The sequence below is a fragment of the Spirabiliibacterium pneumoniae genome, assembly GCF_014884995.1.
GTDB lineage: Bacteria > Pseudomonadota > Gammaproteobacteria > Enterobacterales > Pasteurellaceae > Spirabiliibacterium > Spirabiliibacterium pneumoniae.
Genome location: NZ_JABMII010000006.1, coordinates 1 through 55,993 on the forward strand (window position 1 = coordinate 1; position 55,993 = coordinate 55,993).

General features: G+C 47.1%; 61 protein-coding genes (1 of these 61 cut by a window edge). 11 read left to right on the top strand and 50 right to left on the bottom strand.

Annotation, left to right across the window (positions count from 1 at the left end; all coding sequences use genetic code 11):
• Positions 1-225: 225 nt before the first annotated feature.
• The 13 genes from glmS to HPC38_RS05125 form a co-directional block, all read right to left on the bottom strand.
• Entirely contained in the window at positions 226-2,058 is a 1,833-nt protein-coding gene (gene glmS, locus HPC38_RS05065; protein WP_208120205.1) for a glutamine--fructose-6-phosphate transaminase (isomerizing), read from the bottom strand.
• Between the two features lie 17 nt (positions 2,059-2,075).
• A complete protein-coding gene (locus HPC38_RS05070; RefSeq protein WP_208120206.1) occupies positions 2,076-2,816 on the bottom strand; it encodes a DeoR/GlpR family DNA-binding transcription regulator in 741 nt (246 codons plus the stop codon).
• A gap of 124 nt (positions 2,817-2,940) precedes the next feature.
• Complete coding sequence (locus HPC38_RS05075) at positions 2,941-3,216, bottom strand: HU family DNA-binding protein (protein ID WP_208120207.1); 276 nt, start codon at positions 3,214-3,216, stop codon at positions 2,941-2,943.
• Between the two features lie 161 nt (positions 3,217-3,377).
• Positions 3,378-3,965, bottom strand: coding sequence for a YjaG family protein (locus HPC38_RS05080; protein ID WP_208120208.1), 588 nt, complete (start codon positions 3,963-3,965; stop codon positions 3,378-3,380).
• Between the two features lie 3 nt (positions 3,966-3,968).
• Positions 3,969-5,036, bottom strand: a complete 1,068-nt coding sequence (gene hemE, locus HPC38_RS05085; RefSeq protein ID WP_208120209.1) for a uroporphyrinogen decarboxylase — start codon at positions 5,034-5,036, stop codon at positions 3,969-3,971.
• Positions 5,024-5,815: an NAD(+) diphosphatase gene (gene nudC, locus HPC38_RS05090; RefSeq protein WP_208120210.1), complete on the bottom strand. Its 792-nt coding sequence runs from the start codon at positions 5,813-5,815 to the stop codon at positions 5,024-5,026. Before nudC ends, hemE begins: the two co-directional genes overlap by 13 nt.
• A 61-nt stretch (positions 5,816-5,876) precedes the next feature.
• Positions 5,877-7,946: a glycine--tRNA ligase subunit beta gene (gene glyS / locus HPC38_RS05095; RefSeq protein WP_208120211.1), complete on the bottom strand. Its 2,070-nt coding sequence runs from the start codon at positions 7,944-7,946 to the stop codon at positions 5,877-5,879.
• Positions 7,943-8,398 carry a hypothetical protein gene (locus tag HPC38_RS05100; protein ID WP_208120212.1) on the bottom strand — a complete coding sequence of 152 codons (456 nt, stop codon included), beginning with the start codon at positions 8,396-8,398 and terminating at the stop codon, positions 7,943-7,945. Before HPC38_RS05100 ends, glyS begins: the two co-directional genes overlap by 4 nt.
• 139 nt (positions 8,399-8,537) lie before the next feature.
• On the bottom strand, positions 8,538-9,452 hold the full coding sequence (gene glyQ / locus HPC38_RS05105; protein ID WP_208120213.1) for a glycine--tRNA ligase subunit alpha: 915 nt from the start codon (positions 9,450-9,452) through the stop codon (positions 8,538-8,540).
• A 113-nt stretch (positions 9,453-9,565) separates the two neighbouring features.
• Complete coding sequence (locus HPC38_RS05110; protein ID WP_208120214.1) at positions 9,566-10,063, bottom strand: YbhB/YbcL family Raf kinase inhibitor-like protein; 498 nt, start codon at positions 10,061-10,063, stop codon at positions 9,566-9,568.
• Positions 10,064-10,272: 209 nt separating this feature from the next.
• A complete protein-coding gene (groL, locus tag HPC38_RS05115; RefSeq protein ID WP_208120215.1) occupies positions 10,273-11,916 on the bottom strand; it encodes a chaperonin GroEL in 1,644 nt (547 codons plus the stop codon).
• A gap of 33 nt (positions 11,917-11,949) precedes the next feature.
• Positions 11,950-12,240, bottom strand: coding sequence for a co-chaperone GroES (locus HPC38_RS05120; RefSeq protein ID WP_208120216.1), 291 nt, complete (start codon positions 12,238-12,240; stop codon positions 11,950-11,952).
• A gap of 104 nt (positions 12,241-12,344) precedes the next feature.
• A complete protein-coding gene (locus HPC38_RS05125; RefSeq protein ID WP_208120217.1) occupies positions 12,345-12,815 on the bottom strand; it encodes an FxsA family protein in 471 nt (156 codons plus the stop codon).
• A 174-nt stretch (positions 12,816-12,989) separates the two neighbouring features.
• On the opposite strand from HPC38_RS05125, the gene aspA reads away from it, so the two are divergent.
• Positions 12,990-14,408: an aspartate ammonia-lyase gene (gene aspA, locus HPC38_RS05130; RefSeq protein ID WP_208120218.1), complete on the top strand. Its 1,419-nt coding sequence runs from the start codon at positions 12,990-12,992 to the stop codon at positions 14,406-14,408.
• Positions 14,409-14,537: 129 nt separating this feature from the next.
• Here the strand turns inward: aspA and HPC38_RS05135 are convergent, their stop codons facing one another.
• Genes HPC38_RS05135 through mprA form a run of 3 tightly spaced genes read right to left on the bottom strand, consistent with a single transcriptional unit; the run spans position 14,538 to position 17,808 of the window.
• Positions 14,538-16,085, bottom strand: a complete 1,548-nt coding sequence (locus tag HPC38_RS05135; RefSeq protein ID WP_208120219.1) for a DHA2 family efflux MFS transporter permease subunit — start codon at positions 16,083-16,085, stop codon at positions 14,538-14,540.
• A gap of 8 nt (positions 16,086-16,093) precedes the next feature.
• A complete protein-coding gene (locus tag HPC38_RS05140) occupies positions 16,094-17,287 on the bottom strand; it encodes an EmrA/EmrK family multidrug efflux transporter periplasmic adaptor subunit (RefSeq protein WP_208120220.1) in 1,194 nt (397 codons plus the stop codon).
• A gap of 26 nt (positions 17,288-17,313) precedes the next feature.
• Positions 17,314-17,808, bottom strand: coding sequence for a transcriptional repressor MprA (gene mprA, locus HPC38_RS05145; RefSeq protein ID WP_208120221.1), 495 nt, complete (start codon positions 17,806-17,808; stop codon positions 17,314-17,316).
• A 276-nt stretch (positions 17,809-18,084) separates the two neighbouring features.
• Here mprA and HPC38_RS05150 point away from each other — a divergent pair, with 276 nt between their 5' ends.
• From HPC38_RS05150 to dctM, 3 genes are read left to right on the top strand one after another with little or no spacing between them, the layout of a single operon-like run.
• Positions 18,085-19,089, top strand: coding sequence for a TRAP transporter substrate-binding protein (locus HPC38_RS05150; RefSeq protein ID WP_208120222.1), 1,005 nt, complete (start codon positions 18,085-18,087; stop codon positions 19,087-19,089).
• Between the two features lie 57 nt (positions 19,090-19,146).
• Positions 19,147-19,770 carry a TRAP transporter small permease gene (locus tag HPC38_RS05155; RefSeq protein WP_208120223.1) on the top strand — a complete coding sequence of 208 codons (624 nt, stop codon included), beginning with the start codon at positions 19,147-19,149 and terminating at the stop codon, positions 19,768-19,770.
• 9 nt (positions 19,771-19,779) lie between these two features.
• A complete protein-coding gene (gene dctM, locus HPC38_RS05160) occupies positions 19,780-21,063 on the top strand; it encodes a C4-dicarboxylate TRAP transporter large permease protein DctM (protein ID WP_208120224.1) in 1,284 nt (427 codons plus the stop codon).
• Between the two features lie 36 nt (positions 21,064-21,099).
• On the opposite strand, the gene HPC38_RS05165 is transcribed toward dctM, so the two are convergent.
• Genes HPC38_RS05165 through rsmC form a run of 4 tightly spaced genes read right to left on the bottom strand, consistent with a single transcriptional unit; the run spans position 21,100 to position 24,677 of the window.
• The gene (locus HPC38_RS05165) at positions 21,100-22,386 is read right to left on the bottom strand and encodes a hypothetical protein (RefSeq protein WP_208120225.1); all 1,287 of its coding nucleotides are present in this window, start codon (positions 22,384-22,386) and stop codon (positions 21,100-21,102) included.
• Entirely contained in the window at positions 22,383-22,970 is a 588-nt protein-coding gene (gene dcd, locus HPC38_RS05170; RefSeq protein ID WP_208120226.1) for a dCTP deaminase, read from the bottom strand. Before dcd ends, HPC38_RS05165 begins: the two co-directional genes overlap by 4 nt.
• Positions 22,971-22,981: 11 nt before the next feature.
• Complete coding sequence (udk, locus tag HPC38_RS05175; protein WP_208120227.1) at positions 22,982-23,632, bottom strand: uridine kinase; 651 nt, start codon at positions 23,630-23,632, stop codon at positions 22,982-22,984.
• Between the two features lie 46 nt (positions 23,633-23,678).
• On the bottom strand, positions 23,679-24,677 hold the full coding sequence (rsmC, locus tag HPC38_RS05180; RefSeq protein WP_208120228.1) for a 16S rRNA (guanine(1207)-N(2))-methyltransferase RsmC: 999 nt from the start codon (positions 24,675-24,677) through the stop codon (positions 23,679-23,681).
• A 77-nt stretch (positions 24,678-24,754) separates the two neighbouring features.
• Between rsmC and HPC38_RS05185 the strand changes: the two genes are divergently transcribed.
• Together HPC38_RS05185 and rimI are read left to right on the top strand one after the other, a co-directional pair.
• Positions 24,755-25,180, top strand: coding sequence for a DNA polymerase III subunit psi (locus HPC38_RS05185; protein ID WP_208120229.1), 426 nt, complete (start codon positions 24,755-24,757; stop codon positions 25,178-25,180).
• The gene (rimI, locus tag HPC38_RS05190) at positions 25,170-25,610 is read left to right on the top strand and encodes a ribosomal protein S18-alanine N-acetyltransferase (protein WP_208120230.1); all 441 of its coding nucleotides are present in this window, start codon (positions 25,170-25,172) and stop codon (positions 25,608-25,610) included. The genes HPC38_RS05185 and rimI overlap by 11 nt, the downstream gene beginning before the upstream one ends.
• Positions 25,611-25,634: 24 nt before the next feature.
• On the opposite strand, the gene HPC38_RS05195 is transcribed toward rimI, so the two are convergent.
• Both HPC38_RS05195 and HPC38_RS05200 read right to left on the bottom strand, forming a co-directional pair.
• The gene (locus HPC38_RS05195) at positions 25,635-25,973 is read right to left on the bottom strand and encodes a zinc ribbon domain-containing protein YjdM (RefSeq protein WP_208120231.1); all 339 of its coding nucleotides are present in this window, start codon (positions 25,971-25,973) and stop codon (positions 25,635-25,637) included.
• A gap of 57 nt (positions 25,974-26,030) precedes the next feature.
• A complete protein-coding gene (locus tag HPC38_RS05200) occupies positions 26,031-26,294 on the bottom strand; it encodes a GrxA family glutaredoxin (protein ID WP_208120232.1) in 264 nt (87 codons plus the stop codon).
• Between the two features lie 128 nt (positions 26,295-26,422).
• Between HPC38_RS05200 and HPC38_RS05205 the strand changes: the two genes are divergently transcribed.
• On the top strand, positions 26,423-27,325 hold the full coding sequence (locus tag HPC38_RS05205) for an ATP-grasp domain-containing protein (protein WP_208120233.1): 903 nt from the start codon (positions 26,423-26,425) through the stop codon (positions 27,323-27,325).
• Between the two features lie 74 nt (positions 27,326-27,399).
• The gene (gene ycfP, locus HPC38_RS05210) at positions 27,400-27,945 is read left to right on the top strand and encodes an alpha/beta hydrolase YcfP (protein ID WP_208120234.1); all 546 of its coding nucleotides are present in this window, start codon (positions 27,400-27,402) and stop codon (positions 27,943-27,945) included.
• A gap of 29 nt (positions 27,946-27,974) precedes the next feature.
• On the opposite strand, the gene HPC38_RS05215 is transcribed toward ycfP, so the two are convergent.
• The 4 genes from HPC38_RS05215 to nfo form a co-directional block, all read right to left on the bottom strand.
• Positions 27,975-28,346, bottom strand: coding sequence for a DUF2628 domain-containing protein (locus HPC38_RS05215; RefSeq protein ID WP_208120235.1), 372 nt, complete (start codon positions 28,344-28,346; stop codon positions 27,975-27,977).
• Positions 28,347-28,439: 93 nt separating this feature from the next.
• The gene (gene gloA2 / locus HPC38_RS05220; RefSeq protein ID WP_208120236.1) at positions 28,440-28,829 is read right to left on the bottom strand and encodes an SMU1112c/YaeR family gloxylase I-like metalloprotein; all 390 of its coding nucleotides are present in this window, start codon (positions 28,827-28,829) and stop codon (positions 28,440-28,442) included.
• Entirely contained in the window at positions 28,829-29,323 is a 495-nt protein-coding gene (locus HPC38_RS05225) for an NlpC/P60 family protein (protein WP_208120237.1), read from the bottom strand. Before HPC38_RS05225 ends, gloA2 begins: the two co-directional genes overlap by 1 nt.
• Before the next feature lie 83 nt (positions 29,324-29,406).
• Complete coding sequence (gene nfo / locus HPC38_RS05230; protein WP_208120238.1) at positions 29,407-30,249, bottom strand: deoxyribonuclease IV; 843 nt, start codon at positions 30,247-30,249, stop codon at positions 29,407-29,409.
• Positions 30,250-30,329: 80 nt separating this feature from the next.
• Between nfo and HPC38_RS05235 the strand changes: the two genes are divergently transcribed.
• Positions 30,330-30,878, top strand: coding sequence for a TorD/DmsD family molecular chaperone (locus tag HPC38_RS05235; RefSeq protein WP_208120239.1), 549 nt, complete (start codon positions 30,330-30,332; stop codon positions 30,876-30,878).
• Here HPC38_RS05235 and yccS read toward each other — a convergent pair.
• From yccS to HPC38_RS05255, 4 genes are read right to left on the bottom strand one after another with little or no spacing between them, the layout of a single operon-like run.
• Positions 30,875-33,031 carry a YccS family putative transporter gene (gene yccS, locus HPC38_RS05240; RefSeq protein ID WP_208120240.1) on the bottom strand — a complete coding sequence of 719 codons (2,157 nt, stop codon included), beginning with the start codon at positions 33,029-33,031 and terminating at the stop codon, positions 30,875-30,877. The two genes, HPC38_RS05235 and yccS, sit on opposite strands and share 4 nt — an antisense overlap.
• A 13-nt stretch (positions 33,032-33,044) precedes the next feature.
• A complete protein-coding gene (locus HPC38_RS05245; protein ID WP_208120241.1) occupies positions 33,045-33,494 on the bottom strand; it encodes a YccF domain-containing protein in 450 nt (149 codons plus the stop codon).
• Between the two features lie 10 nt (positions 33,495-33,504).
• Entirely contained in the window at positions 33,505-33,966 is a 462-nt protein-coding gene (locus HPC38_RS05250; protein ID WP_208120242.1) for a methylglyoxal synthase, read from the bottom strand.
• A 56-nt stretch (positions 33,967-34,022) separates the two neighbouring features.
• Positions 34,023-34,682 carry a curli polymerization inhibitor CsgI-related protein gene (locus tag HPC38_RS05255; protein WP_208120243.1) on the bottom strand — a complete coding sequence of 220 codons (660 nt, stop codon included), beginning with the start codon at positions 34,680-34,682 and terminating at the stop codon, positions 34,023-34,025.
• A 128-nt stretch (positions 34,683-34,810) separates the two neighbouring features.
• On the opposite strand from HPC38_RS05255, the gene HPC38_RS05260 reads away from it, so the two are divergent.
• Positions 34,811-35,083 (top strand): acylphosphatase, encoded by a 273-nt coding sequence (locus HPC38_RS05260; protein ID WP_208120409.1) that lies wholly within the window; start codon positions 34,811-34,813, stop codon positions 35,081-35,083.
• On the opposite strand, the gene HPC38_RS05265 is transcribed toward HPC38_RS05260, so the two are convergent.
• The 8 genes from HPC38_RS05265 to rluD form a co-directional block, all read right to left on the bottom strand.
• Positions 35,070-35,936 (bottom strand): metal ABC transporter permease, encoded by an 867-nt coding sequence (locus tag HPC38_RS05265; protein WP_208120244.1) that lies wholly within the window; start codon positions 35,934-35,936, stop codon positions 35,070-35,072. The two genes, HPC38_RS05260 and HPC38_RS05265, sit on opposite strands and share 14 nt — an antisense overlap.
• Positions 35,929-36,780: a metal ABC transporter permease gene (locus tag HPC38_RS05270; RefSeq protein WP_208120245.1), complete on the bottom strand. Its 852-nt coding sequence runs from the start codon at positions 36,778-36,780 to the stop codon at positions 35,929-35,931. The genes HPC38_RS05265 and HPC38_RS05270 overlap by 8 nt, the downstream gene beginning before the upstream one ends.
• A 2-nt stretch (positions 36,781-36,782) precedes the next feature.
• Positions 36,783-37,667 carry an ATP-binding cassette domain-containing protein gene (locus HPC38_RS05275; RefSeq protein ID WP_208120246.1) on the bottom strand — a complete coding sequence of 295 codons (885 nt, stop codon included), beginning with the start codon at positions 37,665-37,667 and terminating at the stop codon, positions 36,783-36,785.
• On the bottom strand, positions 37,668-38,558 hold the full coding sequence (locus tag HPC38_RS05280) for a metal ABC transporter substrate-binding protein (RefSeq protein ID WP_208120247.1): 891 nt from the start codon (positions 38,556-38,558) through the stop codon (positions 37,668-37,670). It lies immediately after the preceding gene.
• An 85-nt stretch (positions 38,559-38,643) separates the two neighbouring features.
• Complete coding sequence (locus HPC38_RS05285; RefSeq protein WP_208120248.1) at positions 38,644-38,955, bottom strand: TusE/DsrC/DsvC family sulfur relay protein; 312 nt, start codon at positions 38,953-38,955, stop codon at positions 38,644-38,646.
• Between the two features lie 84 nt (positions 38,956-39,039).
• Positions 39,040-39,699, bottom strand: coding sequence for a Bax inhibitor-1 family protein (locus HPC38_RS05290; protein WP_208120249.1), 660 nt, complete (start codon positions 39,697-39,699; stop codon positions 39,040-39,042).
• A 62-nt stretch (positions 39,700-39,761) separates the two neighbouring features.
• The gene (pgeF, locus tag HPC38_RS05295) at positions 39,762-40,490 is read right to left on the bottom strand and encodes a peptidoglycan editing factor PgeF (RefSeq protein WP_235977648.1); all 729 of its coding nucleotides are present in this window, start codon (positions 40,488-40,490) and stop codon (positions 39,762-39,764) included.
• A 1-nt stretch (position 40,491) separates the two neighbouring features.
• Entirely contained in the window at positions 40,492-41,469 is a 978-nt protein-coding gene (gene rluD, locus HPC38_RS05300; protein WP_208120251.1) for a 23S rRNA pseudouridine(1911/1915/1917) synthase RluD, read from the bottom strand.
• A 164-nt stretch (positions 41,470-41,633) separates the two neighbouring features.
• Between rluD and HPC38_RS05305 the strand changes: the two genes are divergently transcribed.
• Entirely contained in the window at positions 41,634-42,440 is an 807-nt protein-coding gene (locus HPC38_RS05305; RefSeq protein WP_208120252.1) for an outer membrane protein assembly factor BamD, read from the top strand.
• 86 nt (positions 42,441-42,526) lie between these two features.
• Here the strand turns inward: HPC38_RS05305 and secF are convergent, their stop codons facing one another.
• The 12 genes from secF to murQ form a co-directional block, all read right to left on the bottom strand.
• Positions 42,527-43,492, bottom strand: a complete 966-nt coding sequence (secF, locus tag HPC38_RS05310; protein ID WP_208120253.1) for a protein translocase subunit SecF — start codon at positions 43,490-43,492, stop codon at positions 42,527-42,529.
• Positions 43,493-43,504: 12 nt separating this feature from the next.
• Positions 43,505-45,352: a protein translocase subunit SecD gene (gene secD / locus HPC38_RS05315; protein ID WP_208120254.1), complete on the bottom strand. Its 1,848-nt coding sequence runs from the start codon at positions 45,350-45,352 to the stop codon at positions 43,505-43,507.
• 24 nt (positions 45,353-45,376) lie between these two features.
• Positions 45,377-45,676: a preprotein translocase subunit YajC gene (yajC, locus tag HPC38_RS05320; protein WP_208120255.1), complete on the bottom strand. Its 300-nt coding sequence runs from the start codon at positions 45,674-45,676 to the stop codon at positions 45,377-45,379.
• Positions 45,677-45,802: 126 nt separating this feature from the next.
• Complete coding sequence (gene tgt / locus HPC38_RS05325; protein ID WP_208120256.1) at positions 45,803-46,948, bottom strand: tRNA guanosine(34) transglycosylase Tgt; 1,146 nt, start codon at positions 46,946-46,948, stop codon at positions 45,803-45,805.
• 47 nt (positions 46,949-46,995) lie between these two features.
• Positions 46,996-48,078 carry a tRNA preQ1(34) S-adenosylmethionine ribosyltransferase-isomerase QueA gene (gene queA, locus HPC38_RS05330; protein ID WP_208120257.1) on the bottom strand — a complete coding sequence of 361 codons (1,083 nt, stop codon included), beginning with the start codon at positions 48,076-48,078 and terminating at the stop codon, positions 46,996-46,998.
• A 58-nt stretch (positions 48,079-48,136) separates the two neighbouring features.
• Positions 48,137-51,394, bottom strand: coding sequence for an exodeoxyribonuclease V subunit gamma (gene recC / locus HPC38_RS05335; protein WP_208120258.1), 3,258 nt, complete (start codon positions 51,392-51,394; stop codon positions 48,137-48,139).
• A 54-nt stretch (positions 51,395-51,448) separates the two neighbouring features.
• Positions 51,449-51,757: a DUF5374 domain-containing protein gene (locus HPC38_RS05340; RefSeq protein WP_208120259.1), complete on the bottom strand. Its 309-nt coding sequence runs from the start codon at positions 51,755-51,757 to the stop codon at positions 51,449-51,451.
• A complete protein-coding gene (locus HPC38_RS05345; protein WP_208120260.1) occupies positions 51,738-52,391 on the bottom strand; it encodes a DUF2572 family protein in 654 nt (217 codons plus the stop codon). The genes HPC38_RS05340 and HPC38_RS05345 overlap by 20 nt, the downstream gene beginning before the upstream one ends.
• Positions 52,388-53,116: a prepilin-type N-terminal cleavage/methylation domain-containing protein gene (locus HPC38_RS05350; protein WP_208120261.1), complete on the bottom strand. Its 729-nt coding sequence runs from the start codon at positions 53,114-53,116 to the stop codon at positions 52,388-52,390. Before HPC38_RS05350 ends, HPC38_RS05345 begins: the two co-directional genes overlap by 4 nt.
• Positions 53,106-53,624 (bottom strand): pilus assembly FimT family protein, encoded by a 519-nt coding sequence (locus HPC38_RS05355; RefSeq protein ID WP_208120262.1) that lies wholly within the window; start codon positions 53,622-53,624, stop codon positions 53,106-53,108. The genes HPC38_RS05350 and HPC38_RS05355 overlap by 11 nt, the downstream gene beginning before the upstream one ends.
• Before the next feature lie 127 nt (positions 53,625-53,751).
• Entirely contained in the window at positions 53,752-55,179 is a 1,428-nt protein-coding gene (gene murP / locus HPC38_RS05360; protein ID WP_208120263.1) for a PTS N-acetylmuramic acid transporter subunit IIBC, read from the bottom strand.
• 10 nt (positions 55,180-55,189) lie between these two features.
• A protein-coding gene (gene murQ, locus HPC38_RS05365) for an N-acetylmuramic acid 6-phosphate etherase (protein WP_208120264.1) crosses the window boundary here: on the bottom strand, positions 55,190-55,993 show its 3' portion. Its footprint extends 108 nt past the window's final position; the window shows 804 of its 912 coding nt (coding positions 109-912); its start codon lies off the right edge, out of view; the stop codon is at positions 55,190-55,192.

Here is a 55,993-nt window from a genome sequence, read left to right on the forward strand (position 1 = left end):
TGATATTTTGTTAAAGAACAAAAAACGACACCTTGCCACCGCACTTTAACTCTCCACGATAGCGTGTCGTTGTGGAGGCGTATTATAGGCAATTTTTTCTCCCTTGCAAGGCTTTTTTGCAAAAAAATGTCGTTTTGATTTTTAAATGATTATTAAACCACCAAATTGGTGTTGTTTCGCAAAAAATCCCAAGTGCGATCACTTGGGATTCATTTGATAGATTGATTATTCCACCGTGACCGCTTTGGCAAGGTTGCGAGGCTGATCCACGTCGGTGCCTTTAATAAGCGCAACGTGATAGCTCAGCAACTGCATCGGAATAGTATAATAAATCGGAGCCACCACTTCATCGACGGTTGGCATGGCAATAATTTTCATATCCGAGGTGGATTCAAAACCTGCTTTTTCATCGGCGAACACATAAAGTTGCCCACCACGGGCGCGCACTTCCTCAATGTTAGATTTGAGTTTTTCTAACAAATCATTGTTTGGCGCCACCACGACAACTGGCATATCCGCATCAATCAATGCCAATGGCCCATGTTTAAGTTCACCTGCCGCATAGGCCTCTGCGTGAATATAGGAAATTTCTTTGAGTTTTAGCGCACTTTCCAACGCAATTGGGTAATATTCGCCACGGCCTAAGAAAAGGGTGTGGTGTTTTTCAGCGAAATCTTCTGAAAGCTGCTCAATGGTGCTGTCGAATGTCAGCGCTTGTTCAATTTTTGCTGGCAAACTTTGTAGTGCTTTGACAATGCGTTGCTCTTGTGCCTCATTCAAGTTGCCTTTTAATTTACCCACCGCGGCCACCAACAATAGTAGCGTGACAAGTTGAGTAGTGAAGGCTTTGGTCGATGCAACCCCAATCTCAACACCTGCGCGCGTCATAAACGCCAAGTCGCTTTCGCGCACTAACGAAGAGCCTGGTACGTTACAAATCGTCATCGCGCTCATGTAGCCTTTTTCTTTCGCCAAGCGCAAGGCGGCCAAAGTGTCGGCGGTTTCCCCTGATTGTGAAAGGGTAATCAGTAAGCTATTTGGGCGCGTGACAAAAGTGCGGTAGCGGAATTCTGAGGCGATCTCCACATCGCAGCCAACACCTGCTAAAGACTCAAACCAATAGCGTGCCACCATGCCTGCGTTATAACTGGTGCCACAGGCAACAATTTGAATATGTTCGACTTTTTCTAAAATGTTGCGTGCGCCGTTACCGATGGCATCAATCACCACTGAGTTGCCTGAAATGCGCCCTTCTAGGGTGTTAATGATAGCGGATGGCTGTTCATAAATCTCTTTTTGCATATAGTGGCGGAATTTACCTTTGTCGGCTGCGTCATTTTCAAGGTTAGAATCATGCACAGCGCGTTCCACTTTTTCACCATCGGTATTGTAGATATCGATAGTGCGACGGGTGATTTCTGCAATATCGCCTTCTTCTAAGAACATAAAGCGACGCGTGACACTCAGCAGCGCCAGTTGATCTGAGGCTAAAAAGTTTTCACCCAACCCAAGTCCGATCACCAGAGGGCTGCCTGAACGCGCCGCAATCAGATGCTCTGGCTCATTTTTGTCCATCACCACCATGCCGTAAGCACCTTCCAGCTGCTTGACCGCACTTTGTACTGCACTTAAGAGAGTATCAGCACTGCGGTATTCCCATTCCACGAGGTGGGCAATAACTTCTGTATCGGTTTGAGATTGAAATTCATAACCGCGTTCTTGTAACGCTTTGCGCAACACATCATGATTTTCTATAATGCCGTTGTGTACCACCACAATATCACCTGACACATGCGGGTGCGCATTGCGTTCGCTCGGCTCGCCATGGGTGGCCCAACGGGTGTGTGCGATGCCCGTGCCCCCAATCAAAGGATTTTTCGCCACCGCTTCATCAAGCGCTTTTACTTTGCCTAAGCAGCGTACGCGCTGGAGATTGTGTTGAAGGTCAACCACTGCCACCCCTGCGGAGTCATAACCGCGGTATTCTAGGCGGTGAAGCCCTTCGATTAAAATTTCTGCCACATCACGCTGTGCCACAGCGCCTACAATTCCACACATAAAATGTCCTTTGGTTGTTAATTTGCAATAATCAGTTGTACTGAATGTTGTTCGATAGCTGACCGCACTTTCGCAGGCACATCACTATCGGTGATCACAATATCGATCTGCTGCCAATTGAGTTCAAGATTAGGCATTTTGCGCCCGAATTTTTGTGCTTGCACCAGCACCACCACTTTTTGTGCCGCACTGGCCATCACTTGAGTCAACCCCACAACTTCATTAAACGTTGTCGTGCCGCGCTCATCAATGCCATCTGCACCCGTAAACAGCCAATCAAAGTCATAAGAGCGAATGGCCTGTTCAGCGATCACGCCTTGAAAAGAATCCGAACGTACATCCCATGTACCGCCTGTCATTAACAGTGTTGGCTCATTCGACAGTGTTCGAATTTGATTGGCCACATCTAAAGAATTTGTCATCACTACCAAGCCTTTTTTAGGCTCCAGTGCGGAGATCAATGCTGCGGTGGTGGAACCAGAGTCAATAATCACCCGCTGATTGGTGCCAACTAATGCGGCTGCCGCTTTCGCAATGCGCTGCTGACTCGGTGAAAAGTGCGGTGCGTTCTCCGTTTCAGGCAACAATTTTGCACCACCATAACAGCGCACTAACTGTCCACGCTGTTCAAGTGCGGTCAAGTCCTTACGGATAGTCACCTCAGAGACGCCAAAACGCGTGACAAGCTGTTCTACTTGCACCTGTCCTTGTTGCATTGCCAGCTGAAGAATGCTTTCACGTCTCTCTTGTGTTGCCATGTTGAACCTATCGTTTTTAAATTTCGGTTCGAAACTATATTCGAAACACAATCAAAAGTCAACCGCACTTTTGCGTCCATAAAAAAACCCCCGCATCGCGAGGGCTTTTTACAACTAACAAAAATTATTTTTTGACAGCGTCTTTCAGTGCTTTACCTGATACGAAAGAAGGCACTTTGGCTGCAGGGATTTTAATCTCTTTACCAGTTTGTGGATTGCGACCAGTGCGAGCTTTACGTTCATTCACTTTGAATGTACCAAAGCCGATCAATTGTACTGGCTCACCTTTTTTCAGGCTTTTGGTTACCGCTTCTAAAGTGGCTTCCAAAGCAGCTTTTGCTTGTTTTTTGTTCAAGTCAGCAGCTGCTGCAATCGCATCAATTAATTCTGCTTTATTCATAATTAATAACCCTCATTTATTAGTGTTTAAAATAACTTTTGTATCAATTGAATAATCAATTTCGTTGGTTCAAGATCTGTTGAAAAACAGTCCATATAAGATTAATCCAAAGCACTGGATATGAAAAGCATTAAATGCGCAAAATATGCGAGAAGTCACATTTAACGGTCAATTTTTATACCAATATTACTCACACCACTCGTTCTTAGCTCATTTTTTAAGCTATTGAGTAGTTCCAAATCCCGTTCTTCGGCGTCATTCAAGGCGCGATAGATAGACCATTGAACATCTAATTCCTGTTCAATTTCCTCACAGGCTTTCAATTCTTGTTCATTTAATGTGCGATCTTGCTCTGCTTCTAACAGTTCAGACACCGTTTTCAATGAAAGCTGGCTCACCAAAATTGATTGGGATAACATTTCGCCTGAAATCAAGGCATGCAACAGCTCAGATAACGCTTGAGCCGCATCCACAGCAGGAAATACGCCGTATTCATCAAATTCATTTACATTCGGAATCAGATCTTCAAATTTTTCAAGCTGGCTTTCAAAATTGATCTTTGCGCCCTTAACGGTCAAATATTCCCACACGAGATTGAGAATATTGTGATAAATACGCCCATAATCCTGCTCATGCAGCTGCCAAAAAAGGGCAAAATTAGGCTGCATGCGCTCGCAAAGTGCGGTCATAAAGGCAAGATGTTGCCAACTTTCAAAGCGCTCTAGGCGTTTGTGAATCGGGTTTCGCATAAATTATCCTTGATGATACGGTTTTGACAGCTGATGCACGGCATCAACCAAAATTTTCGGGCTTTCCACCGGCACATCTTGATGAATGCCGTGCCCAAGATTAAACACATGCCCTGAGCCTGTGCCATAATCGTGCAAAATATCTGCGACCGCACTTTCAATTCTGGCTTTTGAGCCGTAAAGCACACTCGGGTCTAAATTGCCTTGCAACGCCACTTTGTCGCCCACGCGTGCGCGCGCTTGCGCAATATCCACCGTCCAATCCAGCCCAATTGCATCGCAGCCTGTATCTGCAATCGCCTCCAGCCACAAGCCGCCACCTTTGGTAAACAGCGTAATCGGCACGCGACGATTGCGCGCCATGCGTGTGAGGCCGTCGACAATTTGGTGCATATAGTGCAACGAAAATTCACGATACTCACGGTGCGCCAACACGCCGCCCCAAGTGTCGAATACCATCACCGCCTGCGCACCTGCGGCAATTTGTGCATTGAGATAAAGCGTCACGCTCTTGGCGAGCTTGTCGAGCAATTGATGCAATAACTGCGGTTCGCTGTATAGCATTTTTTTGATTTTGGTAAACGCCTTGCTCGTGCCCCCTTCAACCATATAGGTGGCCAGCGTCCACGGGCTGCCAGAAAAGCCAATTAATGGCACTTGTCCGTCCAACGCTTTATGAATGGTACGCACAGCATTCATCACATATTGCAACTCCCCTTCAGGATCTGGGATTGGCAAATTTTGCACATCACGACTTAATGCAATTGGGTGGGCAAATTTCGGCCCTTCGCCCGCGCCAAAGCTCAGCCCCAGCCCCATCGCATCAGGAATGGTGAGAATATCAGAAAACAAAATCGCCGCATCTAAATCATAGCGGCGCAACGGCTGCAACGTCACTTCACAAGCCATCTCAGCGTTGCGGCACAGCGACATAAAATCGCCCGCCTGCGCGCGGGTTTGTTTGTATTCTGGCAAATAACGCCCCGCTTGACGCATCATCCAAATCGGCGTGGCATCCACAGGCTCACGCAACAGCGCGCGCAAATAGCGGTCGTTTTTTAATTCTGACATTGTTCGTCCTTATATAGTTGTTCTGTCATGGCAATCAGTTTGCGCGCAATCGTGCCCGCCGGCGGCAATTGTGGCAAAGTGCGGTCAAGGTCAAACCACTGCGCATCGGCAAGCTCATTTTCTTGAATGCCAATCTCGCCACTTTCATAATCTGCCAAAAAGCCGATCATCAACGAGTTGGGAAATGCCCACGGTTGGCTGCCCACATAGTGGATATTTTTAACTCGGATCGCCGTTTCTTCCAACACTTCCCGCGCCACGGTTTGCTCAAGGCTTTCGCCTGGCTCAACGAAGCCGGCGAGCACGGTGTACATTTTTTCGTTTTTATGGCGCAGGTGGTTGGCGAGCAAAATCTGCTTGCCGCGGCGCACCGCCACAATAATACTTGGGCACAAAATCGGGTAGGTATGATGACCGCACTTTGTGCATTCCACCGCACTTTCCTGCGGTTGCATAATGCGCGTTGGCGCACCGCACTTAGCGCAAAAACGGTGTGTTTGGTAAAAATGGTGCAAACTCACACCACGATTAAGCACATTAAACAGCGCCTCATCCCAGCCAAGGCAGGCGCGCAACGAGGTAAACTCAAAAGTGCGGTCAGCACAATCCAGCACCAGCGTAAGCGGCTTATCGTGATGCTGACCGATCACCAACCCTGTTAGCCCCGCCAGCCCCAACTCGCTCGCCTGCCCAAAGGGCAATTCATCATGTGGCAAATAGAGGCTTGAGCCTTGCACAATCAGGTAATAGCTGCGTTGTTCAGGTGCGATCGTGTGCATGGTGCTTCCCCCATAAAAAAGCCGCTTTATTTTGCAATAAAACGGCTTATCTCCCGTGCCGTTATTGCAACAGCGAAATGTCTGCAATGTGCAAGAACAGCTCACGCAAATTGAACAAAATTGCTAAACGGTTGTTGCGCAGTTTCTCGTCGTCGCAGTTGACCATCACGTTTTCAAAGAAAGCGTCCACACTTTCTTGCAGGCCACTGAGTTGCTCCAGCGCGCGTTGATATTCGCCTGCAGCAAACAACGGCTGCAATTCGGTATTTAAGCGCAACACATCATCTGCCAGCGCTTTTTCCGCCGCTTCCACACATAAAGTGCGGTCGATATGACTTGGCACTTCGCCGTCAACTTTTGCCAAAATATTCGACACCCGCTTGTTCGCCGCTGCCAACGCCTCGGCCTGTGGCAGGCGGCGGAAGTGGGAAACGGCTTTCACGCGCGCATCAAAATCGGCTGGCCGTGTTGGGCGGCGCGCTAGCACCGCTTGAATCACATCAATGCCAAAGCCTTCGTCTTGATACCAGGCGCGGAAACGCCCAAGCATGAAGTCAACCACATCGGAGACCACATTTTTATTGCTGAGTTTATCGCCATATAGCGCGACCGCACGTTCAACCAAAGTTTGTAAATCCAGTGGTAGCTTTTTCTCTACAATAATGCGTAACACACCTAGCGCAGCGCGACGTAGCGCAAATGGGTCTTTATCCCCTTTCGGGTGTTGACCGATGCCGAAAATGCCCGTGAGGGTGTCGATTTTATCCGCCAACGCCACACAGCACGCCACCGCACTTTTCGGCAGCTCGTCGCCTGCAAAGCGTGGCATATATTGCTCATTCAATGCAACAGCCACGCCTTCGTCTTCACCGTCGTGGCGGGCGTAGTGCATGCCCATCACACCTTGGGTATCGGTAAATTCAAACACCATGTTGGTCATCAAATCACATTTTGAGAGCAAGCCTGCGCGCTCGGCTTTGGTTTTATCCGCGCCAATCTGTTCGGCGATGATACCGCTAAGCTTTTCAATGCGTGCGGTTTTTTCACGCAACGTGCCAAGCTCTTTTTGGAATAATACGGTTTCAAGGCGTGGCAAGTTATCTACCAATTTTTGTTTCAAATCGGTTTTGAAGAAAAATTCGGCGTCGGATAAACGCGGGCGCACCACTTTTTCATTGCCTTCAATAATCTTGCTTGGATCGTCTGGATTGATGTTGGAAACAAAGATAAAGTGCGGTAGCAATTTGCCGTTTTCATCGTAAATAGGAAAGTATTTTTGGTCACCTTTCATGGTGTAAACCAATGCTTCTGCTGGCACGGCCAAAAAGCGCTCTTCAAATTTGGCGGTCAGCACCACGGGGTATTCCACTAAAGAGGCGACTTCATCGAGCAAATCTTCTTCAATGTCTGCCACGCCACCGAGCTTAGCTGCGGCTTTTTCTGCGTCTTGGCGAATTTTGTTTTTGCGGGTTTCAAAATCAGCGACGACCATGCCTTTTTCTAGCAAAATATCAGGATATTGATCTGCGTTGTCAATGTGCAATTCGCGCTCGCCCATAAAGCGATGGCCGCGTAAAGTGCGGTCGGATTTCACACCTAAAATCTCGCCTGCAATCAGCTCATCGCCAAAGAGCATCGTCACAGTGTGCACAGGGCGGATAAATTGCACCGTTTTATCGCCCCAACGCATCGGTTTCGGAATCGGCAATTTAGAGAGCGCATTGGCTACCATGTCGGCCAGCAGTGCTTTGGTTTGCTTGCCTGCTTCCACGCTGCGATAAAACAGCCACTCGCCTTTGTCGGTTTTCAGGCGCTCGGCTTGGTCAATCTCAATACCACAACCACGCGCCCAGCCCAGTGCCGCTTTGGTCGGTTTTCCATCAGCATCAAACGCCGATGCAATCGCAGGGCCGCGTTTTTCAATTTCTTTGCTCGGCTGCTCGGTTAAAAGTGCGTTCACTTTCACCGCCAAACGCCGCGGTGCAGCAAACCATTCTACATTCTCAAAGCTCAAACCCGCTTGCTCAAGCTCCGTCTTAACATTATCCGCAAACGCCAATCCTAACGATTTCAACGCCTTCGGTGGCAACTCTTCCGTGCCGATTTCAACTAAAAAATTTTGTGTTGTCATTTTTTTCTCTCAAATTCACTCATCAACTTTGAAGCCAAATCACCTTGTCTATGATAATTCAGTATTCTTATTATATCTCTAAGTCTATTACGATAATCTTCCTGTGTTTGATTATCTTTATCTAAATTACTTAAATAAGAATATATTGTTGATATCACACCCATAATACTCAAAATCATAGTAAGTTTTGCCATATCTACAAACATAGATAAGACACTACAAAAAAACCAAGAGACAAAAAACAAAAACACAAATAAAATTAAAGTATTGCCACACTTTTTTATGAGTTTATTCTTCTTATCTTTTTGCTCTTCCTTAAAGTTTTTTATAATTTCCTTACCTTCTAAAAAAAGACTATCTATTGTTATCGTGATATTTGTTTGATTATCATCACCGATAACAATAGTAGAATTAGTAACATTAGAAATATTCCCAACATTATTTTTATTCATAATGCCTCCAGATATTAAAATCTTATGTCTACCGAGGATTTCATCTGCCAGATCAGTAATATTTTTCTTATTTAGTCTTTTCGTTACTAACTAGCAAGTATCTTCTCGAAAGTTATCCAAATCCAACATTATGCTCTAATTATTTATATTTCCCACACATCGGGAAGCCAAGCGCTTCGCGGCTGGCGTAGTAGGCTTCGGCGACACCTTTTGTCAGCGCGCGGATGCGTAGGATGTAGCGTTGACGTTCGGTCACGGAGATGGCTTTGCGGGCGTCAAGCAAGTTAAAACTGTGCGCCGCTTTCAAAATGCGTTCATAAGCGGGTAGTGGCAGCGGTTTTTCCAGATCCAATAGCGCTTTGGCTTCTTTTTCATATTGTTCAAAACAGTGGAAGAGGAAATCGGTGTCGGCGTATTCAAAGTTGTAGGTGGACTGCTCCACTTCATTTTGGTGGAACACATCGCCGTAGGTGGTTTTGCCCAGCACGCCGTCGGACCACACGAGGTCATAGACGCTGTCCACGCCTTGAATGTACATCGCTAAGCGCTCAAGCCCATAGGTGATTTCGCCCGTCACAGGCTTGCACTCCAAGCCGCCGACTTGTTGGAAGTAGGTAAATTGGGTCACTTCCATGCCGTTGAGCCACACTTCCCAGCCTAAGCCCCACGCGCCCAGTGTTGGGTTTTCCCAGTTGTCTTCCACAAAGCGGATGTCGTGTTGAGTTGGGTCAAAGCCGAGCATTTTCAGTGAGCCGAGATAGAGTTCTTGAATGTTGTCTGGTGAGGGTTTGAGCACCACTTGGAATTGGTAATAATGCTGCAAACGGTTTGGGTTTTCGCCATAGCGGCCATCAGTTGGGCGGCGTGATGGCTGCACATAGGCGCTTGCCATCGGTTCAGGCCCCAAGGCGCGCAGGCAAGTCATCGGATGCGAGGTGCCCGCGCCCACTTCCATATCCAGCGGCTGCACGATGGTGCATCCCAACTCGCCCCAATAGTCTTGTAGGGCCAAAATCATACCTTGAAAGGTTTTTACATTAAATTTGCTGTTCATTGCCAGTTCTCGTTTGCATTCGATGAAATAAAATGGGGTTATTATACTGTGAAATGGCGGGAAATAATACGTTTTATCATAAAAAAACAGCCCCAATGGGGCTGCTGTTAAGATTAGGCATCATAGGTGCCAACAAGGTAGGCTTGGGCGAGAATATGCCCTTGCATAGCAAAATGTAGCTCATTGAAATGAAAGCCAGACTCAAGCTCTAACTCGCAATCAAGCGCATAGACATAAAGCTCATAGCGGTGGGCTTGATCAGGCGGAGCCATGCCACCATAACAGGCGCAATGCAGACGATCTTGGCTGGCAATTTTGCCCGACCAACTGTTGGTGCCTTGAACATAATCGGTCGCTGAAGTGCTGTCGTTTTCTTCTAATACTTCACGTTTCACATTGGCTGCCAGCCAGTGAATCCACGTGTAGCCACACACAGGCACCGCGTCTTTGTCTTCCAATACGATAGCAAATGATTTGGTGCCTGCTGGTGCGTCACTGATTTCCAATGGCAGCGAACAGGTTGGCATGCCAAACTCACTAACAAGCGCACCACGCTTGCCGTATTTGTCATCAATCACGCCGTTTGTAATGCCTGAACTTGTAATTTTCATACACGCCTCCTTTGTGATAGCTTCGCCTTTATTATAACTTATTGAGATCAAAAAATAAAAGTGCGGTTGAATAACCTACACATGCGATGTAACGCCCACTACTTGTGATAATCGCCCTATGGGGGTGTATGAAATGGCCTTGTCGAAAATAAAAAAACCGCACTTTAAAGTCAAAGTGCGGTTTTGTTTATGTTTTGATGTGGAAGGGGTTACATCATACCGCCCATTCCACCCATGCCGCCCATGCCAGCAGCGCCCATGTCTGGTGCGTCAGCTTTTGGCAGCTCAGTTACCATACATTCAGTGGTGATCATTAAGCCAGCAATAGAAGCAGCAAATTGCAGTGCTGAACGGGTTACTTTGGTTGGATCGAGGATACCCATTTCAACCATGTCGCCGTATTCTTCAGTGGCTGCATTGTAGCCGTAATTGCCTTTGCCATCTTTCACGTTGCGAGCAACAACAGAGGCTTCTTCACCTGCGTTGGTAACGATTTGACGAAGTGGCGCTTCCATCGCGCGCAATGCCAATTTAATGCCAACATTTTGCTCTTCATTATCGCCTGTGAGGTTCGCCAATTCGCTAGCAACACGGATAAGTGCGACACCACCACCAGCAACCACGCCTTCTTCAACCGCAGCGCGAGTTGCGTGCAGAGCGTCTTCAACGCGGGCTTTTTTCTCTTTCATTTCCACTTCGGTCGCAGCACCCACTTTGATCACGGCAACACCGCCTGCCAGTTTGGCAACGCGTTCTTGCAGTTTTTCGCGATCGTAATCGGAAGTTGACTCTTCGATTTGTTGGCGAATTTGGGTCACACGCGCACTAATTTGTTCTTGTTCCCCAATACCATCAATGATGGTAGTGTTGTCTTTCGTGATCACAACACGTTTCGCTTGACCAAGCTCAGCCAGAGTTGCTTTGTCGAGTTCCATGCCGATTTCTTCTGAAATCACAGTACCTGCGGTTAAGATCGCAATATCTTGCAACATCGCTTTACGACGATCACCAAAGCCTGGAGCTTTAACAGCTGCTACTTTCACGATGCCACGCATAGTATTAACGACTAATGTTGCAAGAGCTTCGCCTTCAACATCTTCTGCCACGATAAAGAGCGGTTTGCCTGCTTTTGCCACAGCTTCCAATACAGGCAACAATTCACGGATATTCGAGATTTTTTTATCCACCAACAAAATGTATGGGTTGTCGAGCTCCACGCTGCCTGTTTCTGGCTTGTTGATGAAATAAGGAGAAAGATAGCCACGGTCAAATTGCATACCTTCTACAACACTTAATTCATCTTCTAAGCCACTGCCGTCTTCAACGGTGATCACACCTTCTTTGCCCACTTTATCCATGGCTTGAGCAATCAATTTACCTACGGTGTTGTCAGAGTTGGCCGAAATGGTGCCCACTTGCTCAATTGCTTTGGAGTCCGCACATGGCACAGACAGTTTTTTCAACTCTTCAACGCCAGCACTCACCGCTTTGTCGATGCCGCGTTTGAGATCCATTGGGTTCATGCCTGCAGCCACCGCTTTTAAGCCTTCGGTTACAATCGCTTGCGCTAACACTGTTGCGGTGGTGGTGCCATCACCTGCTGCGTCGTTAGCTTTAGAGGCCACTTCTTTCACCATTTGTGCGCCCATATTTTCGAATTTATCTTCTAATTCGATTTCACGTGCAACGGAAACGCCGTCTTTGGTGATGGTTGGTGCTCCAAATGATTTATCTAACACTACGTTGCGACCTTTTGGTCCAAGGGTGACTTTTACCGCGTTGGCTAATACATTCACGCCGTCTAACATTTTAATACGTGCGTCGTTGCCGAATTTTACGTCTTTTGCTGCCATAATCGTTATTCCTTCTTTTTCGTTTTCGCTACATTATTCTACAATTGCAAGGACATCATTTTCAGATAAAATTAACACTTCTTCACCGTCAATTTTTTCTGCTTTCACGCCATAACCTTCATTAAAAATCACTGTGTCGCCAACTTTTACATCGAGAGGTTGAACTTGACCATTTTCTAAAATGCGACCTTTTCCTACAGCCAGCACTTTGCCACGGGTCGATTTGGTTGCCGCAGAGCCTGTCAGCACAATGCCGCCAGCCGATTTTGTTTCAACTTCTTCACGTTTGATAATCACGCGATCGTGTAATGGACGAATATTCATGTAAAAACTCCTTCATAGGTTAAAAACACAAAACGCCAAGCGTTTAATTTGATACACCCATTAATATGGGCGCGTTGCTGGCGTTTCAAGGGGTAAATTAAAAATTATTTTAAAGTGCGGCCATCATCGGCTTTTTTCGCATATTCCGCCTCAAACACGGTGTTATCATCTTGGCGTTGAGCCTGTTGAAATTGTCCAAAACGCTGGAAAACGCGAAAGCCTTTCACACGTTTAATCAGCCAGCGCTCAAGCAGTAAACTGGTACTAGGTAAGAGCAGTAAAATGGCAACAATATCACTTAAAAAACCAGGTATAAAAAATAACACGCCAGCAGTGATCCAAATCGCGCCTTGAAACAAACTGCGAGAAGGAATTTCGCCTGCGCGCAACTGTTGTTGCAGTTTCATCATGGTGTACCAGCCACGCATACGAATCAAAAATAAGCCCACCAATGAAGACAACACCAGCAAAAGTAACAGTGGGAACACACCAATGGCACTGCCGATACTCACCAACAACGTCAATTCAAGATAAACATAAAGCGCGATAATCGCGAAAAAAATCAAAAATGGCATGCTTTGCTCCTTTAGAGAACGATATAAGTAAAGTGGGGGGTAAAAGTGCGGTTTTCAAGACTAGAATACATTACAAAAAGTAATGTATAAAATAAATTAATGTCGAATGATCTCGGCGCGATTTTGCGTAAAATGGTAACCACAACGAGTTACAAACCAATGAAAGGAGATGTTATGACAGCGTTTAGAAAAGAAAAAGATTTGTTAGGTGAACGTGATGTGCCAGCCGATGTCTATTGGGGCATTCACACCTTGCGTGCAGTAGAAAATTTCAATATTTCGAGTGCTAAAATTTCTGATATTCCAGCTTTTGTGCGTGGCATGGTGATGGTGAAAAAAGCTGCCGCCAAGGCTAATATGGAGTTGAAAGTCATCCCGAAAGCCGTCGGCGAGGCAATTGTTAAAGCCTGTGATCAAGTGCTTGAAGAAGGTAAATGCCTTGATCAATTCCCCTCTGATGTGTATCAAGGTGGTGCGGGCACATCTGTGAATATGAACACCAACGAAGTGGTGGCTAACTTGGCGTTAGAAATTTTAGGTCATAAAAAAGGCGAGTATCAATATCTCGACCCAATGGATCACGTCAATGCCAGCCAATCCACCAATGATGCCTACCCAACAGGGTTCCGCATTGCGGTGTACACCTCATTAATAGAATTAGTGGAAAAAATTCGCTACCTGCAAGAAGGTTTTGAACACAAAGCGAAAGAATTTGCCCATGTAATGAAAATGGGACGCACCCAATTGCAAGATGCCGTGCCAATGAGCGTGGGACAAGAATTTGAGGCCTTCTCCGTGTTGTTAGAAGAAGAAATTGCCAACCTTGAGCGCACTGCGCAATTACTACTTGAAGTGAATTTAGGCGCAACCGCTATCGGAACAGGTGTTAACACGCCAAAAGGTTATCCAGCACTTGCCACTCGCTATTTGGCAGAAGTGACAGGCCTGCCTTGCACTTCATCTAAAAACTTAATTGAAGCCACCTCCGACTGTGGTGCTTATGTGATGATGCACGGCGCGCTGAAACGTACCGCAGTGAAAATGTCGAAAGTCTGCAACGACTTACGTTTACTCTCCTCTGGCCCACGTGCAGGCTTGAATGAAATCAATCTGCCAGAATTGCAAGCAGGCTCATCTATCATGCCAGCCAAAGTGAACCCAGTGGTGCCAGAGGTGGTCAACCAAGTGTGTTTTAAAGTCTTTGGCAATGATTTAACCGTCACTTTCGCTGCTGAAGCAGGGCAATTACAGCTCAACGTAATGGAACCTGTGATCGGGCAAGCCATGTTTGAAACCATTTCATTATTGGCGAATGCCTGCGTGAATTTGCGCGATAAATGCGTAGATGGCATCACCGTTAACAAAGCAGTGTGCGAAAACTATGTACTCAACTCCATTGGCATCATCACCTATCTCAACCCATTCATTGGCCACCACAATGGCGATGTAATTGGTAAAATCTGCGCCCAAACAGGCCGCAGCGTGCGTGAAGTGGTGTTAGAAAAAGGCTTATTAAGTGAAGAACAACTTGATGATATTCTATCACCAGAAAACTTAATGAACCCAACCTACAAAGCGAAAGATGTTGAATAGTCTCAACGCCTAAGCCAAAGTGCGGTTTGCACCGCCAAACATTGAGTACATTCAAGGGCTAAATCCAGTAATATTGGATTTAGCCCGTCTTATTCGCACTGAAGCATTTTACTGACACAAACCGCACTTTTATTTATGCTGCTTTACCTTTGGGGGGCCTGCATGACTGAACGGGGGCTTGGCCAGCCAGATGACGATAAATAAAGACAAGAAGATGAGTGCCGAGAGCCAAAATACTTCGTTAGCACCGAGAATAAAACCTTGACCTGTGATCAGGCGGGCGAGATACATCCCAATTTGAGTGTCGTTCATGCCAAGCTGGTGCATTTGGTCATAAAATAGCTGCGAGTTGATGTTATACGGTGAGATAAACTCGGTAAGCTGCGCATGATGCAGTGCTTCACGGCGATACCACAAAAAGGTAGTCAGCGATGTACCTACTGAGCCGGCTAACGTCCGCAAAAAGTTGAATAAACTCGACGCTGAGGCCATTTTTTCTGGCGGGATTTCAGACAGGGTTATCGTCGTTAGTGGCATAAAGAAACACGCCACCGCCAATCCTTGCACAAATTGCGGTAGTGCCACGTCCATAAAAGTCATGTTCGGTTCGAAAGTTATGGCGCGCCAATAGAACGTCGCGGCATAGACAAAAAAGCTCAAAGTGACCAACAGCCGCATATCAATTTTAGCACCGTATTTGCCGATAATTGGCGAGAGCAAAATCGGCAAAATGCCAACTGGTGCTGCGGCCAATCCTGCCCAGGTTGCGGTGTAACCAAACACATTTTGCAGCAGCAATGGAATAAGCACCACCGAGCCAATATAAACTAAAAACGCCAAGCTGGTGCTCAAACAACCAATGGTGAAATTGCGTGATTTAAACAGTGAAATGTCCACCACGGGATTGTCGTCGGTCAGCTCCCAGATGATAAGTGCGGTCAAACCAATCACAGAAATAATGGTCAGCACCACAATTTCAGTGGAGTTAAACCAATCTTGCTCACGGCCTTGGTCAAGCATCAGCTGCAAGCAGCCCACACCCAAGATCAACAACACCAGCCCAACGCCATCAACAGGTTGCTGCACAATCTCGCTTTCGCGCTTGCCAATGGTTTTCCACGACATCACCACCACCGCAAGACCAATAGGTACATTGATAAAGAAAATCCAACCCCAGTGGAGGTTGTCACTGATCCAGCCGCCTAAAATTGGGCCAAAAATGGGTGCAACAACCACCGTCATTGACCAAAACGCCAATGCCATACCGCGGCGCTCTGGCGGATAGTTATTTAGCAGCAAACTTTGCGACAGCGGAATGATGGGACCAGCTGCTAGACCTTGCATAATGCGGCAAAAAATTAGCATGCCAAGGCTGTGGGAAATGCCACACAGCCAAGAGAACAGCACAAAAAGTGCGGTCGCAAATAAAAATAACCGCACTTCACCGATGCGTTTAGCCAGCCAACCCGTGATCGGAATTGCCACCGCATTCGCCACCCCAAACGAGGTGATCACCCAAGTGCCTTGACTAATGGAGGCACCAAGATCCCCTGCGATAGTTGGAATTGCCACGTTCGCAATAGTAGAGTCAAGCACCTGCATAAACGTGGCTAAAGCTAGTGCTAAAGTTAGCACCACCAATGCACCACCTTTAAGCGGCGGGTAGGTCTTTTGCATACCGTGTCCTATTGCTGTGCGTTGTCACGAATGATGCGTTGAATTAACGCGTCCGCCTCTTGCTGATTGTAATTGAGTGTGTCAGTGGCAAAGAGCGGTTCGCCTGAGCTGACGGCAGCTAAATTGTCACCTTCGCGCTCAGCGGTGTGCACCTCCACTTTGGCAGAAAGGCCAATTCGCAGCGGGTGTTTTTCAATCTGCTCTGGCTCGAGCGCAATACGCACGGGCACCCGTTGCACCACTTTGATCCAGTTCCCCGTCGCATTTTGCGCTGGCAATAAGGAAAATGCGCTGCCGGTACCTGGCTCAATGCCGACTACGCGGCCATCAAACTCAATATCGCCATACATATCGAAATAGAGTTTGACACTCTGCCCCACGCGCATATCTTTCAGTTGCGTTTCTTTGAAGTTAGCATCCACCCACACTTCTTTGCTAGGAATAATGGCCAAAAGTGGCGTGCCCATGCCTGCCATGGCGCCCACTTGTGCGCTACGGCGCGCGATATGACCACTGACAGGGGCAATCACTTGAGTGCGTTGCAAATCCAACCACGCTTTGCGCAGCGCCACAGCCGCTTGTTGCACGCTCGGTTGAGAGGGCAAATCGCTCTCGCCTAAAAGGGCTTTTGTTGCCGCCAGTTGATCTTGCGCAGCTTTCAGCCCTGCGTGAGCGGCCGTGGCATTATCTTTCGCATGTTGCAATGCCTCTTTGGCAATCGCGCCCGTTTTGCCCAAAGCCACACGGCGGTCAAGATCAGCTTGCGCTTGGTTATAAGCAATTTGTTTGGCCTCAACCATCGATTTAAGTTGTGACACTTGATGGCGAAGCTGACCAATTTGGCGCACAGCGCCAGCCAAGTTTGCTTTGGCTTGTTCAAAGGCAAGTTTGGCATTGGTGTCGTCTAACGTAAGCAGAACATCACCTGCGGCCACATAATCGGTATTTTCATAGTTGATGCTGGCAATATTGCCTGGCACTTGGGCGGAAACCATCACTTGATTACCGTTAACATAGGCATCTTCAGTTTCTTCATAGCCTTTGAGGAAGAAAAACCAATAAGCAAAACTTGCAATGGCAATCACAATCAGCACCAACGCAAAAATGCTGAGTGCTTTTTTACGTTTACGGCTTTTACTCGCTTTGGTTTTGCCTAACTGTACCTGTTGTGCTGGCTCAGAGGCGGTATGAGTGTTTGACATAAGTGTACCTTTTATTATTGTTGTTATTATGCAACGCCAACGTTATTGGCTAACTTGTGCAAAATAGCATAGAGCTGCTCAATTTCCTGTGCACTAAGCCCATTAAAGGCAGCATTAATGTTCTCCCACTGCTTTGGCAGGCGCGCATTAATAAATTCGTGCCCCTCTTTGGTGAGCTTAAGCAAAAAGCAGCGACGATCGGTTGAGCTCATCACTCGTTCAATCCAACCGCGCTCCACTAAATCATCTGAAATGCGGGTGGCATTAGTGCGTGATGAACCTAAAATTTCACTTAATTTTGAGGGTTGAATGGTGTAGTCAGGCTGAGTAAACAGCACTGCAAGCGCCATAAATAAGGTGTCATTCAGCCCCCATTGTTTGAGCAATTTATTGCGGTGTTCTAAATAGCCATTAACCGTATGCATCATCAAGCGAATAGTTAAGACTTTTTCAATTGGCATATCCGTTTCTGATTGAGCACACTGTTTTATTGAATTCTCAATATCGGAAAAATTAATCATCGGTGTATCTCCTTCAATCAATACGCACTTAATTATAAACGCCATAATAATAACTAAAGTTACTATAAAAGTAAATAATCTTTCATATATCCCTAACCTACTCCACTAACACTGCTCAAAAATGTCGCAAATACCACAAAAGAGTGAAAAACTTGTTAAATTTTTGCGAACAAGATCAACTTTTCAAGAAAAGGTAATTTACTAAAATTTATCCATTGCTATTGTATAGGTGCAATAAAAGCAACTTTTAATCAAATCAACGTAAAGGATCGCCTTATGAAATTGAAGAAAAATCTACTTAGCGTACTCGTTTCGGCAACCGCACTTGGTGCTGTATTTTCCTCAAACGCCTTTGCCGCAGAACCTATTGTGATTAAATTTTCTCACGTAGTAGCAGATGAAACCCCAAAAGGTCAAGGCGCATTACTGTTTAAAAAGATGGCCGAAGAAAAATTCCCAGGTCAGGTTAAAGTTGAAGTGTATTCCAACTCCTCACTCTACGGCGACGGCAAAGAGATGGAAGCGTTATTGTTAAACAACGTGCAAATGCTCGCGCCATCGCTAGCTAAATTTGACAAATACACCCCTAAAATCCAATTATTCGATTTGCCATTCTTGTTTGATGACATTGAAGCGGTGCAACGCTTTGAAAAAAGCGACGCAGGCAAAAGCTTGCTGGAAAGTATGAAAGACAAAGGCATTACTGGTCTTGGCTATTGGAACAACGATCTCAAACAACTTTCTGCTAACAAAAAATTGATCGTACCAAAAGATGCACGCGGCTTGAAATTCCGTGTACAAAATTCAGATGTCCTTGATGCACAATTTAAACAATTACACGCTGTACCACGCAAAATGGCCTTTGGTGAAATGTATCAAGGCTTACAAACTGGTGTTGTAAACGGGGCGGAAAACCCGTATTCCAACATCTATTCGCAAAAAATCAACGAGGTACAAAAATACATTACCGAGTCTAACCACGGGCTGCTCTCTTACATGGTTATCGTCAATACCAAATTCTGGGACGGCTTGCCTGACGATGTGCGCAAGGGCTTGAGCGAAATCATGGAAACCGTCAGCGACAGTGTGAACCAAAAATCCCACGAATTTAACCTCGCGGATAAAAAACGTATCCAAGAAGCGGGTACCAGTGAAATTATCATACTCACCCCAGAGCAACGTAAAGAATGGCGTGAAGCCATGCGCCCAGTTTGGAAAAAATTTGAAGGTGCCATTGGTGCTGATTTGATCCAAGCCGCGGAAGCATCAAACAATAAATAATCCAACTATAAAAGTGCGGTTCAACCGCACTTTATCCTACCTTGAGAAGGCATAGTTATGCAGTGGTTTAATTACTTTTGGGGAAAATTAGAAGAATTCATGATCGCAACCTCACTGGCGGCCATGACGCTGGTGACGTTCAGCTATGTGATGTTCAACAATCTCTACACACCATTTTATGATCTTGCTGACGCATTCCCGTCGCTGGAAAATGTTTTTTTACCCATAGGGGATTTTTGTATCACCGTGGCACAAGAAATGACATGGAGTGTAGCACTAACTAAATTATTATTTGCCATGTTGATCTTTTTCGGCGCGTCTTATGGTGTTCGCACTGCAGGGCACATCGGCGTGGATGCCATCGTGAAAAAATTCTCAACACCCATACAACGCATAATCAGCATTATCGCTTGTGCCGCGTGTTTGATCTATGCAGGTTTAATTACCTTCGCCAGCTATGAATGGGTCAAAGCGCTTTTGATTGCCAATGTCGGCGCCGATGATTTGCACGATTTCGGCATTCAACTATGGCACATTGGGCTTATCATTCCAATCGGCTATGGCATGATTTTTGCACGCTTTTTAGAAATTTTTGTTCGCATTTTGCAAGGTAAACAAAACGATCTTGGTCTCGCCGATGAAGCCAAAGACGCCGTGAAATTGCAAGAAGAACATCATTAAGGAGCGGTTATGACGATTTTATTTTTATTCGCTTGTCTATTTATTTTAATGCTCATCGGCGTACCTATTGCTGTCGCCTTGGGTTTATCAGGCTCCTTGACCATTATCTTTTTTAGTCAAGACACGCTAAGTTCTGTTGCGATCAAACTGTTTGAAACCTCCGAACACTACACCTTGCTTGCCATTCCATTCTTTTTGCTAGCAGGCGCATTTATGACCACAGGTGGCGTGGCGCGGCGATTAATTGACTTTGCCAATGCCACTGTCGGCCATATTCGTGGTGGGTTAGCCATCGCCTCCGTGCTCTCGTGTATGCTTTTTGCCGCACTGTCTGGCTCCAGCCCTGCCACTGTGGCGGCGGTAGGCTCCATTGCAATTGCTGGCATGGTGCGTTCAGGCTATCCAAAAGAATTTGGTACGGGAATTGTGTGTAACGCAGGTACACTCGGCATTTTGATTCCACCATCAGTAGTAATGGTGGTTTATGCCGCCGCAACAGAGTCTTCGGTTGGGCGCTTATTTATGGCAGGTGTGGTGCCAGGGCTTTTGCTTGGCGGCGCACTTATGATTGGGATCTACCTTGTCGCACGCATTAAAAAGCTGCCTGCGTTGCCACGCGCAAGCGTCCGCGAATGGTTCGCCGCAGCGCGTAAAGCGCTCTGGGGCTTAATCCTGATGGTGATTATCTTAGGTGGCATTTACAGTGGCGCCTTCACGCCAACAGAAGCTGCGGCGGTAGCGGCGGTGTATTCCTTCTTTGTCGCGGTGTTTGTTTACAAAGATATCAAACTGCGTGAGTGCCCAAAAGTATTGCTTGATGCGGGCAAGCTGAGCATTATGCTGATGTTTATCATCGCCAATGCTATGCTTTTTGCTCATGTACTTACCACCGAACAAATTCCACAGCAACTGACCAACCTTGTGGTGGAAATGGATTTGCAAGCGTGGCAGTTCTTGATTGTGGTCAACATCATCTTGCTAATGGCTGGGGCTTTTATGGAGCCGTCCGCGATTATTTTGATTTTGGTGCCTATCCTCTTCCCTATCGCCACTCAATTGGGCATTGACCCAATTCACTTGGGTGTGATTATGGTGGTAAATATGGAAATTGGTATGATCACCCCGCCTGTCGGCTTGAACTTGTTTGTGTCCTCTGCGATCACAGGTTTGACCTTGCCACAAGTAATCAAGGCGGCCATGCCGTGGTTACTGTTAATGCTAACCTTCTTGATTGCCATCACCTATATTCCAGCCATCTCACTGGCGCTGCCAAACTGGATTGGCGCAATGTAGCGTACTGAAAAAACCGCACTTTGAAAGTGCGGTTTTTTATTTTTGCTCTTGTTTTTCAAGCCAAGCTTTGGCTTTGTTTTTCAGCTCTTGGCTGAGTGCTTTATCTAACCGCACTTTGTATTGCAATGCGTTACACTGCCCAAACAGCGAAAGGGGTAAACTCAGCTGCGTTATATCTGAGCGTGTTGGATTGAGTTTCAATTCAAACAAACATTGATGGTTGTCTAAATTCACCTTGCCAGCGCCATTGAGCGCCAAAAGCGCATTCTGCCCTTGCATCTGGCGAAAATACAGTTGCTCCCCCGTCCAATCAAGGTTCACCCGCAAGGTGTCTAACGGCAACTGTTTTTCTTTGAGCTTGTCTGCGGCATAATATTTCACAGGCACATATTGACCTAAAATATCCAGTAAATTTAAACTGTTAGCCGTTGCATTATGTACGGTTAATTGCATTTCACCTTGCAAAGGCGCACGCTGTGCGCGCTCAATTTTACCGTTGACATCAGCGCGCCCCTGCACAATCACAGGGCGATCAAAAAACGTAAACCATGGCGCAAGGGCAAGGTTATCCCCCTCAATTTCACTGATAACACGCGCATTTTCGCTGCGCTCACGCAGTAACAGTTTCCCGCCTTGTTGATAAAGCGCCACTTCAAGACTCGGTGCACCTGCTTGATGAGAGAGCACATTGACTACCGCTTTATCAATGGTCATTTGGTTGAGTGCGCCTTGCTGTAAAAACAGCTGCAACCCTGACGGTTGATACGCCACACTGAGCTCACGCGCCTCAAGTGCAAATGACTTGAGCGTTTCACGATAGCTGGCGCGACTTAAGCGGAACACCCCTTGATGAATTTTTACGCCATTGTTAAAGCGCTGCACCCAGCCACTCATGGCAATTGGATTTTCGCCGTAATAGCCTTGCAATTGCACCTTGCCAAAGACATAGTTTTTCGGGTCAATATCCTCAATATGTACGCGAATTTGTTCCGCTTGCACATCGTCATGCTGCCACCATTGCCCATTATTGACCAACACCGCACTTATCGTTTCTTGTAATGTCAGCAGTCGCCACCAGTCAATACTCAGAGCCACTTCGCTCGCGCGCAGTTGGTGCTCATCAAATTGATAGCGAACATTATCTATGCGCAGTTGGGGTGATGGCCACACGCCCAAACTCAGCTCACCAAAGGTTAAGTTTGGCACTTGGTTCAACCGTTCAGCCAACCGCACTTTTGCCTGCTGCAGCTGAGTAAAACCTAAATACCCAACACCCACCAGCGCCAATACACCCAGCGCAGCATATAGCTTAGCACGGCTCACGCTTTGTCCTCATCTATGCGGCTGGCGACCGCACTTTGTTGATTTTTGTACTTCGCATTAGGACGATGGTTATAAGGCCGCGCGGCCTCGCCGCTTAAAATTTCAAAGCTGAGTGCGCCGATCACCATTTTCGGGCGCAGCGCCAGTGGCAATTTGCCTGAGTTATAAAACTCCAGCACAATTTTGCCCGACCAGCCTGGGTCAATCCGATGGGCAGTGACGTGCACCATCAAGCCTAAGCGTGCGAGCGATGAGCGCCCGTCCAACCAGCCGATCACATTGGCTGGCAAAGTGACTGATTCATAGGTGGTCGCCAATGCCAGTACGCCAGGGTGAAGGAAAAAGGCCTCGTCATCTTGCAGGATAATTTCATCGCTCATCACGCTGTCAAGCTGGCGAGAAACCGCCTCTTTTGGCCCACTTAAATCAATATAAGGCGCGCTATATTCGCGAAACACACGAAACGAATGCCCCAAGCGCACATCCACCGTAGCGCCGTTGATTTTATCGTTGTTTGGGCGCGGATCTAAACGAATAGTGCCGTTGTCTAAATAGGTCTCAATATCACGATCACATAATCTCATCGCCCACTCCTTTATTTTAAAATTTGCATAATTTGTGCCTTAAGCATATTAATCGCAATGCGGTTTTTGCCACCGCGGGGCACAATCACATCGGCAAACTGTTTTGACGGCTGGATAAATTGTAAAAACATCGGACGCACCGTTTTGCGGTATTGCGACACCACCGACTCCATCGAGCGCCCACGCTCTTGCATATCGCGCTGCAAGCGGCGAATAAAGCAAATATCCAGCGGCGCATCAACAAAAATTGAGGTGCTAATTTCATTGCGAATGCGCTCGTCGGTCAGCAGCAAAATGCCCTCTAGGATAATAATGCGTTTGGGTTTGAAGGTGTGCGTTTTGTGGGTACGGGTGTGCTCCACATAATCGTATTCTGGCACTTCAATGGCGTGGCCAGCTTTAAGCTGCTGCAAATGGTGTACTAGCAGGTCATGATCCATTGAGCTTGGGTGATCATAATTGGTTTGAATGCGCTGCTCAAAGGTGAGATGACTTTGATCTTTATAGTATGAATCTTCGCTGATAATGCCAATTTGGTCATCACCGCCAAATTCTTCACACAGCTCTTTATGAATGGTGGAAGCAATCAGGCTTTTGCCCGAAGCCGAAGCGCCAGCAATGGCAATAATAACAGGTTTGTTTGGCATAATTGAATCGGTCATAATGGTTTCCTGCAACACGTTTTGCAAATTATAGCAAGTTTCACCCTTAGGCAAAAGCGCGATAGACTTTGAACTTACTACTTTGCGCCAGCACTTCCACTCGCCCAAAGGCACGCGCGAGCATGTCGGGGTACGGCAAAAAGGCATTAGCCACCAGCCGCAACTCACCGCCTGAATACAAATGGGCTTTGCTTTGCGCAATCAACCGCTCGGTGGCAGCATACGCCGTGTCAACCCCATCATGAAACGGTGGGTTGGAGATGATTAAATTAAATTTGCCTTCAATATGCGAGAACACGTCACTGGCCACCACCTCGCCATGCAGGCCGTTTTCTACCAAGGTACGCTGGCTTGAGGCAATCGCCATGGCGTGAATATCACTTTGCACCAATTCAATGGCGGGGTTTTTCTGCTTAATATACGCGCCAATCACGCCCGCCCCGCAGCCCACGTCCAACACGCGCCCTTTGACCGCACTTTGCAAGGTGGAGAGCAAAAGTGCGGTGCCCGCGTCCAATTCACCAGCGCTGAACACCCCAGGCAAGCTAAATAGGCGCAACCCCGCAAGGTTTGCTGGCGTGTAACAACGCCAATAACCATCTAACGAAAACGTTGGCACGCGCTCAAGGGTGAAATGATAAAGCCCACAGCGGCGGGCGGAATCTATTTTTTGAACAGCGCCGAACGGGGCTAATAAACTTTCCACAGAGCGCACGCCCGCGCGATTTTCCCCCACAATCAGCACGCGCTGGCCAACATCAGCCAAGCTGAGCAAATGCGTCAATTCAAAGCGCACTTCTTGCTTATTTTTGCCCCAATAGTAAACCAACACCTCAGCCTGCCATTGCGCTGGCAATCCAAAATGCACATTGGGCAATGTGCTGGCTTGATGAACATAGTCAAAATACACACTGCTGAGTGAAACCGCACTTTGACTAATTTGCTGACAAGGAAAATCATCTCGCACAAAACCAGCAAAATGCAGCGATTTGCCCGCGAGCAAATCACGGTGACGGGTGAGCACTTGGCTTTCAACACTTAACACTACAAATCCTATTCGTTATACGCTAAAATGGCGCCATTATAGCGCATTCTTGCAAAAACTTACATTCAAGGGGCAATATGTCACGCCAGCAGCAACTTTTGGCTCAAATGGGCATCACCACTTGGCAAATCCGTCGTCCACAGGTCTTTCAAGGGGCGAGTTTGTTGCAGCTCGGTGCACAGGTGAAATTGCTGATTATTCAACCGAACCCTCAGCTGCCGCATCCGCTGTTTGCAGATATTTTGCGTGCGTTGCATCTGCGCGCAGAACATTGCCATGTTGCCACCCCTGAACAATTGCCGCGCATCGCCTGCCAGCATCCGCTCTCACTTTGGTTTGTCGGCACCCCTGCCGTTGCCCCCGCATTTAACGCACACTGTGTGGCAAGCCAGCTCACTTTGCCTGATTGGGCGCAGCTGAAAGCCAGCGCGCAGGCCAAGCGTGCGCTGTGGCACGACTTGCAAACCAGCTCGCTGCTAGAAGAGCAAACCAATGACCATTAGCCCTGTCACGCAAGCCGATTTCACCGCACTTTATGCCATTGAATGCGCCGCCCACGCCGTGCCGTGGTCGTTTGGCACGCTGTGCAACAATCAAGGCGAGCATTATTGCAATTTAAAAATCACCCACCAAGGCCACATCGCCGGCTTTGCCATCTGCCAAGTGGTGCTGGATGAGGCAACCCTGTTTAACCTTGCCATCGCACCAGAGTATCAACGCCAAGGCCTAGGCAAAGCATTGTTAAGCGCGTTGATGGAGAGCCTACGCGCGCAAGGGGTGGCCACACTTTGGCTTGAGGTGCGCCAGTCAAACCAACGCGCCCAGCACCTTTACGACAAGCTCGGCTTTAATGAAGTCAGCCTGCGCAAGAACTACTATCCCACCGCCGATGGCAAACGAGAAAATGCCGTGATTATGGCGGCGTATTTATAAAAAACCGCACTTTTAAAGTGCAGCCTAGTTGGCTTTTTTCAAAAATTCCGATTTCAACATCATACTCACGCTGTCGATTTTGCAATCCACATTGTGATCACCGTCCACCAAGCGGATGTTTTTCGCCTTGCTGCCCTTTTTCAGCACCATCGACGAGCCTTTGACTTTGAGATCTTTAACCAAAATCACGCTGTCGCCGTCACTGAGCAAATTGCCGTTGGCGTCTTTCACGATCAAGGCGTCGTCATCGGCTGGCGCGTCATCAGGGTGCCACTCAAAACCGCAGCTTGGGCAAACGAGATGTACGCCGTCACTGTAAACGTATTCGCCCTGACACTGCGGGCAGTTAGGTAAACTTTCCATATCACTCCTTAAAAAAAACGCACTGCCAACGCAGTGCGTTTCTAAACAAAAGTGCGGTTACGCCACCACACCAAATTTTTCTTTCACAAAGGCTTCAAAGTCAGTGCAGCCGCCGATGGGTTGCTCGTCAACAAAGATTTGTGGCACGGTTTCAACGGGTTTGCCAACGGATTTGGATAAATCCGCTTTGCTGATGCCTTCAGCAATGATGTCGATATAACGATAGCTAAAATCCTCTTGGCTTTTTTCCAATTTTTCCGCCAATTCTTTTGCGCGCACGCAATATGGACAACCTGGGCGACCAAAAATAACAACAAACATACTAGCTCCTTAAAAAGTGATTTAAACTCCTTTATTTTAACTGAAATTGGCTTAAAATCGAAAAGTTTTTTCCCATTGCCGTAATTGGTGTAACATATCAGCTAAACTAAACCGATGTAACAAAAAAGATGAAATTATTAATGCTCTGTCGTGAGCCTCGCCTTTATAGCTGTCAGCGCCTACTGGAGGCGGCTGAAAGTGGCGGCCATCAATTAGATATTTTAGACCCAAATCGCTTTGCGCTAAAAATCGAAGGCGAGCAAGTTCATTTTTATTATCAAGCCAAATACAAAGATCCCGCCTTGCCACTCGAAAACTACGATGCTGTAATCCCACGCTTTGGCGCTAGTAGTACTAAAATGGGCTGTGCGGTGCTCAACCATTTTCAAGCCCAAGGTGTGCCTTGCCTTAATAGCGCGCAGGCTTTTTTGAATGCGCGTGACAAATGGCACAGCCTACTGATGTTACAACAACACAACATCCCTGTACCCAACAGCTTGCTCGCAGGTAATGAGTTTGAAGGCAAATTGGCACTGGATTTCATCCAAAGCCCGACTATTTTAAAAACCCTTTCTGGCGCGCAAGGCATTGGCGTGATGTTGGCAGAAAAAAAGCAAAGTGCGGTCAGCATTTTAGAAACCCTCAATGGCGCAGGCATTCCCACATTGTTGCAAGATTTCATCAGTGAGGCACAAGGTGCGGATCTTCGCTGTTTTGTGATTGACAACCGCATTGTCGCGAGCATGAAGCGCAGCGGACAAGATGGCGAATTTCGTGCCAATGCCCACCGTGGTGGCCAAGCCTGCGAGATAGCACTCAGTGCCAAAGAGCGAGACATTGCCCTACGCGCGACCAATGTGCTCGGTCTTGATGTAGCTGGCGTCGATTTGATTCGCTCCGCCAACGGGCCATTGGTGCTAGAAGTCAATGCCAGCCCTGGGCTTGAAACTATCGAAAAAGTGAGCAAAATCGACATTGCACTGCAAATGATCGTTGCACTAGAAAAACGCGTAGCACAAAAAATAGATTAAGCCCACACTTTTGATCTGCGCGCATTGCAGCGCAGCTGAAAATTGAGTAAGGTTAAAATAAAAAGGATGACACTATGATTATTTATCTTCACGGATTTGACTCTAGCAGCCCAGGCAATCATGAAAAAATCATGCAATTGAAATTCATTGACCCTGACGTGCGTTTTGTCAATTACAGCACACTCCACCCGCGCCACGATATGCAATTTTTGCTTAACGAAGTGCATAAATTAGTCACTGAAAGCCAAGATGAATCTCCACTAATATGCGGCGTAGGCTTAGGTGGCTACTGGGCTGAACGCATCGGCTTTTTGTGCAACATCAAGCAAGCGCTGTTCAACCCCAACCTCTACCCGCAGGAAAATATGCAAGGCAAAATCGATCGCCCTGAAGAGTACGAAGACATCAAAACAAAATGCGTGAGCCAATTTCGCGAGAAAAACCGCCACAACTGTATCGTCTTTCTCTCTACTCACGACGGCGTGCTCGACTCCAACCGCACTTTTGAGGCCCTCTCGCCCTACTACCCTATCGTGTGGGACGAACACGAAACCCACAAATTCGCCAAAATCTCGCAACACCTACAACGCATCGCAAAATTTAAAAAAGGCGAAGAATAAAAAAAAAGTGCGGTTAAACCGCACTTTTTTTAATGTAATTCGCCCTTATTTTTTACATACTGTGCTATCGCTAACGTCGGATTATTGGCCATAATAATTTGCTGTTGAGTAAAACCTTTCCCTAACAAATTTGCTTCTCGCCATTCATTACCTTTAACCCCGATAAAGATCCATAACGCTATATTGACGATAAATATCACCAATAATAACGACTCATTTTCGGTTGATTGTAATATGATACTGATGATTATTGATGCCGTTAAAAATCCAGCACCTATTAGCCATAATTTTTTCACAAAAGCCCAAATCCAAGTAAAAATAAAGGCAGACCATGACCAACCCTGTTTCACTGCTTCAATTTCACCTGTAAGCGTATTCTCATAAATTTTAAATTGTTTCATAAAGATCCCTTTAGACGATAAAGAATAAAAAAGACTTGACATATTGACACTAAAGTCGGTTAATTTTACAGCACAAGCACTTCTTGTGCTTTTTTATAACTGATAAAGTTCTAATGGGAGATTGTCAGGATCTTTGAAAAAGGTGTAGGCACGGCCTGTGATGGGATCGATGCGAATAGGCTCGCAGGCAACACCTTGAGTGGTGAGGTAGCTGACCGCACTTTGGATATTGTCAACTTTGAAAGCAAGGTGGCGCAAGCCACAGGCTTCTGGTTGATCTGGTCGCTTGGGTGGATTTGGGAAAGAGAAAAGTTCGATTTGCACGCCGTCGGCCAAGGCTAGGTCAAGCTTGTAGCTGTCGCGCTCGGCGCGGTAGGTTTCATGAATAATGCGCGCGCCTAGGATCTCAGTGTAAAAGGCTTTGGATTTCGCGTAGTTGGAGGCGATGATAGCGATGTGGTGCACGCCACAGAGCAATGCCATTAATTCACCACACGACGGGCTTGAGAATAGTTTCTTGCCCAATAGCCACTTTCAATGGAGCTAGTGGTAACACCTTCGCTAGTGCTAGCATGAATAAAATCTCCGTTACCAATATAAATGCCAACGTGGCGGTTGCGACGGAAGAAGATCAGGTCACCAGGTTGCAAGTCCGCTTTGTTAATACGTTTACCGACATAGCGCTGCTCGGAGGTGGTGCGCGGCAAGGAAACGCCAAACACATTAGCAAACGCACGGGAAACAAACGCCGAACAGTCAATGCCTCGCTTGCTATTTCCGCCTAAACGATAACGAACACCGTCCCATTTGCGATAAAAGTTTTGCAACTGCAAAAACGCCATGAAATCGCCTTTGGCGGACATGTTCGCGGGGGTATTGGTGCGATATTGTACATTTTGCGTGCCCTGCTGTTGCACACTGGTACACGCACTTGCGAGCACGACAGTAAAAGCAAGCGTCAGCCATTTTTGCCACATGATTGCTTATCTCTTTGAATTGGATTACGGAATTTGGCTATTGTATAGTATTTCGTCCATGGTTGCCAGCCGACACTGCACTTTTATTGTTGCAAACTGCGCAGCCAATCAATTTCTGCCGCCCAATTGTCAGACTCAATGGTTTCTAAAATCAACGGCATATCATCAAAGTGCGGTTGGTTCATAATAAACTCAAACACCGCTGAGCCCAATAGTCCTTGTTGCAAGCAGTGATGGCGATCGACACGGCTGCCCAGCGTCGTTTTGCTGCCGTTAAGGTGCATCCCGCGCAGGTACTTAAAGCCGACAATGCGATCGAACTCATCAAACACCTGTTGGCAGCCTTGTGGCGTTGAAATGTCATAGCCGCTGGCGAACAAGTGGCAGGTGTCAAGACACACGCCCACACGAGATTGATCCTCGACCTGAGAAATAATCTCGGCCAAGTGTTCAAACTGGCAACCTACATTCGAACCTTGCCCTGCGGTATTTTCAATCACCGCCACCACATTCTCTACGCGTGCATGCGCCCAGTTGATCGAGTCGGCAACCTTGCGCAGACAGGCTTGTTCACTGATTTGACGCAAATGGCTGCCAGGGTGAAAGTTGAGCAGGCTTAAGCCCAATTGCTGGCAGCGCTGCATTTCATCTAAAAACGCCTGGCGGGATTTTTCCAGTGCCACATCATCTGGATGCCCTAAATTAATCAAATAACTATCGTGGGGCAGCACGTGCTGTGGGCTGATGTTGGCGTTGGCCAACCGCACTTTGAACGCGTTAATGCTTTGCTCACTTAACGGTTTTGCCACCCATTGACGCTGATTTTTGGTAAATAACGCAAACGCATTCGCACCAATCGTTTGTGCATTAGTCACGGCATTTTCCACACCGCCTGCCGCACTGACATGTGCGCCAATATATTTCATAGGATGTCCTTACCTGCCCATATAAAGTTGTGATACTATCAAAAACTAAGCCGCTGACCAACACAAGGAATTCTATTGCAATGAATGATTTTTCCATGCTAACTCGCCTATTTGGCAATTTGTTTTATCGCGCACCACAAGACGAAGTGCTCTCCGGGGTTATCGATTGGCTTAATCATGGGCAACTGACCGCACTTTGGGCATTAACACTTGATGCGCAAAGTGAGCAAGCGCTAACCTTATTAAGCCAAATAGACCGTGCAAAAATGCAACGTGCCTACGAACACTTATTTGGCGAAAATGGTGTTGTTTCTTGCAAGATCAGTGATTATAACGACACATTGCCTGAATTTATTCAATTCCGTCAAGTGCGTGGACTGCCCGATATCGCCGATCCTGATCACATCGCTCATTTACTGCTCAGCGCCTCGTGGCTGGAAGATCATGTGGATAGCCTGCAAGCGCAACAACAGCTTTTTTCAGATTTCCTACTGCCCACCATGAAACCATTTTTAGGTCAAGTGGAGGCGCACGATCAAGGCTATTACCAAGCCTTAGCGCGGCTGTGTCGTGATAGTTTATCGGCGATGTCAGACGAGCTAGAAGAAGAAAGTGAAAGTGCGGTTTAAACCGCACTTTCGAGTTTAGCTTGACACGCAATACTGCGTTTAAGCGGCACAATTAAGTTTGAGATCATCAGCAACTGTTGGCTGATCACTTTATCTTGTTGCACGGCTTTGTTAGTGTCTTCACTTTCTAGCGTGTGCGCTAAGCGTGCCTGAATGCCCTCTATTTTGGCTTGTAGCTGGGCTTCATTAAGCTGTTGAATTTGCTCAAGCAAGTCAATTAGCTGGCGTGATGCAGGGTAAAGATCAAGCAAAAAGTATTTATCATCTCCGCGTTGGCTCATGGTAAAACGCAGTGCTCCCAAAGAAGAAATATAGCCAAGCAGTCCATAGTTTTCTTTCAAAATTTGAAAGCCGTTTTGCAAATAAAGTTTATATTTTTGCGGCTCGCTGTTCATATCCGCAATCACGGTGCTCAACTCCGCCGCACTTTTGTTCGCTGCCAAGCGCACGCTGCGATAATTCACATGATTTTGCTCGCCAAAGAGCAATTGTGTCATCACATAGAGCAAATAGCGCGCGTTGTTTTTGATGCTCAAGCCAATCAAACGGCCAATTTTCATGTATTTCCAATCCGGCCATAAATACGACACCGCAATGCCAGCGATAATTGCACCGACCACAGTATCGATCATGCGCGGCCACATCGCAGCATAAATATCAAAGCCACTGATATCGAAACTGATCAGCACTTGAATGGTGATAAAACAGGTTGAGAAACTATAATTATTGTTTTTAAAGAAGAAAAACAGCGTGCTGCTGGCTACCAGCAGCCCCAATTTGGCGGCCAAGGTGGCGGTAAAAAACGGGATAAGTGAACCTATCAACACGCCTGCAAGAGTGCCGATAATGCGCTCGCGTAGACGTTTTTGGGTAGCGGAATAGTTTGGCTGGCAAACAAACACGGCTGTGAGCAAAATCCAGTATCCCCGCTCAAGATCGATATTCACCACAATTAGACTACACGCAAGCACCACGATGGAAAGCCTAACTGCATGACGAAAAAGCTGAGATTCAAACGTCAGATTATTTTTCAGCGCCACCCACATTTCACGCAGGCCGCGAATTTTATCCACATTGATGACATGGCTGTAACTATCTTGAATTTGCCCATCATTTCTGCCCAAAAAAAGAATTTGCCATTGAATGGAACTCAGATTATCCATGACGGTGGCTAGATTATTTAATTGGGCATTTTTCGGGTTTTGTTGTTCAAACAGCGTAAATGACTGTTTTAGCCCTACTTCAGCGCGCTCTAACCGCACTTTAGGGATATATTGTGATTGTCGCAAAATCGCATTGGCAATGTTACGACATGCGTCGGCTTGCAACTCAATCATGCGCTGAATACGGAATAATAACGCATTATTTTGCAAATCACTGACCAATTTAGCGTAATCAAAATGCGATGAACTGGCGCGCTCTAAAATGTCCTGTGCAGCATAATAATAACGGATAAGCTTGGCTGTTTTACTTTGCGTATGCTGACGCCCAAGACGCACAAATAATGATTGCTGGCAAAGGCTAAAGGCAACAATTACCTTGCCATTAAGGCGTGCAAGCTCAAGCTGCAATGTTTCAATATCATCTGGGTTATCGGGGTCAAAAAAGTTGGCTTTACCATCAAGGTAGTCGGCCAGTGCTAAAAACGCATTCGCCAAGCTTTCATCGACTTTATAACGAGGGAAAAACAAATAAACAATGATGCTCACCAAACTGTAAAGCAAAGTGCCTGTGATGATCATAAAAGGATTGAGATACCACGGCGTTTCAGGCAAATAGGTCAAGGCGGTATAAAGTGCCACAGCCAGCGTGCCAAAAGCAATCGTGCTATAGCGCTGACCAAATGCGCCCATCATCACCAACATAAAAGTAAATGGCGTGATCATCATAGAATACAGTAAAGGATCACTCAGTGCATACTGTGCGCCAAAGGTGCATAAAGTAAATGCAAGTAGTGTAATGATAATGTTTTGCAGTTTACCTGTGAGATTATGGTCTAAATCTACCAAAGCGGCAGCGATAATGCCGAGCACAAAAGGCATTGCACCAGTTGAAATATCAAACCAGTAGATAAAAATCGAGGCGATATTTAACGCAATGAATACTGGAATAACAGAGATAGTTTTGTTATTCAGCCAGCCCAATTTTCTCACACCACCTCCTACATTAGTTGCGATCACTGAATTGATCGCGCGCTTGTTGTAGCTTGATATTGTCAGCCACTTGGCTATCAACCACACGCATGCCCACAGGGAAGAGCGCTATGCTGGCCAATTTAAAGTGCGCGATGCCACTGGGAATACCAATAATAGTCAAACACTGCGCAATGCCCGTGAAAATGTGCATTAAGCACAACCACCAGCCAAACACGATAAACCAAACGATATTCAACACACCACCAATGCCGTTGCCAATCGTACTGGTAGGTTCTAAATATTTCACATGCACCACTTGATGCCCAAAGGGAACAAAAGCCATTTTGGTGATTTCCCAACAGCTGCGGGTGTAGGGTATCGTGATAACTAAACACACGCTCAACACGGTGGCAAACAGCCAACCGATCACCGTGCCGAAACCAAAAAAAACAAAATTAAAAATATTAAGCAACAAATTCATCGCACACTCCTTATGCTTTAGTGCGCTCGGCGATGTAGCCGGCGTAATCAGGAATATCAATTTCCAACGCTTGACTAAAGTGCGGTGAGGAAATAAGAAAATCTGCCGTTGCGGCATTAGTCGCGACAGGGATGTTCCATACAGTGGAAATACGCAATAGCGCTTTTACATCAGGATCATGTGGCACTGCGTTGAGTGGATCCCAAAAAAAGATCAATAAATCAATCTCCCCTTCAGCGATTTTGGCGCCCAGCTGCTGGTCCCCTCCCATCGGTCCACTTAAAAGTGCGGTCACCTCAAGGCCAGTTTTTTCTGTAATCAGCCGCCCTGTGGTGCCAGTGCCCCACAAGTTGTGGTGAGCCAGCGCACCTTTGTGCGTTAAACACCACTGCACCAACAAACTTTTGCAGTGATCATGCGCCACCAGTGCGATATTTTTGCGTGCTTGCAATGTGCGTTGAATGCGATTCATTTCCACCCCCATAAAAAAAGCGAGCGGGCGCTCACTTTTTTCAACGAATTGTTAAATTAGTGTTTTTTTGCCCAGTTCAAAAAACGTTTTTGGGTTTCTTTATCCGCTTGTTGGAACCAGTATTGCAACTGTTGTTCAGCCACGTTTTCGCCTTGTACTGTCACTTTGCCTTTCTGCGCTTTGCCAACGCCTGACATCCCCGCCATCACTGGCATATTGGCGGTTGCAAAACCTGCCACAGAGGCTTTTTTATTGCTGCTGTTGTAGGCGCTTAAATTTTCTTGCAAATTACGGCTTGGGAACAGGCCTTCTTGATCAAGTAGCTCTTGTTCACTTGCTAACGTTTGGCCAGATTGGCTCACCACATTGACTTTTGGATCACGATCAAAGCGGTTAGCCGCATCGTCTGTGCCCAAACTGTCAGCCTTGATCACGACATTTTCACCGCTGGTTTTGAATTTAACCACAATTGGAGAGGATTCATATAAACGGCGGTCTGAACCGACACGCACAATCTCTTCTACTTTCACTACCGCTTGGTGCACAGCGTTGTCAGACGCATTTACACTTTTATCTTTTTGGAAAAGACCTTTGCTGATTTTTTGCCCATCAAATGCCAGCAAGGTGACGTTAGATGATGTACTAATGTCTGCTGCAACCGCACTTACACCTGTAGCAAGGGCAACCACTGCTAACGCTAATCGGGTTAATTTCATAATGTTTCCTCAATGATTAACAAATTAAACGCCTTGAACGAAGAATTCAAGCCGATAAACCTTTGACTATCCTATGCTAAATCATTATAAAATTAAATAGAAATCAGCAAAAATTAGGAGAAAATATGATATTAACCACACAATTTACCGTTTTTGGGCGAGTGCAAGGGGTTGGATTTCGTTATTTTACTTGGCAAAAAGCCACTCAGTTAGGCTTGCTCGGCACGGTGCGCAATCTCCACGATGGCAGTGTGTTAATTATCGCTCGCGGTGAAAACGCGCAAATTGATGCGCTCAAAACGTGGCTTGAAGATGGCGGACCGCGTTCAGCCCGCGTGGATAAGGTGCTCGCACAGCCCTTTGAAGGCGCATTTTCTTACACCGAATTTAAGATAACTTAGCCTGCGCGCTTAATGTGCGCTGTTGTGTCTTGCTTTTCAGTGCGCGAATGCAAAGTGCGGTCACGAACAGTAGAGATTGCACTAACACGATAGTCGGCCCCGTTGCGGCATCAAGATGATAGCTAAGCAATGTCCCAATCAAGGTTGAGAATATCGATACACAAATGGCGATTATGAGCATATAATCAAAGCGTTTAGTCAGGCTAAAGGCCGTGATCCCAGGGGCAATCAGCAAGGCCACCACCAAAATCACCCCTACCACTTGCATGGCGGCAATAATGGTTAGCGCCAACAGTGTAAGCAGTGCATAATGCAGCAGCTTAACGGGCAAGCCCACAATTTTTGCTTGAATGGGGTCAAAACAATACAGCAAGAAGTCTTTCCGCTTACTCAAAATCACCGCACTGGTGAACAAGGAAATCACTAGAATTAAGATAAATTCTGCTTTCGGCACACCCAGCAAATTACCAAATAAGATGTGCAGCAAGTGTTGATCGGTTTCGACTTTCACAAACAAAATCAAGCCAAAAGCAAACATACCTGAAAATACAATGCCCATCACGGTATCTTCTTTCAAGCGTGAATTGTGCTTGAGGTAACCTGTGAACACGGCACACAAAATGCCAGAGACAAACGCACCGAGCGCCAATGGCAAGCCAAGCACGAACGCCAACACAATGCCAGGCAACACCGCGTGCGAGATAGCATCCCCCATCAGCGACCAGCCTTTCAGCACCAAATAGCACGACAACAGCGCGCAGACAAAGGCCACTAAAAGTGCGGTCACAAGCGCTTGCTGCATAAATGGAAAAGACAGCGGTTCATAAAACCAATTGACGATCGCATCAAACATGAGCTTTTACCTTTATTCTGCGTTGCGTAACCAGACCATATTTTGGTGAGAACAAAAACGCCAATAAGAATAGACACGTTTGTAAAAACACAATCAAGCCACCTGTAGCGCCGTTGAAAAAATAGCTGGCATACGCCCCGACCGCACTTGTGCTCACACCCAAGGTGATGGCAATGGCAATCAAGCGCGGAAAGCGGTCAGTCAATAAATAGGCGGTAGCACCTGGGGTGATGACCATCGCGATCACCAAAATGGCACCGACCGTTTGCAACGCCGCCACCACGCAGGCACTAAGCAGCGTGAAAAACAGCACTTTTAAACGAATCGGGGAAATCCCTACCGACACTGCATGGCTTTCATCAAAAAACACCAGTAGTAAGTCTTTCCAAAATAACACTAAAAACAGCAAACTTATGGCAATAATGATGCCTACTTGGATAATGTCGTTGTCATCAATGCCTAAAATATTGCCCAGCACAATCGATTGTACGTTCACAGATGTAGGATTAAGCGATACGATAAACAACCCAAGCGCAAAAAATGTGGAAAATATAAAGCCGATGATGGCGTCTTCACGCAATTTGGTAATGGCTTTAACCCATAAGATCGCCAGTGCCGCCAATAGCCCAGAGATAAATGCGCCAATCGCATAAGGTAGTGCAAGGGCATACGCAATCGCCACCCCTGGCACCACGGCATGGGAAAGTGCATCCCCAATTAGCGACCAGCCTTTGAGCATTAAATAGCACGACAAAAACGCGCACACGCCGCCCACGAGGCTACTGACCACAATGGCTTTGGTCATATATTCATAATGAAACGGCTCAAGCAGAAGATCGAACATAACTATTTGCCTTTTGACCGCACTTTAGGTGATTTTGGTGGCAGTTCTTTGCCATCTTCGCCGTAGAACACTAACGCGTGCTCGTCGTCGGTTAATACCGTCAAGGCCCGCTTATCTTCATCATCATGCAAATCAGCGCCTGCAAGTGTTAAGTGGCGCAACACCCCACCAAAGGCGCGTTCCAAATTGCGCTGAGTGAACGTACTTTCGGTGTCACCTTTGGCAATTAAAGTGCGGTTGATCATCACAACCTGATCACAAAAGTGCGGTACGCTGCCTAGATTATGTGTGGAAACCAAAATCAAATGCCCCTCATCACGCAGCGCACCAAGCAGATCAATGATCGCATTTTCTGTTTTCACATCTACGCCCGTAAAGGGTTCATCAAGCAAAATGATGCGGCTTTCTTGTGCCAGTGCGCGTGCCAAAAACACGCGCTTTTTCTGTCCGCCAGAGAGTTCACCGATTTGGCGATCTTTCAGGTGACTAATATCCACCCGCGCCATCGCTTGCTCAACTTTTTCTTTATCTCTGGCTTGAGGGCGACGCAAAAAGCCCATATAGCCATAGCGCCCCATCATCACCACGTCATAGACAGACACTGGAAATTGCCAGTCAACCTCTTCGGTTTGCGGCACGTAAGAGACGAAATTTTGCTTCAGCGCCGTTTTCACTGACATATCGCACAAGCGCACCGAGCCGGTCAACGGTTTGACCAGCCCCATAATGCTTTTAAAGAGTGTTGATTTTCCGCTGCCATTCACACCCACCAAGGCGCAGGTGGTGCCTGCGCCGAGGGTGAATGACACATCATAAAGTGCGGTATGCCCATTGTTGTAGCGAACCGATAAATTATCTACAACAATACTTGGCGTGACTTGCCCCATTTATTTTTCAAATCCTTTCACAATCGTTGACACGGTGGTGTTTAACAAGTCTAAATACGTTGGCACCGGGCCGTCTTTGGTGGAAAGAGAATCCACATACAACACGCCGCCGTATTTCGCGCCGCTTTCTTTTGCCACTTGTTTGGCTGGCTTGTCAGACACAGTACTTTCGCTGAACACCACTGGAATGTGTTTGGCACGCACTTGCTCAATTAAATGACGCACTTGTTGCGGCGTGCCTTCTTCATCAGCATTGATTGGCCACAGATAAAGCTCATTGAAGCCATAATCTTTCGCCAAATAGCTAAATGCGCCTTCGCTGGTGACTAAATAGCGTTTATCCGCTGGCACTTTTTCGAGTTTTTCACGCAATGGCGCATCCATCGCTTTCACTTTTTCTGCGTAGGCTTGCGCATTTTTGTGATAAGTCTCAGCATTCGCAGGATCATATTTGCTCAAGGCTTTTTCAATGTTGTCAATATACACCAGCGCGTTTTTGGTGGACATCCACGCATGTGGATTTGGTTTACCAGTGTATGGGCCTTCGTAAATCGACATTGGCTCAATGCCCTCTGTCACCACCACCGATGGTACATTTTTTACATTTGATAAAAAGCGTTCAAACCAACGCTCAAGGTTCATGCCATTATACAACACCAAATCAGCTGATTGCGCTTTAACAATATCTTTTGGCGTTGGCTGATAATCGTGAATTTCCGCACCTGGTTTGGTGATGGACTCCACCGTGGCTTTATCGCCCGCAACGTTTTGCGCAATATCTTGGATAATGGTAAACGTGGTGAGCACTTTCAATTCCTTAGCGTGCACAGAAAGTGCGGTCAAGGTCAAGGTTAAGGCAGACGCCAACAAGATGGCTTTTTTCAGTTGCATAATAGCTCCTTTTTTGTGTGGTTATTGGTCATGGGCGCTATCATAACCAAATTTTCACTAAATCGCAAATGATAATTATTCTTGTTTATAAGCATTTCGCTGGCTTCGGTAAGCCTGCCAGTTTGCTCGCCTGCTTGGCTGGCCCCTGCGGAAATAACCGTTGTAGATAGCGACTATTGCCCTTTTCAGCCCCAAATTTCGCCGCCATCGCTTTCACTAACATACGAATAGCAGGCGAAGTGCCATATTCGGCATAAAAATCTCGCACGAAATAGATAACCTCCCAATGTGTCTCGTTAAGCTCAATACCTTCGTGTTCGGCAATCACCTGTGCCACCGACTCGTTCCAGTCGTTCACATTGAGTAGATAACCTTCTTTATCTGTTTGTAATTCCATACGCACCACACTTTTATTTGCGATAAAAGTATGCCCCTAATCAGGGGCATAATAAATCGGGTTTTAGCGATTGTTGCTATTGTTTTAATCTCTTGCAGCAGAGAGCAAGTTTAACAAGCTGATAAATAGGTTGTACAGCGATACATAAATGCTGATGGTGGCACGAATATAGTTGGTTTCACCGCCGTGGATAATATTGCTGGTTTCATACAAAATCGCACCCGTTGAGAACAACACAAACAATGCGCTCAGTGCTAAATGCAAGCCTTGGAAATTGAAGAAGAGGCTGGCAATCACCCCAATGACCAAAACAATGAATAACGCAAACAACATACCACTTAAGAATGACATATCTTTTTTGGTGGTCAACACATAGGCTGAGCAGGCAAAGAACACCGCTGCGGTTCCCGCAAAGGCAAGCACTACGACATCACCTAAGCCGTTGCCAACATACACATTTAAAATCGGACCTAAGGTGTAGCCAAGGAAGCCTGTAAACGCAAAGGTGGACAAAATACCCCACGCGCTATTAGCCAAGCGATTAGTTAAAAACAATAAACCATAGAACCCCACCAACATCACAATCAGCCCAGGGTAAGGCAAATTCATACTCATGGAAATGTAAGCAGTGAGCGCAGAAAAGGCAACACTCAGCGCTAAAAGAAAATACGTGTTGCGTAAAACTTTGTTGCTCGCCAACACAGAATCATGGGTGCGAACATCGGTTACGATACGTGGTTGCATTTAATTTCTCCTTTCGTCAATCACGTCTTAAAGGTAGCGATAATGTTAAAAAAAGTCAATCATTATCGCTGGTTAAAGTAGATAAAGCTCGCCATGCGCCCCGTTGGATTGGCGCGGCGATAAGAAAAAAAGCGCGCATCATTGACAGTGCAAAATTCGCCGCCGCGAATCTCATACAAACCGCACTTTTGCAACCGTTGGCGTGCGAGCTGATAAATATCGGCGAAAAATTTGCCTTCTTCATTTGGATCATGGACAAATGCGCTGACGGCTTGATCGTCGGCTTTGATAAAGGCCTCACGCACCTCTTCGCCCACTTGAAACGCGGTCTTGCCAATTGCTGGGCCAAGATAAGCCACAATGTCATGCGCAGCGCAGGCAAATTGCGCCACAGTATTTTCTAAAATACCATTACACAGCCCGCGCCAGCCCGCGTGCGCAGCCGCCACTTCACGCCCATTTTTAGCAGCAAAAAGCACTGGCAGGCAATCAGCAGTCAGTACAGCGCAAACCACGCCAGACTGATTGGTGTACGCCGCATCAGTATTGGGCGTACCGTCACACGGTAAACAAGCGACATCGGTGGTGTGGGTTTGATTTAAAAACTGCGGCATTTGTGGCAAATTCGCCTGCTGCACCAATAAAGTGCGGTTTTGCTCGACCGCACTTTGTACATCACCCACATGGCTGGCCAAATTAAAACTGTCAAAAGGCGCATGACTTACCCCACCTTCACGCGTAGTAACACCTGCGTGAACGCCTGTAATCGCGAAATCAACGTTTAACAGCATATTAATACTCCAACTCATCTTTGTGTACTTCATAATCAGCTTTAAGAGCATCAACTAGCTGCACAAAATCCTCAGGCAGCGGCGCAAACCACTCCATCTGTTCGCCCGTTATCGGGTGCTCAAGACGCAACATCACCGCGTGCAGGGCTTGACGTTTAAACTCTCGTAATACACGCAAAAAATCGTCGCTGGCGTTTTTCGGTGGGCGTGGGCGGCCACCGTAAACAGGATCACCCAACAACGGGTGCGCAATATGCGCCATATGCACACGAATTTGGTGCGTGCGCCCCGTCTCTAAACGCAAGCGCAAGCGGGTGTAATTACGAAAGCGCGCCATAATGCGATAATGCGTTACCGCAGGCTTGCCCATTGGATGCACCGCCATTTGTGTACGCTTTGTGGCATGGCGTGCCATCGGCTCGTCTACCATGCCGCCTTTGGTCATGATGCCAAAAGCAATGGCTTCATATTCCCGCGTAATTTTGCGCTTTTGAAGCGCGCTAACCAGCCGCGTTTGCGCAGGGATCGTTTTCGCCACCACCATCAAGCCCGTTGTGTCTTTGTCTAAACGGTGAATAATGCCCGCCCGTGGCACTTGCGCAATCGGCGGATAGTGATACAACAGCGCGTTGAGTACCGTGCCATCAGGATTACCTGCTCCTGGGTGAACCACCAATCCAGCAGGCTTGTTGATCACGATTATATCGTCATCTTCATAAACAATATCCAGCGGAATATTTTGTGGCTCAAAACGGTTTTCGTCCTCCACCTGCACACGCACCGAAATGCGCTCATCACCCATCATTTTCTCCCGCGGCTTATTCACTACCACACCATTCACCTGCACCAAATCTTGCTCAATCCACGTTTTAATGCGTGAGCGAGAATAGTCTGACAGCTGCTCAGCGAGCACTTGATCTAAGCGCTGCCCGAGCTGCTGCGGCGAAACGTCAACGATGAGTTCTAATTCTTTTGTCATAATTTTATAATTTCACTTAATTCTAATTTGCTTATTTGCTAATGATCGTTACAATACTAGATCATACAATGTGTTGTCCAATATTGTAGCGGAAGTTTGCCTGTGTAGTAACCTTTTGCACACAAAACGCACGTTTAATTTCATTAAGACATTAGGATCGATTTATGCATAAATTAAACTCCATTGCGCTCGCGCTTGTGACCGCACTTGCCATTACTGGCTGCTCAAGCAGCGATAAAAAAGTGGAAGAAGGCAGCGTTGAGCAACTCTATGCCAAAGCTAACACCTACTTGCAAGACGAAAACTACACCCAAGCTATCCGCTATTTTGATGCGGTGGATAGCCGTTATCCATTTGGTGCCTATTCCGAACAAGCGCAGCTGAGCTTAATTTATGCCAACTATAAAGCTGGCGAATACACCATTGCCCTGGCTGATGCGGAGCGCTTTTTACGCATGCACTCCACCAGCCAGCACCTTGACTTTGTGCTTTATGTGGCAGGCTTGATTAACTCTGAGCTTGGCCGCCACTTTATGCTGGATACCTTTGGTGCGGATCAAGCCCTGCGCGACCCTCTGCCAATGACCAATGCGCTTAATAACTTCAACACCTTGGTGCAAAACTTCCCGAACAGCCGCTACGCTGCTGATGCCAAAGCGCGCATATTGTACTTACACAATGCCTTGGCTCGTCATGAGCTTAATGTTGCACAGTTTTATTTCAAACGCGATGCCCACGTGGCGGTGGTTAACCGCGTGCTCGGCTTAGTAGATCACTACCCTGATACGCAAGCGATGTATCAAGCGTTGCCATTGCTGGAAAAATCCTATCTTGCGATGAACTTGCCAGCGCCAGCTAAACAAATTGAAACATTGATTGCGCAAAATAAAGATAAAACCTTCCCGAAAATCCCAGTTCCTGAGCGCGACGTGGAATTACAAGTGCCGAACGTATTAACATCGGCACAATAAAATATAAAGTGCGGTTCACTCATGGCAACCGCACTTTTTATTTTTATAAAAAACCGCACTTCATTATTTAAAAGTGCGGTTTTTCTTTATGGCATTAAAGGCTGCGTATCAGCGCCTTCCTTCTCGATCTTTGGTGGTAACATATGCTCACGACTAAGTCCTATATCGTAAGCAATTGCAATTGCAATATAAATTGTAGCATAAGTACCAAACCCAATTCCGATTAAAAGAGCCAATGAGAAATTATGAATACTTGGCCCGCCAAAAATAAATAATGCCAACACCACTATCAAGGTGGTAAATGATGTCATCAATGTTCTTGAAAGTGTTTGCGTTAGCGAAATATTGATAATTGTTTCTGTTTCGGTACGTCGAATTTTACGGAAATTCTCCCGTACACGGTCAAAGACAACGATACCATCATTGAGAGAATACCCAATTACAGACAAAATAGCTGCCACAAAAGTCAGGTCAATTTCAATTTGTAACATGGAAAATACTCCCAATGTGACAATCACATCATGCGCTAGCGCAACAATAGCTCCCGTTGCCAGCCGCCATTCGAATCGAAAACTTACATAAGCGAGTAAGGCAATGAGCGTGGCTAAAGTCGCATAAATCGCAGCATCTGTAAGTTCCTTACCAACATTTGGACCAACATATTCAATACTGTGTACAGTTATTTTGCTATCAATCTTTTTTAAAGCATCAATGACTTTCGCGCCAATTTTGGTATCACCTTCTGCTGTAGAGAGACGAATCATAACATCACGTGTGCCACCAGATGCTTGGACTATCGCACCACCAAAACCATTTTCAGCTAAAGTTGACCGCACTTTAGGCAAATCTGCAGGCTGTGAAAATGACGTTTCAATCACAGTACCGCCTGTAAAATCAAGCCCCCAATTAAAGCCTTTTGATACAATAAAAAATAAGGATATGACCACCACGATCACAGAGAAAATATAACCGATTAGGCGGAATTTCATAAATGGAATCAAACGACGAGCCAGTTTTACACTAGCCTCAGCTTCGTTATTTTTTACTTTCATTATTACCGCCCCCTAAATTGAAAGTTTACTAATACGTTTACCGCCATATAGGACATTCACGATAGCACGCGTTCCTGTAATAGCTGTAAACATGGAAATAGCAACACCAAGAGATAACGTAATCGCAAAACCCTTCACTGGCCCTGTCCCCACGGCATAAAGGATAACAGCCGTGAGAATTGTGGTTAAGTTCGCATCAAAAATACTCGAAAATGCGCCCTTATAGCCTTCATTAATGGCTTGCTGTACAGTTCGCCCATTACGAATCTCTTCTTTTATTCGCTCAAAAATGAGTACATTAGCATCCACCGACATCCCAACAGCGAGCACAATGCCTGCAATTCCTGGCATCGTTAATGTAGCTCCAGGTAGTAAAGACATCACACCAATGAGCAAAACAATATTAAGAATTAATGCAACATCAGCAATCAGTCCAAATTTACGGTAAACCACCACCATAAATAGTACGACAATGGCCAATCCCCAAATACTCGCATCCATGCCTTGCGCAATATTTTGTTTACCAAGCGATGGGCCGATAATACGTTCTTCCACAATTTGGATAGGCGCAATTAAAGCTCCCGCACGTAATAATACAGAGAGATTCAATGCTTCTGCAGGACTGTCGATCCCACTGATACGAAAATGATTACCTAAGCGATCTTGAATGGTTGCAACATTGATCACTTCATCGTGTTTTTCCAAAATTGGATGACCTTTATCGTCCACTTTACCACTATCTTTATACTCACTATAAAGTGTTGCCATGGGTTTACCAATCGCATCACGCGTAGCCGCCGCCATCATATTTCCCCCTTCACTATCAAGAGAAATATTGACCTCAGGACGCCCAGTGTTATTATCATTGCCAGATGTTGCACCAGTAATATGCTCACCACCCAAAATTAATCGACGATAAAGCACAACAGGATTACCATTACGGTCAAGTTTTACTTCTGAATCAGAAGGGACTAACCCTTTTGCTGCAGCACTGATATCGGCACTTTGGTTAACCATGCGAAACTCAAGCGTTGCAGTTGCACCTAAAATTTCTTTAGCACGCGCCGTATCCTGCACCCCTGGCAATTCTATTACTATTCGCTCAGCACCTTGGCGCTGAATAACAGGCTCAGCTACACCGAGTTCTTCTACACGCTTACGCAAAATCGTTAAGTTTTGCTCTATAGCATGCTCACGCACTTTAGCAAGTTCTGAATCAGACATCCCTACAACAAGTGTATTGCCATCTTGAATAATCTCTAAAGTAGGATCGATTTTTTGTACAATTCGTTTGGCATCACTTATTTGATGTTCATCAGCCAATGTAATAACCGTAGAATAATTGTCACCTGCACGAATATTACTATACCGCACCTTAGCTTTGCGCAAATCAGTTCGCAAGTTATCTTCTCGCTGCATTTCCATTTTTTCTAATGCCGATCTCATGTCCACCTGCATTAAAAAGCGCACCCCACCGCGTAAATCTAGGCCCAATTTCATCGGGCTGCCACCAATATCGGTTAGCCATTTTGGTGTGGCTGGTGCAAGGTTAAGCGCCACGGAATAACCGTCGCCCAAGCCTTCGGCAAGTTTATCTTTTGCGAGCAATTGCTCATCCGTGCTAGCAAATTTTGCCAACACAGAGCCTTCTTTTAAAGCAACAGATTTAGCCGATAGCTTATTCTGTGCAAGAATAGACTCAACATCTTTATATGTTTGTTCAGTAGCTTGATGCCCACGAGTACCAGAAACCTGAACTGCAGGATCTTCACCATAGAGATTTGGAAGAGCGTATAAAATACCAATGGCGACCAAAATGATCACCATTAGGTTCTTCCATAAAGGAAAACGATTTAACACAATGTTACTCCAGTGTGTATTGAATTAGAGGGATTTCATAGATCCTTTTGGCAACACAGCCACCACGAAATCTTTTTTGATGGTCACTTCGGTGCTGTCATTTAAGGCGATAACGATGTAGTCGTTTTCTGCAGACACTTTTGTCACTTTGCCAAGAAGACCACCAGACGTCAGCACTTCTTCACCTTTGGCAAGAGAATTCATTAAGTTACGATGCTCTTTATTACGTTTCGCTTGTGGGCGATAAATCATAAAATAGAAAATTAAGGCAAAAATAACCAAGATAAAAATCATTTGAATACCACCGCCTGCTTGCTGATCCATACATTAATCCTTTTGTTAATAAGTGAATAAAATTGCGCTATAAAAATAGCATAAAATCACAATAAAGTGAAAAAATCTTGCCTAAAAATCACAAAGTGCGGTCAAACCGCACTTTTCGTTTAAAAATTAGTCATCTATTAACGTTAATGGTGGCACAGGTTTGCCGATACGGGCATAAAATGCCTGCACAAAATCCTCTAGCTCACCGCGCTCAATCGCAGAGCGTAATTGTGCCATTAAGCGTTGATAATAACGCAAGTTGTGAATCGTATTGAGTCGCGCGCCCAAAATTTCACCGCACTTATCCAAATGGTGCAGGTACGATTTAGTGTAGTTTTTACAGGTGTAACAATCACATTCAGGATCAAGCGGACTAGTGTCGTCACGGTATTTCGCGTTGCGAATTTTCACCACGCCGTCGCTGACAAACAAATGCCCATTACGCGCGTTGCGGGTTGGCATCACGCAATCAAACATATCAATCCCACGGCGCACGCCTTCGACCAAATCTTCTGGCTTACCCACGCCCATCAAATAGCGCGGCTTGTCGGCGGGGATTTGCGGGCAGATGTATTCCAAAATGCGGTGCATATCAGGCTTTGGCTCCCCCACCGCCAAGCCACCAACTGCGTAGCCGTCAAAGCCAATGTCCAGCAGGCCTTCCAAGGATTTCTTGCGCAGCGGCTCATAAACACTGCCTTGAATAATGCCAAACAGCGCATTTTTGTTGCCAAGTTGATCAAAGCGTTCACGACAACGTTTTGCCCAGCGCAATGAAAGCTCCATTGACGTTTTGGCGTAATCAAAGTCAGCTGGGTATGGTGTGCATTCATCAAAGATCATCACGATGTCTGAGCCTAGATCATATTGAATTTCCATTGATTTTTCAGGCGATAAGAAAATTTTGTCACCGTTGATCGGGTGGCGAAAATGCACGCCATCTTCTTTGATATTGCGAATATCCGCTAAGCTAAACACTTGAAAGCCGCCTGAGTCGGTCAAAATCGGGCCATGCCACTGCATGAAATCATGCAAATCGCCATGTTTGCGCATAATCTCTTGGCCTGGGCGCAGCCATAGGTGAAAGGTGTTGCCCAACAAAATTTGCGCCCCTGTGGCTTGCACTTCTTCTGGCGTCATGCCTTTGACCGTGCCATAGGTACCCACAGGCATAAACGCAGGGGTTTCCACCGTGTATTCCCCGTGCGGGCGTGAAAAGGTTAAACGGCCACGGCGAGCGCGCCCGTCCGTTTTCTCTAAAGTATATTTCATGTTGACTCCAACGAATAAACAGTTCGAAAGATAATACTGTGCAAAGGTTAATCTAAGCCATGCACATCAGGATTTTTGGTGATAAACATCGCATCACCATAACTAAAAAAGCGATAATGCTCGCTAACCGCACTTTCATAAGCCGCCATCGTATGGCGAAAGCCTGCAAAGGCGCTGACCAACATCACTAGTGTCGATTGTGGCAGGTGAAAATTGGTAATCAGCGCATCGGTAACGAAAAACGGCTTGCCTGGGTAGAGAAAGATTGAGGTATCGGAGAAAAATGGCTCAAGTAACTGCGTTGAGCCTGCCGCTTTGGCCGCTTGCGCCGCACTTTCAATCGAACGCACGGATGTCGTGCCCACCGCAATCACGCGCTTGCCCGCCGCTTTGGTGGCTAAAATGGTCTCAACCGCACTTTGCTCCACTTCGACATATTCTGCGTGCATGTGATGATCTTCAATGTTCTCAACACGCACAGGCTGAAAGGTGCCGGCGCCGACGTGCAGCGTAACAAACACCATGTTCACGCCTTTAGCGCGCAATTTATCCAGCAGCAGCTCATCAAAATGCAAGCCCGCCGTTGGCGCCGCCACTGCACCAGGCACTTTATTATAGACCGTTTGGTAACGCTCTTGGTCAAGTGCTTCATCGGGGCGATCAATATACGGCGGCAATGGAATGTGACCAGCGCGTTGCAAAATGGCTAACAAAGGATCATTACATTCAAGCATAAATAGTGCACCTTCGCGCCCTGTCATACGCAATGCAATCCCATTGCCCTCGCCCAGTTTATCTTCCCCAACAATCAACACGCTGCCCGCTTTGGGCGATTTAGACGCGCGTACATGCGCTAAACATTGGGTTGGCGAAAGCAAACGCTCAAGTAAAATCTCAATTTTGCCGCCACTTTCCTTGCGCCCGTACAAGCGAGCTGGGATCACACGCGTGTTATTAAACACTAACAGATCGCCAGGATTAATCTTTTCCAGCACATCGGCAAAATGACGATGTTCAATCGCGCCTGTAACGCCGTCTAAACACATCAAGCGACTGCTGGTGCGCTCAGGCTTTGGGTAGCGCGCAATCAGCTCGTCGGGCAGTGAAAAATCAAAATCAGAAACTTTCATTTGGTCACCTTGTTAAAATAAGCCGTACAGTTTAATCCCGCCACTTGCGTTAGGCAAGCTAAACCGCACTTTTGCCAAGATTTCGCAGCATCAGTGCAAACCATGCCTGCGCGGTGGTGTAAAGTGCGGTTTTTTCCTCATCGCTGAAGGTTTGTTGCGTCAGCAGCCGCGCCCAGTATGGATTGTCCGCTTGTGTTTCAAACGCTTCGTTCATCATCGTCAGTGGTGGGGGCAAATTTTTTACACGCAACCACTGAGCTAATAATGCCTCATTTGGCAATGGTAAAATCCGCTGTAATGCGTGCTCAAACGCCGTAACATAGCGTGTCAATTCATCCATCGCTTGCGCAGGTTCCAGTGGCGCAAAACTGATCTGAGCGATGTTTTGTGAATCTTGCGCATGAAGGGCAAAAAATTGTGATGGCTGGCTGATCGCACGTTGCGCACACAGCATCAAGTGCTGTAGCCACACTGCAATGTAATCTTTGCTACGCAACTTACCCGCCCGCCAGTGAACAAACTGCCCGTGATACAGCGGCGCCAGCGTGCCTTCTAGCTGCCAGCCTGCAATCTGCAACCGAAATGGCAACTGGCTTGGCGTTTCGGCAAGATAAGGGGCAATTGCCTGCGCTAAATGGTGTAGCTGCTGCGTTTGAGCTTGCCCTTCCAGTGTCCCAAAATGGGCGCGCGGCAGTCTCCCTTGCAGCCGTGCTTGTTCAAGCGTGTGTGACCACTGTGCTGGCGGTTTGGCAAGCAGACGCTCACGCAAGTTGTATTGGCTGAGCGAATCAAGCTCAAAGTTTTCGCAATCACGCAAGTGCTGTGGTGAATTTTGCCAATACACGCCTAACTGGCGACGGAAAAAATACGCCACAGGGTCGGTAACAAATTCCAGCAAACGAGCAAATGCCAGCGGTTCACTGTGTTGCTCAACGCCGTGCGCCATCGGCTGGATAAACGGCGCAACCGCACTTTCACCGTTAAATAACCATTCTCGCGCAAAAGAGCGGTCTTCACCTTGAAAATTGCGTGGGCTAAATACCGCCATTGGCTGCTCACTGACCAACTGTTGCGCTGGCGTATCGGCGTGCTGCGTGATGTAATCAAGCAATTGACTCACCAATACCGACGGCTGGCGTGGCTCGTGTTTATCCAGCGTACGCCCCACATAGCTGATATAAAGTGTTTGTTCGGCAGAAAGCAACGCTTCTAAAAAGAGATAGCGATCATCTTCTCGGCGGACTCGATCACCTGCGCGTGCAGCGTATTGCATGAGGTCAAAACTCATTGGCGTGCTGGTGCGTGGGTAGTCGTTTTCATTCATGCCCAGCAACGCCACCACTTTAAACGGTATCGCACGCATCGGCAGCAAAGTGCAAAAATTCAACTTGCCTGTCAAAAAGTTAAAGGCCAGATCTTGCTCGTCTAGCTTGCCTTGCAAAAATTGTACCATCACGTTGGCGCTCACACGTTGTGGGCTGGCGGGCAGTTGGCTAAAAATGACGTCGAGCTGTTTGAAAATCCACTGTAACGTCGGCTGCGTTTGGCTGTTTTCGACAAAAAATGCCGCCACCAGCGCTTGCAGCTGTGCTTGCCAGTCGTGCAGCATCAAGCTCACACTTAAGCGCACTTGCCAATCACTCAAGGTATCTAAAAATTCCGCTAATTTACCGCTCAATTGCGCACTCAACCCATAGCTTAAGCCAAAGGGCATAATCGCCTGCCATGCACCGTCGTCTTCACGCATGGTTGCTCCTAGCAGCATACGTTTAAGCCCCGCCTGCCACGCATTCCAATTGCGTTCTGTATGGGAAACGGTGCTGGTTGCGCTGTCATCCAAACCGTAGCGAATATCACAGCTCGCCACCCATTGGCGTAAGGTGGACAGTTCTGACTCTGAAATGGCAAAACGCTCTCGCAACGCCGCCACATCAAGCAGCGCAAGCACCTCTTCTGCACTGAAAAGGCTTTCGTTAATGGTGAGCAACGTCAATAGCGTTGCCACAATTTGATCACTTTGGCTTAAAGTGCGGTCGGCGATGGCGTAAGGAATATAGCGCGGATCACTGCTGTCATAGCGCGCGAATACGGCGTGAATATAAGGTACATAGCGCTCCACATCAGGCAGCATGACCACAATATCTTTTGGGGTTAACGCTGGGTCTTGCTCAAAATAGTGCAGTAATTGCTGTTGCAACACTTCCATTTCTCGCATAGGGCTGTGGCAGGCCTTGATCGTGATGCTGCGATCCAGCGTCAATGCGGGCTTGTCATCAAGGTTTAAAATCGCATTTTGTATCTGCCCTAACAATGTGTGAGGATTATGCTCACGATAGCCCAATTCGTCACTGTTTGGGTGCTCACTGAGCAAATTAAAAAAATCACGCCCCATTTTGCCCCAGCTTGCCAGCAGCGGATGGCCAACTTCTGCCACGCGAGCCAAGGCAGCGGCTTTCGGGCTTAGTTTGCCTCGCAATTGCATACGTTTAAGATGCGCTTCATCCATAATATCCCCCCAAAAGTGCTGGCAGGGATTGGTGTAAAATACGTGGACATCACAGTGCTCGCCGATGGCTTGCAACATCTGCCAAAAGCTCGCAGGCAGCGCCGCAATACCGAACACAAATAGCCTTGGCGGGAAATATTTCACCTTGCCATGCGCAAGCGCATCTAAATAGTGCTGATGTAATGCGGCTCGATGCCAAGCTACCCCCTCATTGCCAGCCTGAATCCGTTCATACAGCGCGCGCCACAACACACCTTGGGCGCGTACCGCACTTTCAATTTCACTCAACAAAGCCTCACTTTCAGCACCTTGAGATTGCAAATGCGTGCGTATCTGCTCGCTCACCGCGCTATCACGCCCTGCTTGCCAATGCGCAATCCAATCCATCCGATAAACCAAATATTGGTCAAATAAGCTCGCTAACATGCTACATAGCCCATAACGCTTTTCATCATTATCATCGTCACCTAAATAAGCGCGCAGCTGCGTCAGTGCCGGGTGGTTAAGTTGTTCGTTGAGCACATCCATCAAATGCCACAACATAGCATCACGCGTAAACGCATTTTGTTCAGGAACACCGTCGAGCGCACGATGGTACTGATTCCAAATAAAACTGGCTGGCAATGGAAAACTGATGTTTGCAGCGATGCCCTGCGCTTGGGCAATGCTCAACTTAAGCCACTGCGCCATACCTTGGCTTTGCACCAAAATACGCTCACTTTCAAACACCCCAGCGCAAGGGGTGCGAAGCAAATCAATCAATTTGTTTTTATGACAATTGAGATCGTTAGAAAAATAGAGATGTAACACGCGTCCTCCTATGCTTATCGCTATTGTGAGCGAGTGTGACGCGCGATGCAACTGTTATTGCGACGACATATCCAGCGCCACGCGCCCGAGAGGATAATGCACTTGCACACCGCTGGCTTGGCAGCGGATGTTGAATGTAACGCCGTTTAAACGCAGCGTATGCTCACACCCTAAATTCAGGCGCAGACGCACCGTTTGATTGTGCGCAATCAAAAGCGCTTGCTGACGTTGGAAAATCACCGCACTTTGGCGATGCTGCGCTTGTTGCCAATGCTGAAACGTCATTATCAGCGCGCTGAACATCACCAATGCCAGCAACACGCCCATGACACTGCCGCCAGTTTTAAAGTGCATTGAAATCATGCCAACTCCTAGGCTCAATTTGCCAAAAACCGTGGCGATGAAGGCTTTCAAGTGCAATATCACGGTCAAACATAACCTCCACCGCCAATGTGATATGCCCTTGTGAAATCACCACGCCGTGCACCTGCCCACGCCCTTCAATAACACTGTTTTTCTGCGCAAACACCACCCCTGATACCGTTTCGTCAAGCTGCCAATGCTGCCCTGCTTTTAGCCACCAAATAGCTGGCTGCGAGACTGGTGCACGCCCCCAAAACTGCGCCGCCAACACCGCCCAATCGCGTTCAGGGATAAGCCTCTCAAGCGTTGTGAGATGCGCTGAGTGTAGCTCCTCTGGCGCCACATAAGGTAGAAAACGACACACTTGCCTATGGCTGATGCTGGCGTATGTATTCTGCGCCTGATGGCTCAGCACAAAGTGCGGTTTGTGCGCATGGCGGGCTTCACCACAGTGCTGGGATTGCCACTTGCCGCGCGCGTGAAGCTGATAGTCAAGTGCAAAATAGCCCTGTTGTTGCGCCAGCTGCGCGCGCTGCTGGCTTAATTGCAGTGCTTGAAAGAGGAAGACCGCACTTAATAGTGCGCCCATCACCGCAATGATACTCAACGCCACCGCGCCTTTTCGTGCTTTCATTTCAGTTGATTCTCGATAGGGATCACGACCGCACTTTGATAATGAATGTGCCGCCAACGCTTAGCTTTGTACCGCCCCGCGATGTCAACCCGCAGTGCTTTATTCACCACCAGCCAAGTAAAATTGAGCGCCGTGATTTGATATGTAGCGCTGTCCATTAAATCCCCCCAGCCTTTGGTATCACACCCTGAATCTGCAAGATACGCTTGGCATTCACTTGCCCGACACTGTTGCTGCGTGCCGCGTTTATACATGATGCGCGTTTCCACCATTTGGCTATTGAGGCGATAGCCCAACAGCTCAGTTTGAATGTCCAAAGTGCGGTTGCGCCCGCCTTGAGCACAAATGCTGTCATGGCGCGAGCCAATGCAACCACTTTGATCAACATCATACCAAAACAAAAAGCAGCTATTTTCACTCGCTCGCTGGGCTTGTGTAATCACCCCCGATGACGTCGCGTCACGGCTAAAAAGTGCGGCATTAGACACCCGCACTTGCTCTTGTGCGATATAGCCACTGCGGGCAATGTCTTTTGCCATGAGGTTAAGCACGCGGTGAATTTCACTTTGCAGCTGTAAACGCTTGTGGCTCGCTTGCTGAGTGTTGAGTGTCTGTGTAAAAAAGCGCACCATCAGCAACAATAATGCCGACCCAATCGCCACACTGACCATCATCTCCAGCAGGCTAAAACCGCGCAGCGCATACCTAACTCGCTTAGTTATCATACACACACGCACTCAATGATTGATTGTCTTTAATCCGCAGGCTGCCAACGTTAAACAGCGAGAAAATCGACCGCACTTTGCCCGCTTGCAGCACAAAACACGCTGAGGAAAACGTATCTCGAATGCCGTTGATGCGCGAAATTTCACGCGGATAGTACTTTTTGCTGACAATGCTCGTTTGCGCAAAGTGGGGGTAATAAAACTGCGCTTGAGTGTGTGCGGGGCAATGCTCGGGCGCAAAGCAGTCGCACAGGGTGTTGTCTTTTTTCTGCATACTAACACACCATTGGGCTTTATCCGCCTTACGCTGAATGAGAATAAACCAAATCTCGTTGCTATTTTGTGCCTTAATTTGCCCATAACGCAGAAATTGAAACAGCCCTTGCTGCTCCATCGTCAACGCATACTGTGCACTCAGGCGCTGCACCGCTGGCGTGGCGAGCATCGTAATCAGGCTGATTATTGCAACCGTCAGCAACATTTCCATCACTGTGAATCCTCTTGCCATGCTTGCTCCTTTCGCCTTTATGCTAACAAGCGCAACATCCAGTACAAGTGGCAAAGTGCGGTTTTTCGATCGTGATCGAAAAAGGGGCATTAGCCCCTTTCGTATGATTTGGAAAAAGGTGACCGCGTTAGCTTAAATCCACATCTTTTGCAAAAAGATAGGTCAAAACAAACCCTGTGATATACGCTGTCACGGTGCCAGCGAGGTAGATAGCAATGGCGGTGAATACACCCTCATTCGAGGTCAATAAAGGAATGGCCAGCAAACCAGACGGCCCGAAAACACTATTAAGCCCCATCGGCAAGCCGAAATAAGCAATCAACCCAATCACAAAGCCGCCCGCAGCGCCACCAATACACGCGGTAATAAACGGTTTCACCCGCGGCAAGGTCACACCATAAATCAATGGCTCACCAATGCCCAAAAAGCCTGGAATGATTGCGCCTTTAATTTGGTTGCGCAATTGGGCGTGTTTGTCCGCCATCACATAAAGCGCAATCGCCGCACCCACTTGACCCGCACCCGCCATAGCAAGGATTGGGAACAGGGCATTAAAGCCTTGCGTTTCCACCAACGCAAAATACACTGGCACAAAACCTTGGTGAATACCGAGCATTACTGAAATCAAGAACAAGCCCGCCAACACCGCACTGCCGATAGGATTACCGTTTAAGTGCGTGAACAGGTAAGACATACCATTAAACAACACCACACCGATTGGCATAATCACTAAGAAAGTGAACACGCCCATGATCACCAGCGTGATGGTGGAGGTGAGCAGCATATCGAGATTTTCAGGGATAAATTTACGCACCCACTGCTCCACTTTAGCGCCCAAAATCGCGGCAATCAGCACCCCGATAATATTCCCACGCGGGTCAATCGCCATACCGAAAAAATCACTCATGCCAGAATAGATGCCCTTGGTCGCTTCTGGATTGTAGCCGAGAATGAACAAACTGGCGATAATCGCGCCATTCACCCCCGTGCCACCAAAAGCTTTGGCGGCGTTGTAGCCAATCATAATGCTTAAAAAGCTAAATAAACCTTTGCTGAATATTTTTAAATAGGCAATACTCGACACCAAGGTCGCATTTGGGTTATCCACGCCTGCCACAAAAGATTGCTGCAACACGGTCGCGATCCCAAGCAGCAGCCCCGCGCCAATAAAGCCAGGAATCAACGGAGTAAAAATAGTGGCAAATTTCGTTAAAAATTGATGCACCCGCGTGGTGTGTTTTTGCTTAATGTGTTGCTTATTCTCTTTGGCAATTTGCGACAAATCTGCTGTTTTGCTGCTGCCCTCAAGCATGGCTTGACACAGCGCCGCCGCTTTACCCGCTTTGCCTGGGCCTAAGATAATTTGCACTTGATCTTGCAAATCCACCACGCCCATCACACCGTCGAGCTTGCGTAATGCGGCGTTATCAACCGCACTTGGGTCGTGGAGTTTGACCCGCAGGCGTGTCATGCAGTTGCCCGCACTGACGATATTCCCCGCGCCACCGAGATAGGTGACAATTTGCTCAACCATTGCTTGTGTTATGTCTGCCATAATGCGCTCCTTATTGCTTAAAATGGGCCGCAAGTGCTTTTCGAATAAAGCCTTTGTGCGCTTGCAGTAATTGCTTGGCCGCGCTGGCATCAAGTGCGGTCAAAATCATCAAAATTGCCGTTTTGCAGTGCCGATTGCTCGCCTTAAGTGCCGCTTTGGCCTCAGCCTCATCACAATCCGTGGCCTGCATCACAATGTTCACTTGGCGTTCCAATAACTTTTTATTACTCGGCTGCACATCCACCATCAAATTGCCAAATACCTTGCCTGAGAGGATCATCGCCCCCGTTGACAGCATATTCAACACCAACTTTTGCGCTGTGCCCGCTTTCATGCGTGATGAACCGCTCACCACTTCGGCTCCCACAATCGGCGCAATGGCAATTTCCGCCATGCTCAACAACGGTGAAGTGCGGTTGCAGGCAATGCCCACCGTCACGCAGCCAAGCTCTTTGGCATATTGAATGCCCCCGAGTACATAAGGCGTGCGCCCGCTGGCCGCAATGCCCACCACCACATCGTGCGCGGTGAGATCAACAGCGACAAGGTCAGCCTCACCTGCCTGCGCATCATCTTCTGCGTTTTCAACGGCTTTGAAAACCGCACTTTGCCCCCCTGCAATCAACCCTTGCACCTGCTTCGGGTCTGTGCCGAAGGTCGGTGGACATTCGCTGGCATCCAAAATGCCAAGCCGCCCTGATGTGCCCGCACCAAGGTAAATAAGCCGCCCGCCCTGCGCAAACGCATCCACGATCGCATCCACTGCGCTGGCCACTGCGGGCAAGGTTTTTTCCACCGCGTGGGCAACACCTTT

What these genes read in the sequence shown, in the direction of transcription:
- glmS (WP_208120205.1), bottom strand. Translation starts at nt 2,058, where the DNA reads ATGTGTGGAATTGTAGGCGCTGTGGCACAGCGTGATGTGGCAGAAATT.
- HPC38_RS05070 (WP_208120206.1), bottom strand. Translation starts at nt 2,816, where the DNA reads ATGGCAACACAAGAGAGACGTGAAAGCATTCTTCAGCTGGCAATGCAA.
- HPC38_RS05075 (WP_208120207.1), bottom strand. Translation starts at nt 3,216, where the DNA reads ATGAATAAAGCAGAATTAATTGATGCGATTGCAGCAGCTGCTGACTTG.
- HPC38_RS05080 (WP_208120208.1), bottom strand. Translation starts at nt 3,965, where the DNA reads ATGCGAAACCCGATTCACAAACGCCTAGAGCGCTTTGAAAGTTGGCAA.
- hemE (WP_208120209.1), bottom strand. Translation starts at nt 5,036, where the DNA reads ATGTCAGAATTAAAAAACGACCGCTATTTGCGCGCGCTGTTGCGTGAG.
- nudC (WP_208120210.1), bottom strand. Translation starts at nt 5,815, where the DNA reads ATGCACACGATCGCACCTGAACAACGCAGCTATTACCTGATTGTGCAA.
- glyS (WP_208120211.1), bottom strand. Translation starts at nt 7,946, where the DNA reads ATGACAACACAAAATTTTTTAGTTGAAATCGGCACGGAAGAGTTGCCA.
- HPC38_RS05100 (WP_208120212.1), bottom strand. Translation starts at nt 8,398, where the DNA reads ATGAATAAAAATAATGTTGGGAATATTTCTAATGTTACTAATTCTACT.
- glyQ (WP_208120213.1), bottom strand. Translation starts at nt 9,452, where the DNA reads ATGAACAGCAAATTTAATGTAAAAACCTTTCAAGGTATGATTTTGGCC.
- HPC38_RS05110 (WP_208120214.1), bottom strand. Translation starts at nt 10,063, where the DNA reads ATGAAAATTACAAGTTCAGGCATTACAAACGGCGTGATTGATGACAAA.
- groL (WP_208120215.1), bottom strand. Translation starts at nt 11,916, where the DNA reads ATGGCAGCAAAAGACGTAAAATTCGGCAACGACGCACGTATTAAAATG.
- HPC38_RS05120 (WP_208120216.1), bottom strand. Translation starts at nt 12,240, where the DNA reads ATGAATATTCGTCCATTACACGATCGCGTGATTATCAAACGTGAAGAA.
- HPC38_RS05125 (WP_208120217.1), bottom strand. Translation starts at nt 12,815, where the DNA reads ATGCCATTTTTGATTTTTTTCGCGATTATCGCGCTTTATGTTTATCTT.
- aspA (WP_208120218.1), top strand. Translation starts at nt 12,990, where the DNA reads ATGACAGCGTTTAGAAAAGAAAAAGATTTGTTAGGTGAACGTGATGTG.
- HPC38_RS05135 (WP_208120219.1), bottom strand. Translation starts at nt 16,085, where the DNA reads ATGCAAAAGACCTACCCGCCGCTTAAAGGTGGTGCATTGGTGGTGCTA.
- HPC38_RS05140 (WP_208120220.1), bottom strand. Translation starts at nt 17,287, where the DNA reads ATGTCAAACACTCATACCGCCTCTGAGCCAGCACAACAGGTACAGTTA.
- mprA (WP_208120221.1), bottom strand. Translation starts at nt 17,808, where the DNA reads ATGATTAATTTTTCCGATATTGAGAATTCAATAAAACAGTGTGCTCAA.
- HPC38_RS05150 (WP_208120222.1), top strand. Translation starts at nt 18,085, where the DNA reads ATGAAATTGAAGAAAAATCTACTTAGCGTACTCGTTTCGGCAACCGCA.
- HPC38_RS05155 (WP_208120223.1), top strand. Translation starts at nt 19,147, where the DNA reads ATGCAGTGGTTTAATTACTTTTGGGGAAAATTAGAAGAATTCATGATC.
- dctM (WP_208120224.1), top strand. Translation starts at nt 19,780, where the DNA reads ATGACGATTTTATTTTTATTCGCTTGTCTATTTATTTTAATGCTCATC.
- dcd (WP_208120226.1), bottom strand. Translation starts at nt 22,970, where the DNA reads ATGAGATTATGTGATCGTGATATTGAGACCTATTTAGACAACGGCACT.
- udk (WP_208120227.1), bottom strand. Translation starts at nt 23,632, where the DNA reads ATGACCGATTCAATTATGCCAAACAAACCTGTTATTATTGCCATTGCT.
- HPC38_RS05185 (WP_208120229.1), top strand. Translation starts at nt 24,755, where the DNA reads ATGTCACGCCAGCAGCAACTTTTGGCTCAAATGGGCATCACCACTTGG.
- rimI (WP_208120230.1), top strand. Translation starts at nt 25,170, where the DNA reads ATGACCATTAGCCCTGTCACGCAAGCCGATTTCACCGCACTTTATGCC.
- HPC38_RS05195 (WP_208120231.1), bottom strand. Translation starts at nt 25,973, where the DNA reads ATGGAAAGTTTACCTAACTGCCCGCAGTGTCAGGGCGAATACGTTTAC.
- HPC38_RS05200 (WP_208120232.1), bottom strand. Translation starts at nt 26,294, where the DNA reads ATGTTTGTTGTTATTTTTGGTCGCCCAGGTTGTCCATATTGCGTGCGC.
- HPC38_RS05205 (WP_208120233.1), top strand. Translation starts at nt 26,423, where the DNA reads ATGAAATTATTAATGCTCTGTCGTGAGCCTCGCCTTTATAGCTGTCAG.
- ycfP (WP_208120234.1), top strand. Translation starts at nt 27,400, where the DNA reads ATGATTATTTATCTTCACGGATTTGACTCTAGCAGCCCAGGCAATCAT.
- HPC38_RS05215 (WP_208120235.1), bottom strand. Translation starts at nt 28,346, where the DNA reads ATGAAACAATTTAAAATTTATGAGAATACGCTTACAGGTGAAATTGAA.
- gloA2 (WP_208120236.1), bottom strand. Translation starts at nt 28,829, where the DNA reads ATGGCATTGCTCTGTGGCGTGCACCACATCGCTATCATCGCCTCCAAC.
- HPC38_RS05225 (WP_208120237.1), bottom strand. Translation starts at nt 29,323, where the DNA reads ATGTGGCAAAAATGGCTGACGCTTGCTTTTACTGTCGTGCTCGCAAGT.
- nfo (WP_208120238.1), bottom strand. Translation starts at nt 30,249, where the DNA reads ATGAAATATATTGGCGCACATGTCAGTGCGGCAGGCGGTGTGGAAAAT.
- HPC38_RS05235 (WP_208120239.1), top strand. Translation starts at nt 30,330, where the DNA reads ATGAATGATTTTTCCATGCTAACTCGCCTATTTGGCAATTTGTTTTAT.
- HPC38_RS05245 (WP_208120241.1), bottom strand. Translation starts at nt 33,494, where the DNA reads ATGAATTTGTTGCTTAATATTTTTAATTTTGTTTTTTTTGGTTTCGGC.
- HPC38_RS05250 (WP_208120242.1), bottom strand. Translation starts at nt 33,966, where the DNA reads ATGAATCGCATTCAACGCACATTGCAAGCACGCAAAAATATCGCACTG.
- HPC38_RS05255 (WP_208120243.1), bottom strand. Translation starts at nt 34,682, where the DNA reads ATGAAATTAACCCGATTAGCGTTAGCAGTGGTTGCCCTTGCTACAGGT.
- HPC38_RS05265 (WP_208120244.1), bottom strand. Translation starts at nt 35,936, where the DNA reads ATGTTTGATGCGATCGTCAATTGGTTTTATGAACCGCTGTCTTTTCCA.
- HPC38_RS05270 (WP_208120245.1), bottom strand. Translation starts at nt 36,780, where the DNA reads ATGTTCGATCTTCTGCTTGAGCCGTTTCATTATGAATATATGACCAAA.
- HPC38_RS05275 (WP_208120246.1), bottom strand. Translation starts at nt 37,667, where the DNA reads ATGGGGCAAGTCACGCCAAGTATTGTTGTAGATAATTTATCGGTTCGC.
- HPC38_RS05280 (WP_208120247.1), bottom strand. Translation starts at nt 38,558, where the DNA reads ATGCAACTGAAAAAAGCCATCTTGTTGGCGTCTGCCTTAACCTTGACC.
- HPC38_RS05285 (WP_208120248.1), bottom strand. Translation starts at nt 38,955, where the DNA reads ATGGAATTACAAACAGATAAAGAAGGTTATCTACTCAATGTGAACGAC.
- HPC38_RS05290 (WP_208120249.1), bottom strand. Translation starts at nt 39,699, where the DNA reads ATGCAACCACGTATCGTAACCGATGTTCGCACCCATGATTCTGTGTTG.
- pgeF (WP_235977648.1), bottom strand. Translation starts at nt 40,490, where the DNA reads ATGCTGTTAAACGTTGATTTCGCGATTACAGGCGTTCACGCAGGTGTT.
- rluD (WP_208120251.1), bottom strand. Translation starts at nt 41,469, where the DNA reads ATGACAAAAGAATTAGAACTCATCGTTGACGTTTCGCCGCAGCAGCTC.
- HPC38_RS05305 (WP_208120252.1), top strand. Translation starts at nt 41,634, where the DNA reads ATGCATAAATTAAACTCCATTGCGCTCGCGCTTGTGACCGCACTTGCC.
- secF (WP_208120253.1), bottom strand. Translation starts at nt 43,492, where the DNA reads ATGAAAGTAAAAAATAACGAAGCTGAGGCTAGTGTAAAACTGGCTCGT.
- yajC (WP_208120255.1), bottom strand. Translation starts at nt 45,676, where the DNA reads ATGGATCAGCAAGCAGGCGGTGGTATTCAAATGATTTTTATCTTGGTT.
- tgt (WP_208120256.1), bottom strand. Translation starts at nt 46,948, where the DNA reads ATGAAATATACTTTAGAGAAAACGGACGGGCGCGCTCGCCGTGGCCGT.
- queA (WP_208120257.1), bottom strand. Translation starts at nt 48,078, where the DNA reads ATGAAAGTTTCTGATTTTGATTTTTCACTGCCCGACGAGCTGATTGCG.
- HPC38_RS05340 (WP_208120259.1), bottom strand. Translation starts at nt 51,757, where the DNA reads ATGATTTCAATGCACTTTAAAACTGGCGGCAGTGTCATGGGCGTGTTG.
- HPC38_RS05345 (WP_208120260.1), bottom strand. Translation starts at nt 52,391, where the DNA reads ATGAAAGCACGAAAAGGCGCGGTGGCGTTGAGTATCATTGCGGTGATG.
- HPC38_RS05350 (WP_208120261.1), bottom strand. Translation starts at nt 53,116, where the DNA reads ATGATAACTAAGCGAGTTAGGTATGCGCTGCGCGGTTTTAGCCTGCTG.
- HPC38_RS05355 (WP_208120262.1), bottom strand. Translation starts at nt 53,624, where the DNA reads ATGGCAAGAGGATTCACAGTGATGGAAATGTTGCTGACGGTTGCAATA.
- murP (WP_208120263.1), bottom strand. Translation starts at nt 55,179, where the DNA reads ATGGCAGACATAACACAAGCAATGGTTGAGCAAATTGTCACCTATCTC.